Source organism: Sphingobacterium rhinopitheci, assembly GCF_022627575.1.
In the GTDB taxonomy this organism is placed as follows: Bacteria; Bacteroidota; Bacteroidia; order Sphingobacteriales; family Sphingobacteriaceae; genus Sphingobacterium; species Sphingobacterium rhinopitheci.
Genome location: NZ_JADEYQ010000004.1, coordinates 1 through 57,671 on the forward strand (window position 1 = coordinate 1; position 57,671 = coordinate 57,671).

The 57,671-nt window shown below is 34.2% G+C and carries 51 protein-coding genes, 4 tRNA genes and 1 riboswitch (1 of these 56 running past the window's edge); of the genes, 26 read left to right on the forward strand and 29 right to left on the reverse strand.

Annotation, left to right across the window (positions count from 1 at the left end):
* The coding region (locus IP023_RS06750; protein WP_241789504.1) for an ISAon1 family transposase at window positions 1–788 on the forward strand (788 nt) is incomplete at its 5' end.
* A 218-nt stretch (window positions 789–1,006) separates the two neighbouring features.
* Here the strand turns inward: IP023_RS06750 and IP023_RS06755 are convergent.
* Window positions 1,007–1,080 (reverse strand) — tRNA-His (locus IP023_RS06755).
* Window positions 1,081–1,276: 196 nt separating this feature from the next.
* On the opposite strand from IP023_RS06755, the gene IP023_RS06760 reads away from it, so the two are divergent.
* Window positions 1,277–1,462: a hypothetical protein gene (locus IP023_RS06760; protein ID WP_241789505.1), complete on the forward strand. Its 186-nt coding sequence runs from the start codon at window positions 1,277–1,279 to the stop codon at window positions 1,460–1,462.
* A gap of 826 nt (window positions 1,463–2,288) precedes the next feature.
* On the opposite strand, the gene IP023_RS06765 is transcribed toward IP023_RS06760, so the two are convergent.
* The 5 genes from IP023_RS06765 to IP023_RS06785 all read right to left on the reverse strand — a co-directional run bounded on the left by IP023_RS06765 (window position 2,289) and on the right by IP023_RS06785 (window position 7,555).
* Window positions 2,289–3,281, reverse strand: a complete 993-nt coding sequence (locus tag IP023_RS06765) for an acyltransferase family protein (protein ID WP_241789506.1) — start codon at window positions 3,279–3,281, stop codon at window positions 2,289–2,291.
* A 64-nt stretch (window positions 3,282–3,345) separates the two neighbouring features.
* Window positions 3,346–3,419: transfer RNA gene (locus IP023_RS06770), tRNA-His, on the reverse strand.
* 113 nt (window positions 3,420–3,532) lie between these two features.
* Window positions 3,533–5,422: a molecular chaperone HtpG gene (gene htpG, locus IP023_RS06775; protein WP_241789507.1), complete on the reverse strand. Its 1,890-nt coding sequence runs from the start codon at window positions 5,420–5,422 to the stop codon at window positions 3,533–3,535.
* A gap of 168 nt (window positions 5,423–5,590) precedes the next feature.
* Complete coding sequence (locus IP023_RS06780; protein ID WP_241789508.1) at window positions 5,591–7,297, reverse strand: hypothetical protein; 1,707 nt, start codon at window positions 7,295–7,297, stop codon at window positions 5,591–5,593.
* Window positions 7,298–7,375: 78 nt separating this feature from the next.
* On the reverse strand, window positions 7,376–7,555 hold the full coding sequence (locus tag IP023_RS06785; protein WP_241789509.1) for a hypothetical protein: 180 nt from the start codon (window positions 7,553–7,555) through the stop codon (window positions 7,376–7,378).
* 219 nt (window positions 7,556–7,774) lie between these two features.
* Window positions 7,775–7,869, forward strand: a riboswitch (SAM-I-IV-variant riboswitch).
* A gap of 68 nt (window positions 7,870–7,937) precedes the next feature.
* Here IP023_RS06785 and IP023_RS06790 point away from each other — a divergent pair.
* Window positions 7,938–8,204, forward strand: coding sequence for a 5-oxoprolinase (locus IP023_RS06790; protein WP_241789510.1), 267 nt, complete (start codon window positions 7,938–7,940; stop codon window positions 8,202–8,204).
* An 89-nt stretch (window positions 8,205–8,293) separates the two neighbouring features.
* Here the strand turns inward: IP023_RS06790 and IP023_RS06795 are convergent, their stop codons facing one another.
* The 4 genes from IP023_RS06795 to rplU form a co-directional block, all read right to left on the reverse strand.
* Complete coding sequence (locus IP023_RS06795; protein ID WP_241789511.1) at window positions 8,294–9,415, reverse strand: DUF2891 domain-containing protein; 1,122 nt, start codon at window positions 9,413–9,415, stop codon at window positions 8,294–8,296.
* Window positions 9,416–9,561: 146 nt separating this feature from the next.
* On the reverse strand, window positions 9,562–10,953 hold the full coding sequence (locus IP023_RS06800) for a DEAD/DEAH box helicase (protein WP_241789512.1): 1,392 nt from the start codon (window positions 10,951–10,953) through the stop codon (window positions 9,562–9,564).
* Window positions 10,954–11,197: 244 nt separating this feature from the next.
* Complete coding sequence (rpmA, locus tag IP023_RS06805; protein WP_241789513.1) at window positions 11,198–11,461, reverse strand: 50S ribosomal protein L27; 264 nt, start codon at window positions 11,459–11,461, stop codon at window positions 11,198–11,200.
* 44 nt (window positions 11,462–11,505) lie between these two features.
* On the reverse strand, window positions 11,506–11,817 hold the full coding sequence (gene rplU, locus IP023_RS06810; RefSeq protein WP_241789514.1) for a 50S ribosomal protein L21: 312 nt from the start codon (window positions 11,815–11,817) through the stop codon (window positions 11,506–11,508).
* A 320-nt stretch (window positions 11,818–12,137) separates the two neighbouring features.
* Between rplU and IP023_RS06815 the strand changes: the two genes are divergently transcribed.
* Both IP023_RS06815 and IP023_RS06820 read left to right on the forward strand, forming a co-directional pair.
* Complete coding sequence (locus IP023_RS06815) at window positions 12,138–15,266, forward strand: SusC/RagA family TonB-linked outer membrane protein (RefSeq protein WP_241789515.1); 3,129 nt, start codon at window positions 12,138–12,140, stop codon at window positions 15,264–15,266.
* 11 nt (window positions 15,267–15,277) lie between these two features.
* Entirely contained in the window at window positions 15,278–16,858 is a 1,581-nt protein-coding gene (locus IP023_RS06820; protein ID WP_241789516.1) for a RagB/SusD family nutrient uptake outer membrane protein, read from the forward strand.
* A 226-nt stretch (window positions 16,859–17,084) separates the two neighbouring features.
* Here IP023_RS06820 and IP023_RS06825 read toward each other — a convergent pair whose 3' ends face one another.
* The 5 genes from IP023_RS06825 to folB form a co-directional block, all read right to left on the reverse strand.
* Window positions 17,085–17,660, reverse strand: a complete 576-nt coding sequence (locus tag IP023_RS06825; protein WP_241789517.1) for a hypothetical protein — start codon at window positions 17,658–17,660, stop codon at window positions 17,085–17,087.
* Window positions 17,661–17,700: 40 nt separating this feature from the next.
* The gene (locus IP023_RS06830) at window positions 17,701–18,351 is read right to left on the reverse strand and encodes a hypothetical protein (RefSeq protein ID WP_241789518.1); all 651 of its coding nucleotides are present in this window, start codon (window positions 18,349–18,351) and stop codon (window positions 17,701–17,703) included.
* Entirely contained in the window at window positions 18,341–18,835 is a 495-nt protein-coding gene (locus IP023_RS06835) for an RNA polymerase sigma factor (protein ID WP_262914382.1), read from the reverse strand. The genes IP023_RS06830 and IP023_RS06835 overlap by 11 nt, the downstream gene beginning before the upstream one ends.
* A 427-nt stretch (window positions 18,836–19,262) precedes the next feature.
* On the reverse strand, window positions 19,263–19,706 hold the full coding sequence (locus IP023_RS06840) for an Hsp20/alpha crystallin family protein (RefSeq protein WP_241789520.1): 444 nt from the start codon (window positions 19,704–19,706) through the stop codon (window positions 19,263–19,265).
* Window positions 19,707–19,918: 212 nt separating this feature from the next.
* Window positions 19,919–20,278, reverse strand: coding sequence for a dihydroneopterin aldolase (gene folB, locus IP023_RS06845; RefSeq protein ID WP_241789521.1), 360 nt, complete (start codon window positions 20,276–20,278; stop codon window positions 19,919–19,921).
* Window positions 20,279–20,341: 63 nt separating this feature from the next.
* On the opposite strand from folB, the gene IP023_RS06850 reads away from it, so the two are divergent.
* The 6 genes from IP023_RS06850 to IP023_RS06875 all read left to right on the forward strand — a co-directional run bounded on the left by IP023_RS06850 (window position 20,342) and on the right by IP023_RS06875 (window position 30,093).
* Window positions 20,342–21,076 carry a 3-keto-disaccharide hydrolase gene (locus IP023_RS06850; protein ID WP_241789522.1) on the forward strand — a complete coding sequence of 245 codons (735 nt, stop codon included), beginning with the start codon at window positions 20,342–20,344 and terminating at the stop codon, window positions 21,074–21,076.
* Window positions 21,077–21,143: 67 nt separating this feature from the next.
* Complete coding sequence (locus tag IP023_RS06855) at window positions 21,144–23,318, forward strand: S9 family peptidase (protein WP_241789523.1); 2,175 nt, start codon at window positions 21,144–21,146, stop codon at window positions 23,316–23,318.
* A gap of 636 nt (window positions 23,319–23,954) precedes the next feature.
* Window positions 23,955–25,586 (forward strand): sodium/sugar symporter, encoded by a 1,632-nt coding sequence (locus IP023_RS06860; protein ID WP_241789524.1) that lies wholly within the window; start codon window positions 23,955–23,957, stop codon window positions 25,584–25,586.
* 120 nt (window positions 25,587–25,706) lie between these two features.
* The gene (locus tag IP023_RS06865; RefSeq protein WP_241789525.1) at window positions 25,707–26,585 is read left to right on the forward strand and encodes an inositol oxygenase; all 879 of its coding nucleotides are present in this window, start codon (window positions 25,707–25,709) and stop codon (window positions 26,583–26,585) included.
* Window positions 26,586–26,939: 354 nt separating this feature from the next.
* Complete coding sequence (locus IP023_RS06870; protein WP_241789526.1) at window positions 26,940–29,123, forward strand: FUSC family protein; 2,184 nt, start codon at window positions 26,940–26,942, stop codon at window positions 29,121–29,123.
* The gene (locus tag IP023_RS06875) at window positions 29,116–30,093 is read left to right on the forward strand and encodes a YpdA family putative bacillithiol disulfide reductase (RefSeq protein WP_241789527.1); all 978 of its coding nucleotides are present in this window, start codon (window positions 29,116–29,118) and stop codon (window positions 30,091–30,093) included. Before IP023_RS06870 ends, IP023_RS06875 begins: the two co-directional genes overlap by 8 nt.
* On the opposite strand, the gene IP023_RS06880 is transcribed toward IP023_RS06875, so the two are convergent.
* A complete protein-coding gene (locus tag IP023_RS06880; protein WP_241789528.1) occupies window positions 30,083–30,691 on the reverse strand; it encodes a TetR/AcrR family transcriptional regulator in 609 nt (202 codons plus the stop codon). The genes IP023_RS06875 and IP023_RS06880 overlap by 11 nt on opposite strands.
* Before the next feature lie 116 nt (window positions 30,692–30,807).
* Here IP023_RS06880 and murB point away from each other — a divergent pair, with 116 nt between their 5' ends.
* The 3 genes from murB (at window position 30,808) to IP023_RS06895 (ending at window position 32,852) form a co-directional block, all read left to right on the forward strand.
* Window positions 30,808–31,818 carry a UDP-N-acetylmuramate dehydrogenase gene (gene murB / locus IP023_RS06885; RefSeq protein ID WP_241789529.1) on the forward strand — a complete coding sequence of 337 codons (1,011 nt, stop codon included), beginning with the start codon at window positions 30,808–30,810 and terminating at the stop codon, window positions 31,816–31,818.
* Window positions 31,819–32,077: 259 nt separating this feature from the next.
* The gene (locus IP023_RS06890; RefSeq protein ID WP_241789530.1) at window positions 32,078–32,581 is read left to right on the forward strand and encodes a sigma-70 family RNA polymerase sigma factor; all 504 of its coding nucleotides are present in this window, start codon (window positions 32,078–32,080) and stop codon (window positions 32,579–32,581) included.
* Window positions 32,582–32,600: 19 nt separating this feature from the next.
* On the forward strand, window positions 32,601–32,852 hold the full coding sequence (locus tag IP023_RS06895; protein WP_241789531.1) for a cytochrome b5 domain-containing protein: 252 nt from the start codon (window positions 32,601–32,603) through the stop codon (window positions 32,850–32,852).
* Window positions 32,853–32,870: 18 nt separating this feature from the next.
* On the opposite strand, the gene IP023_RS06900 is transcribed toward IP023_RS06895, so the two are convergent.
* The gene (locus tag IP023_RS06900) at window positions 32,871–33,788 is read right to left on the reverse strand and encodes a PfkB family carbohydrate kinase (RefSeq protein ID WP_241789532.1); all 918 of its coding nucleotides are present in this window, start codon (window positions 33,786–33,788) and stop codon (window positions 32,871–32,873) included.
* Window positions 33,789–33,849: 61 nt separating this feature from the next.
* A tRNA-Asn gene (locus IP023_RS06905) sits at window positions 33,850–33,923 on the reverse strand.
* Window positions 33,924–34,672: 749 nt separating this feature from the next.
* Here IP023_RS06905 and IP023_RS06910 point away from each other — a divergent pair.
* The 3 genes from IP023_RS06910 to IP023_RS06920 are packed head-to-tail and all read left to right on the forward strand — an operon-like array spanning window position 34,673 to window position 37,767.
* Complete coding sequence (locus IP023_RS06910) at window positions 34,673–34,903, forward strand: carboxypeptidase-like regulatory domain-containing protein (protein WP_241789533.1); 231 nt, start codon at window positions 34,673–34,675, stop codon at window positions 34,901–34,903.
* 39 nt (window positions 34,904–34,942) lie between these two features.
* Window positions 34,943–36,331, forward strand: coding sequence for a 3-keto-disaccharide hydrolase (locus tag IP023_RS06915; RefSeq protein ID WP_241789534.1), 1,389 nt, complete (start codon window positions 34,943–34,945; stop codon window positions 36,329–36,331).
* Between the two features lie 20 nt (window positions 36,332–36,351).
* Entirely contained in the window at window positions 36,352–37,767 is a 1,416-nt protein-coding gene (locus IP023_RS06920) for a Gfo/Idh/MocA family oxidoreductase (RefSeq protein WP_241789535.1), read from the forward strand.
* Between the two features lie 238 nt (window positions 37,768–38,005).
* On the opposite strand, the gene IP023_RS06925 is transcribed toward IP023_RS06920, so the two are convergent.
* Window positions 38,006–38,079, reverse strand: a tRNA-Asn gene (locus tag IP023_RS06925).
* 138 nt (window positions 38,080–38,217) lie between these two features.
* Entirely contained in the window at window positions 38,218–39,912 is a 1,695-nt protein-coding gene (asnB, locus tag IP023_RS06930) for an asparagine synthase B (RefSeq protein WP_241789536.1), read from the reverse strand.
* A gap of 242 nt (window positions 39,913–40,154) precedes the next feature.
* On the opposite strand from asnB, the gene nth reads away from it, so the two are divergent.
* The 8 genes from nth (at window position 40,155) to IP023_RS06970 (ending at window position 49,653) form a co-directional block, all read left to right on the forward strand.
* Window positions 40,155–40,823, forward strand: a complete 669-nt coding sequence (nth, locus tag IP023_RS06935) for an endonuclease III (protein ID WP_241789537.1) — start codon at window positions 40,155–40,157, stop codon at window positions 40,821–40,823.
* 111 nt (window positions 40,824–40,934) lie between these two features.
* Window positions 40,935–41,960 (forward strand): recombinase RecA, encoded by a 1,026-nt coding sequence (gene recA / locus IP023_RS06940; RefSeq protein ID WP_241789538.1) that lies wholly within the window; start codon window positions 40,935–40,937, stop codon window positions 41,958–41,960.
* A gap of 82 nt (window positions 41,961–42,042) precedes the next feature.
* Window positions 42,043–43,227: a metallophosphoesterase family protein gene (locus IP023_RS06945; RefSeq protein ID WP_241789539.1), complete on the forward strand. Its 1,185-nt coding sequence runs from the start codon at window positions 42,043–42,045 to the stop codon at window positions 43,225–43,227.
* Between the two features lie 29 nt (window positions 43,228–43,256).
* Window positions 43,257–44,420: a dicarboxylate/amino acid:cation symporter gene (locus IP023_RS06950; RefSeq protein WP_241789540.1), complete on the forward strand. Its 1,164-nt coding sequence runs from the start codon at window positions 43,257–43,259 to the stop codon at window positions 44,418–44,420.
* 148 nt (window positions 44,421–44,568) lie between these two features.
* A complete protein-coding gene (locus IP023_RS06955; protein WP_241789541.1) occupies window positions 44,569–45,210 on the forward strand; it encodes a helix-turn-helix transcriptional regulator in 642 nt (213 codons plus the stop codon).
* Window positions 45,211–45,290: 80 nt separating this feature from the next.
* Entirely contained in the window at window positions 45,291–46,184 is an 894-nt protein-coding gene (locus tag IP023_RS06960) for a DUF6607 family protein (RefSeq protein ID WP_241789542.1), read from the forward strand.
* 94 nt (window positions 46,185–46,278) lie between these two features.
* Window positions 46,279–48,564, forward strand: a complete 2,286-nt coding sequence (locus IP023_RS06965) for a TonB-dependent receptor plug domain-containing protein (protein WP_241789543.1) — start codon at window positions 46,279–46,281, stop codon at window positions 48,562–48,564.
* Window positions 48,565–48,585: 21 nt separating this feature from the next.
* Window positions 48,586–49,653 carry an HmuY family protein gene (locus tag IP023_RS06970; RefSeq protein ID WP_241789544.1) on the forward strand — a complete coding sequence of 356 codons (1,068 nt, stop codon included), beginning with the start codon at window positions 48,586–48,588 and terminating at the stop codon, window positions 49,651–49,653.
* Between the two features lie 355 nt (window positions 49,654–50,008).
* On the opposite strand, the gene IP023_RS06975 is transcribed toward IP023_RS06970, so the two are convergent.
* From IP023_RS06975 to IP023_RS07015, 9 genes are all read right to left on the reverse strand, one after another.
* On the reverse strand, window positions 50,009–50,260 hold the full coding sequence (locus IP023_RS06975; RefSeq protein ID WP_241789545.1) for a (4Fe-4S)-binding protein: 252 nt from the start codon (window positions 50,258–50,260) through the stop codon (window positions 50,009–50,011).
* Window positions 50,261–50,538: 278 nt separating this feature from the next.
* Window positions 50,539–51,234: an ABC transporter ATP-binding protein gene (locus IP023_RS06980; RefSeq protein ID WP_241789546.1), complete on the reverse strand. Its 696-nt coding sequence runs from the start codon at window positions 51,232–51,234 to the stop codon at window positions 50,539–50,541.
* Window positions 51,235–51,246: 12 nt separating this feature from the next.
* Window positions 51,247–52,728 (reverse strand): DUF5687 family protein, encoded by a 1,482-nt coding sequence (locus IP023_RS06985; protein ID WP_241789547.1) that lies wholly within the window; start codon window positions 52,726–52,728, stop codon window positions 51,247–51,249.
* A gap of 188 nt (window positions 52,729–52,916) precedes the next feature.
* Window positions 52,917–54,554 (reverse strand): L-glutamate gamma-semialdehyde dehydrogenase, encoded by a 1,638-nt coding sequence (gene pruA / locus IP023_RS06990; protein WP_241789548.1) that lies wholly within the window; start codon window positions 54,552–54,554, stop codon window positions 52,917–52,919.
* A gap of 151 nt (window positions 54,555–54,705) precedes the next feature.
* Window positions 54,706–55,578, reverse strand: coding sequence for an AraC family transcriptional regulator (locus IP023_RS06995; protein ID WP_241789549.1), 873 nt, complete (start codon window positions 55,576–55,578; stop codon window positions 54,706–54,708).
* A gap of 118 nt (window positions 55,579–55,696) precedes the next feature.
* Window positions 55,697–56,305, reverse strand: a complete 609-nt coding sequence (locus IP023_RS07000; protein ID WP_241789550.1) for a superoxide dismutase — start codon at window positions 56,303–56,305, stop codon at window positions 55,697–55,699.
* A gap of 93 nt (window positions 56,306–56,398) precedes the next feature.
* The gene (locus IP023_RS07005; protein WP_241789551.1) at window positions 56,399–56,872 is read right to left on the reverse strand and encodes a nucleoside deaminase; all 474 of its coding nucleotides are present in this window, start codon (window positions 56,870–56,872) and stop codon (window positions 56,399–56,401) included.
* Window positions 56,873–56,875: 3 nt separating this feature from the next.
* Entirely contained in the window at window positions 56,876–57,211 is a 336-nt protein-coding gene (locus IP023_RS07010) for a tRNA-binding protein (protein WP_241789552.1), read from the reverse strand.
* Between the two features lie 12 nt (window positions 57,212–57,223).
* Window positions 57,224–57,439: a hypothetical protein gene (locus IP023_RS07015; protein WP_241789553.1), complete on the reverse strand. Its 216-nt coding sequence runs from the start codon at window positions 57,437–57,439 to the stop codon at window positions 57,224–57,226.
* 68 nt (window positions 57,440–57,507) lie between these two features.
* Between IP023_RS07015 and IP023_RS07020 the strand changes: the two genes are divergently transcribed.
* A protein-coding gene (locus IP023_RS07020; protein WP_241789554.1) for a porin family protein crosses the window boundary here: on the forward strand, window positions 57,508–57,671 show its beginning. Its footprint extends 448 nt past the window's final position; only the first 164 of its 612 coding nucleotides appear in the window; the start codon lies at window positions 57,508–57,510; its stop codon lies off the right edge, out of view.

Genomic DNA, 57,671 nt, shown 5'->3' on the forward strand with positions numbered 1-57,671 from the left:
GAGAGCTCTATACTGTGATCACCAATAAGGAGTCACAAGGTAAAAAAGGTACAATTGTAGCTATAATAAGCGGAACAAAATCAGAAGTAATCATCCCTTTTCTTCAACAAATTCCATTACGAAAACGTAAAAAAGTAACCGAAATCACGCTTGATTTAGCAGGAAACATGGGTTTGATCGCGAAGTGTTGTTTTCCCAATGCAGTGCAAGTAATAGATCGTTTCCATGTACAACAATTGGCTAGCGAAGCACTCCAAGAAATCCGAATAAAACATCGATGGCAAGCTATAGATGATGAAAACCAAGCAATTGAACAAGCGCGTAAGAAAAAAGAAACTTATTATCCAGAAGTTCTTGCTAATAGTGACACTGTAAAACAGCTTCTTGCAAGAAGCCGATATTTACTCTATAAAAGCGAGTATAAGTGGACTTGCGAACAAAAAGAAAGAGCTAAATTATTATTTGAACGCTATTCAGATATTGAAAAAGCATACCGCTTATCACAGGAACTTTCGTGGATATTCAACACATCAATTGATAAGCTCTACGGAACCACAAGACTAGCTAAATGGGTGAATAAGGTAGAACAATCAGGATTCAAGTCATTCAATACTGTATCTAGAACAATAAATATCCATCATAAAAAGATCCTAAACTACTTTGATAATAAAAGTACCAACGCTTCAGCAGAGTCCTTCAATGCTAAAATAAAAGCATTCAGAAGTCAGTTTAGAGGGGTAGCTGATATCAATTTTTTCCTTTTCAGATTAACTAAATTATTTGCCTAGTCCACAGATTTTGAATATGATCCAAGTTGTGTTTGAATTGAATAATATTTCTGTTTTTTTTTGTAAAAAAGTAAATAGATTTTGAGCCAGTATTGGATCATACCGAAAGTTGTGTTTAAGCAAATATTTTTGGGATTGATTCAGAATTTCTAAATCAGCAAGAGCCTAATCTAATAAAAAAAGCTTCTTATTTCTAAGAAGCTTTTTTTATTTATCTGGGTAAGTAATCGGGCTCGAACCGACGACCCTCGGTACCACAAACCGATGCTCTAACCAACTGAGCTATACCTACCGTGATTGTGATACAAAAGTAGTATTTCTTTTATAAAAAAACAAGAGTTTATCGCATTTAAAATAAATTAAAAGCACTTTTTTTCACATTGCACTCAAATTCACGGATATACATATATAGATTGTTTAGACATTATTAGATTATGACATAATTTTGATAAGCGTAATTAAAAATATTAATATATTTAAAAGAAAAAATGATTACAAAACAACAAATAGAATTATGGATTGATGAAGGTTTTCATATCCTTCAAGATGGTAAACCGGTAAAAGTAGATGGTAATATTTGGGACTATATTAGCTCACTAGATGCCACTCATAATAATGTTTTAGTACTTCGTGAAGTTATAAATTGGGAAGAAGAAGAGATTGCTAAAATATAATTGTCATACAAACACAAAAAATAAACATATGACATAATTATACCAATAAAAATGGAGCTATCTAAAAAGGTCTAAGAAAGAGATACCAGTTATCAAAAAATACACTGCTCCAAAAAAGTTAGATACCTTCTGGCAAGGATTGTAACTTAATTGAAAAATCACTTCGAAGGTGGTAATAAGCCACTGGATGATTTGTATCACTGGTGAACTTATTATTTCCACAGGACTTACTTCTGAAGTTAAAGTTTCTTCATTAAACGTGCTTTATAGGATCTGAGCGCCAGTTTATTTTCCTCTTCAGTTCCTGTGTAATACGAGGGCATCTGTAGATCCGATAGCTATTTTCATACACTTATTGTAAGAGAATAGATAATTCCGTTATTTTACTAGCTCACTTAACCATTACCAACATCGTCAGTCATTTTTAAGCAAAAAAATACCTCTATTATAATGGATAGACTGCTATCATAAGAAGGCCTCTAACACCTAAGCAAGCCACCCGTACAAGTTAAAGATGCATTTGTGTAGATAAAAAGCAATAGCAAGTTTACGCAATTCACTATGAAGGGACAAGAGAAACCAGCCGTGGAGTTCGGCTTGATAGCTATGCACATTAACCTAAGAAAGTAGTCGAAAAATCGGAATAATGGAGCTTCAATTAGCAAACCTAATGACAACAACTACCTCTTTACGATAAAAACAACTAACAGAATGATAAAAAAATCAAAATATCCAACAGTAGATTGATTCTGAAATAAAAATAAATAATTGAGCTAAAGAAAGCTATAAAATACAAGAAACTGCTATTTCACCCCCCTCCATTAAACTACCCTATTTTAGAGAAGAGATATTTTTGCAATAATTTGTGGTAAAGAATACCCAGTAAAAAACTAATGATTAAAGCTAGTGCTCCAGAAATCGGTATACCTACATAGGAGGATATCGAGTTAAATACAATTATAAATACCAACATATGTACCAAATACCATTCATATGAATATTTATTAATGTAAATAAATATACTATGTATCCATTTTAGATGGTTACCTAACAAATAAAGCAACAAAGCTAAACTAAGATAGCCCATTAATGATGGAATATCATTATACAACTTCAATATTCCACCCTTTATACCTGTATACCCAACCAAAGTTAAGCCAAGGACAAGAGAAATTAACAAATATTTTACTGAAGGTATTTTAATAAAATCTGGATTCTCTTTATACTTTACTGCTATCATCATCCCTAATACAAATTGCCATAAATACTGTATAAAAAAACTATTCCAAATACGGTTATCTGATTCTCCTATAATCGCAACTATTGTACTCCACAATAAACTTATAACAACCGAAATTAGAACACTTTTCCATTGAAAGCGCTTCACAAAATTGATTAAAATAGGGAAAAGAAGATAAAATTGCAAAATTGTAGATATAAACCAAAATTGATATCCTAATGAAGTCATCCATCTTTCGTTGAACATCTTAAATAGAAATACATGACTAAATATAGCCGTTATACGATCACTATGCTCATATAGAGAAGGAAATAAAGCTGTGATTAAAACAATAATAATATAAGGAATATAGATTTTTAGAAAACGTTTTTTTATAAATTCAATATATTTAAGAGGCTTCTTTAATTGCGAAAGATACAGCCCAAAACCTGAACATAATATGAATACATGAATACCAGCCCCTCCAAAAGATATAAGTTTAGCACCAAATCCCTGCAAAGGAAAAAATTGCAATAAATGAAAAATTACAATAGTAAAAATAGAATATCCTTTGAGATAATCCACGATTTTCAATTTCATAAAAGTAGTTTTGGTTTAGGTTAATAATAACTAAAAAAGCTTCTCAAAAATGAGAAGCTTTTTGGGTAAGTAATCGGGCTCGAACCGACGACCCTCGGTACCACAAACCGATGCTCTAACCAACTGAGCTATACCTACCGTGATTGTGATACAAAAGTAGAATAATTATTGATTTACTCCAAATATTTTAAAAGAAAAAATCCTCATCATGAATTAACATAATGAGGATTAAGGAATTATTTTTTATTTTATTAAATCATCTCTACGCTACGCTTCACAAAAGATGTCAAATCTGCTCCTGTCAACAATCCTCTCGATAATAAAGCTAAATCAAAAGCTTGCTTAGCTAATTTTTGAGCCTCTTCATCGCTACTATCTAAGATACGTTTTATCAGCGGATGGTTACCATTAACAGCCACTTTATAATTGTCTGGTAGGTTGCCATAAAAGCCCATACCACCTCCAGTCTTAGCCATATCCTTCATACGACGCATAAACTCATCTAAAGTCACAGAAACAGGTAATTCGTCTACACTTAGTGCTTCCACTTCGACCTTCATATCAGCTCTATCGATTGCTTTTTGGAATAAATCTGACGCTTTTTTACTTTCTTCTTCAGACAATACCAATTCGATTTTTTCGTCTTTTTGAATCAAGCGATCAATAACATCAGAATCCACGCGTTTCAATTGGATCTTCTCACCACCTTTTTGCTCTAAATACGATGTGAAGTGTGTATCTAATGGGCCATCCAATACCAATACATCATATCCTTTGTTATTAGCTGTTTGGATAAAACCATCTTGTTGCGCAGCATCTGAAGCATATAGATATACTACATTAGCATCTTTATCTACTTGGATATCTCTTACTTTCTCGTAGTATTCTTTAAAAGTAAAGCTTTCATTTTTGGTATTTTTAACTAAACAAAAATCATTTGCCTTCTCCGCAAATTTCTCATCGCTCAGCATACCATATTTGATAAATAAACCGATATCATTCCACTTTTCATCAAATCCTTTACGATCAGTTTTGAAGATCTCTTGCAGTTTATCAGCTACTTTTTTAGTGATATAATTACTAATTTTCTTAACATTACCATCCGCTTGTAAGAAAGAACGCGACACATTCAATGGAATATCTGGCGAGTCAATAACACCATGTAATAACATCAAATATTCAGGAACAATATCTTTTACCTCATCTGTAATAAATACCTGACGCGAATACAACTTGATTTTATTGCGTTGGATTTCAAGTTCATTTTTGATCTTAGGGAAATATAATATACCCGTCAAATTGAAAGGATAGTCTACATTAAGGTGAATCCAAAACAATGGCTCATCCATTGAATAAGGATAAAGCTCACGGTAAAAAGCTAAATAATCTTCATCTTTCAATTCGGACGGTGCTTTGGTCCATGCAGGATTCGTATTATTGATGATATTATCTACCTCTACAGATTTGTATTTAGGCTTACCTTCTTCATCTTCACCATCAGGCTCTGATGTAGTCTTTGTACCAAAACGAACTGATACAGGTAAGAACTTAGCATATTTGTCTAGAATCTCTTGTAACCTTGCTTTACTCAAAAATTCTGCTGATTCATCATTGATATGCAAGATGATATCCGTTCCACGTGTAGTACGTGTTCCCGTAGAGATTTCATAAGATGTACTACCATCACAAGTCCAATGTGCAGGCTCAGAACCCTCTTGATATGACAAAGAATCAATCTCTACCGTATCCGCTACCATAAATGCAGAATAGAAACCTAGACCAAAACGACCGATGATCTCATTAGCGTCGTTTGCTTCTTTAAATTTCTCCATAAACTCTGTAGCGCCAGAGAATGCAATTTGATTGATATATTTTTTTATTTCTTCTGCAGTCATACCAATACCATTATCAGAAATGGTTATGGTTTTAGCTGCTTCATCAAATTTTACATCAACAAGCAAATCACCTACTTCACCATTGTATTGCCCTAAAGATGAAAGTCTTTTGATTTTCTGTGAAGCATCTACTGCATTGGAAACTAATTCACGTAAGAAAATTTCATTATCCGAGTAAAGGAATTTTTTGATAACCGGAAATATATTCTCGGTATGGATCGAAATAGTACCTTTTTCTGTGCTCATATATTTTAATACTTAGTTTTAATAATTAATAACATTAAGCATATATCAAGCAACGTTCCAAAGGTATTTACTAGGACAATTTGACAGCATAACATACACAAACTGTCAGAATAAAATTATCACCAAGCGCATCGACATAATCATTATTTATATTAATGCCTAAAATAGTTATTGTCTTACACAGCGTATATTCCTAAAACCCGAATTAATAACATTAACACTTCCTAGTAAATTAATAGATAACAATTCCAATGTCACCCCCTGAGTAGACGCAGTTCCATAATAATAATTATGCCCTAGGTCGAGTATACTTAATAAATCTAGTGATTTAGAGTTCGTCCAAATACTAGCTATACCAGTAGAGTTCAACAGACTTAACTGAACTAATCCTTCGACTAGTGCTACTGCTATTGCAGATCCATTATAATTAAAACGTAAATTGTTGTGCGGATATTGGGGCACAGCTGGACTCGTAACAGGATATTCAATATACTGGTTAGCAACACGATTAGGGATTAACCCTGGATAAGAATACAAAATAGTTGAAGCGATGCCGCCTACTAACACATTATAATCACTTGAATTTGCCGTTCTCCAAGTGTTCTCAGGATAGACTAATTCGCATGGATCAGCTATAGCTTCTGAAGCTGCGAATATACTTGGCAGGACACTACCTACAGAAAAATAGGTATTTGGTTCCGTTGTCTGATGATTGATATGTTGAAAGCGGTAAGGATTATGTCCTTCTACGTAATACAAATTGGCACGCGCCCATTTTGTTATAACCTCACAACAAGAAGCACCTAAGAAATTTGCAGTACCTCTCGTCGTAACAGGAGATTCAATAAGATCAATTTTAAAAAGTTTACTTCTACCAATGATGGGCTTAAAATTAGCAGAATTAAACGCCGTTGATAAATCTCCAAAAACACGAGTAGGAGAACCATTATCAACAGCATAAGCATCCAGTCCAATCGTCAATGATTTCAATACAACAGTTAAATTAGCTAAGGTAGTTTCATCAGCAGTATAAAAATAAGCTACTTGACGATCATCATAATTAGAATCAGCAGCACGTTCAAATTTTGAGGTGGTAATGGCTGGTACATCACTTAATATTCCGGTTCTAGCACCGCTTATTAAGTCAAAAACTCCAGTTTTCAATTGTGAGACTTCTATTTCAGCTTCTTTAATATCTGCAAACATCCCCATGGTATTTAACTCTACCGCAATTCGTGCGGTTTTATGTTCAAAAAAAATACCCAATGGCGTATTAACCAGTGCTATTGGAGTTATGTTACCTGAGTCAAACAAAAAGTCTGTATTATTACCAATAGGTACTTTAACATCTGCAGGCATAAACCCACTAGTTCCGGCATTAGTCGGAATAGGTAAATCAGCAGGTACATTTGTATTATAAGAATAAGCGATCCAATTATAAATCACCCCTGCATCTACTACCAATTTTATTTGTTCTCCGGACTTCATCTTCCTATTGTAGGCAATTGAATTATCGGCGGCTTTATAAATAAGTAAATGATACACTATATCATCCTCCATCTTAGTCGCTTTTAGAAACTCTGATTTACCTGTAATCTCATTTTTAGCAAAGATTTTATGCGTAGCAATTGACTCCATATCCCCGACGCTAATTCGAGAATCAAATCCCTCCTCATGGCTTATTATTTCACCAATATCATCATGGGCACTGCCTATAGCGCTCCCCATTCTATTGGCATTTAGAACTATATTATCATCCTTTATACCAAGGACAGTGACGACAATAGTTGTTCTCCCGTCCTCGTCCATCCCCTCTACAGAATTATTACCTTTTTCTTTATTACAACTATGAAAAGGAGTGAATAATAATATCATTATTGTACACGAAATATAATTCATGCCCCCCCTATTTATCAGACTATTTATCATATCTAAAGATTTGTTTTTAAAGAATTATAAATCCCCTCTATCAGAAGTGCCCGGTGTTTCGATCTCCCATTCTTGTACATCAGGGCTAAAATTATTAAAAGATGTACCACCAGATACCTCCGCAGATCCTGCAGCCAAAGAATCTTCCATATTTAAATCAATTCTAATAAATTGTACGGGAATGTATTTTCTCTTAACCTTCATATATCTTTAGCTTTAAGAATGAATAATTTTAATAAATTAGCACATTTAACGATTGTGTTAAATCAAACATTTACCAGAAGTAATTTTAAATTGCTTTAACAATATAACTATAAAATATTAACTTTTAATTAAAATTTTAACAATTAATAAACATAAATACAGGTAATTAAAATATTTTTAGATAAATATTTTGGAAAGAACAAAATGTCTACTATATTTGTAGAGTATTCAGAATTGCATGAGCAATACCAACCGAGTGAAGGACACCGCGGTGGTAAAAAGATACGGGTGTAGAGCCAAAATAAAAGTCTTCTAATTGACCGACTCTCCCAAAAACTTCTGAATACAATTTATGGTTTAACATTTTAAATTTTTAAATTGTATGTCAACAACAATTCATTTGTACCAACATTTATTAGAAAAGTTCACCTCTTATTCTTTGGAAGAATTAATCGAACTAAACAACGAGACCGTAAAAGGTAATGGTTGGGGCTCTACAAAAGCAACATTTCGAACTGCTATTTTAGCGGCTTTTTCTAAAAAAGGAGTAGATCTTTCTAAGATTATAAGTAAAGAAGATGGATTTACGTCTGTCAAATCAGTACCTGTTCGATTAGAACAGAATGCTTTAATACCAATAACATTTTGATTTCTGTAAATATTTCAATTAAATTTTAAATTCTTTTGCCAAAAAAAGCTGAGGTTGTGAGAGACTCAGCTTTTTTAGTATAAAAAATGCTATTGAGCATGCTTCAAGGCATACAATGCAAATGTTCCCAACCAATGTGATCCCATATAATCATCTTGAGCAGACAAATTAGCTAACGAAAACTGAAGGTGATCATCAGCAATCTTACGTAAGTGCCCTAAATCTAACTCACTTTTTTGTGATATCCCATATAAGCAAGCTGCTCTACTATAGTTTAAACCATCAAGATGCACTAATTTACCATCTGTACGATCCTTCACTACAGCCGGCTTAAGGACAAATCCTTTATCAAATATTGGCGCCATAAACTTATTTAACCAGATATCATATTCTTGGCCTTCCATGATCTTAGACATGAAATAAGCTTCCTCTAAGCAAGGAGATATAAAATCATATCCACTAGGTTCATATGCAAGATCACAATTGATATCGTTACTAAATAAGCGTTTTCCGTGCTCTACAATTGCGTTTTCAAACTTTTTGTTGCCAACCGCTCTTGCGTAATCCAAGGATAAGGATAATCCAAATGCGGAATTGTCATGCTGACCAGCACGTATTGGATAAACTAATTTGGGTAAATATTCTATATAGCGATCCACCAAAAGATCAACTAATGGTTGTAAATCATTCCTCCATCGCTTAGCATCAGTATCATCCCAATTGCCAAGGCTTTCTTGTAATTTGAACAACCAAGCCCAGCCATAGGTACGCTCAAAGGAAAGGTTATTTGGATCTTCAAAAAAAGCTTTTTCTATAGCTACATTATCAGGTGTAATATGCTGATTCAACAACGTTCTGATAGCAGCGTCTTTATCTAGATTTGGAAATTGTTGCAAAAGCTCTACAATAGACCAATAACCATGAACGGAGGAATGCCAATCAAAGCAACCATAAAATATAGGCCTTAATGCTTTAGGCGTCTTCAAATCAGCATCAGAGCCCAATACTTGTCCCAATTTATTGGGGTACTCTACTTCTAAACAATGTGTAGGCAACGAAATAATATGCTTAGCTAAATCCGCTGACAATACTATTTTTGTAATAGTATCCGCATCTATAGCATACTGACTAGTAGATTTATTATCTGTACAGGAGGATAAATATACAAAGGAAGTAATCAGTGTAATAAATAGTTTGTTCTTGGCTATCATTTTGTGTACATATTATTTATTTACTAAAAATACTAATATTTTCTTAGTTGCCCTAAAAGCTGTAGTGAATAAATCGAAACGGCAACACATAAAAAAGCCCCAAAAAGTGATTTACTCTTGGGGCATTGTTAATATTCAACAATAGATTATCCTCTACGAGAACGGCTTCTTCCTTCCGAACTAGCAGATGATCTGCCTCCTGAAGAAGCACTTGATTTACCAGATGATCTGTTGCTCCAACTGCTGCTAGAACCAGATTTACGTTCTTTATTTTTATCTATTTGTTTTTTGTGTCTTAGGTCAGGCTTACCAGAAGTAGCTTCCTCCCCTTTTCCCTTGCCTTTGCCCTTAGCTTTTGGCTTCGAAGAATCAGCCTTCGCTCTTTCCAAAAATTGTGGAGACATACTCAAACCACTCATCACCTTTACAGGTAATTCAAAGCCTATAGTATATTGTATATCCTTGATATAAGGAATCTCTTCTACATCACAGAATGAAATCGCAAAACCCTCAGCTCCAGCTCTACCCGATCTACCGATACGGTGTACATACGACTCCGGCATATTGGGCAACTCATAGTTGATCACGTATTTCAACAAGTCTATGTCAATACCACGCGCGGCGATATCTGTCGCCACAAGTACCTTAATAGATTTTGCTTTAAAATCCTCTAAGGCACGCTGACGTGCATTTTGAGACTTGTTACCGTGAATGGCTGCAGATGTAATATTATTTTTATCTAAAAACTTAACTAAGCGATCTGCACCATGTTTGGTACGTGTAAATACCAATACAGACTCATCAACTTCTGAAGCAAGCAAATTCAATAATGCTTTATTCTTATTCGCTTTCTCAATATAATATAAAGTCTGTTGAATAGTCTCTGCTGTAGTTGATGCTGGTGTTACTTCTACTTTGGCAGGATTACTTAAGATATTATCAGCTAAAGCTTGAATATCTTTAGGCATTGTAGCCGAGAAAAATAAGGTTTGACGACGCTCGGGAATAAGCTTCAACACACGCTTAACATCGTGAATGAAACCCATATCCAACATTCTATCAGCCTCGTCCAATACAAGAATCTCAATCTTATCCAGCCATACGATCTTTTGGTTTACTAAATCTAATAACCTTCCTGGTGTAGCGATCAAAATATCAACACCCTGACGCAATGTTTGCACTTGACTAAATTGATTGACACCACCAAAGATAACGCTGTGTTTCAACTTCAAATTTTCACCATAGTCACGGAAAGACTCTCCGATCTGAATGGCCAACTCACGCGTCGGCGTCAATATCAATGTACGGATTGATCCTCTTTTGTGATCTTTAGGCTTGAAGTTGTTTAATAACTGAAGAATAGGAATAGCAAATGCGGCAGTTTTACCGGTACCTGTTTGTGCACATCCCAATATATCTTTTCCTTTTAATACTTCAGGAATAGCTTGCTCTTGAATTGGTGTAGGATTCTCATAACCCAATTTCTCTAATGCCGCCAAAATAGGTGCACTTACTTTTAAATCTTTAAAAGTTGTCATATATAAAATTAAAGCAGTTTAATGTGTAAAGAATAACCACTTGCATTTATAGTCACCTATTGCAGCTTTAAAGCTTTCTTTACTTTTTAAAAATTGTCACTTCATCACTCATGATGTGACATACTTGTATACCCGTATTAGGGTATACCAAATTATCCTCCTATACTTTTCTTGTATAGAATAATAATTCAACAAGAAAAGCCGCTAAGAAACTCAGCGGCTTTCGATTATCGTTAGGTAAACCTTAGTTTTGCTCAGCAGCAACTACTGAAACGTAAGATTTGTTATTCGCTTTTTTGCGGAATACTACAGTACCTTCTACTAAAGCATATAAAGTATGGTCTTTACCAATACCTACGTTAGCGTCAGGGTTGTGTACAGTACCACGTTGACGAACGATGATGTTACCAGCAATAGCTTGTTGACCACCGAAAATTTTAATACCTAATCTCTTACTGTGTGACTCACGGCCGTTCTTAGAACTACCCGCACCTTTTTTATGTGCCATTTCTTTATCTTAATTTATGACTCTCGTCAGATTAAAAAATTCGATTATAAACTGATACCAGTGATCTGGATTTTAGTGAATTGTTGACGGTGACCGTTTTTCTTTTTGTAACCTTTACGGCGTTTTTTCTTGAAAACGATAACTTTATCACCTTTCAAATGAGACAAAATCGTTGCTGAAACTTTAGCACCTGCGACACTTGGTGTACCTACAGTGAATTTGCCATCATTTTCTGCCAACAATACATTGTCAAATTCAATACTAGCGCCTTCTTCTCCTTGTAAACGGTGTACAAAAAGATACTGGTCTTTTGCAACCTTAAATTGCTGCCCTGCTATATTTACTATTGCGTACATTGTTATATAATTTGTTTAATTATTTAATGAAGTGCAAAGATATGCGTTTTTTTTGAAATACACAATACTTATACAGGAAAATATTGTTACATACTATCTTTTGGCGCACCTGCACTTTAGTTAAAGATCAGAATCAAAAAAATCCCCTTCAACAATAAATAGCAAACAAATAACGTCATAATTTAAGCTTGCAAATTAATAAGCTATGCAACTTACGCAAACGTTTGATTATTTTTTTTATTCATATTTAAATAATATTATATATAATATTACGGTATAGAAAATAATATTTTCTTTTTCTATAAACCTATTAATATAATATGATGAACAAAATCAAAAATCCGTACCTGGGGAAATTCTACCCAATCACCTCAGCATTAATGCTAGCGTTGATAGTTTCGCAAACAACTTACGCCTCAACACATGGCGTAGTCGAGATGCCTATTACCAACCGTACCCAACAAACCATAATAGGAAATGTGTCTGCAGAAGGCAGCCCACTCGATGGTGTCACTGTATCCATTAAAGAAAAACCTTCTGTAGCAGTATCTACTGATAGTGATGGTCATTTTTCAATCAATGCATCTATTGGTCAAACTTTAGTATTTAAAAGAATTGGCTACGCGACACATGAACAAAAAATAGATAAAAACAACTTACAAGTGATATTACAATCTACTAATGAATCATTAGAAGAGGTAGTTGTAGTAGGATTTGGAACACAAAAGAAAGCTAACTTGACAGGTGCTGTACAAGCTATCAGTGCTAAAGATTTACAAGATCGCCCTATCACAAATGCTTCAACAGCTATGCAGGGTAAATTTGCGGGTGTTACAATTACACAGAATTCAGGTCAACCTGGTAAAGACGGAGGTACAATTCGAATTAGAGGTTTAGGTACTATCAACAATTCAAATCCTTTAGTCATCGTTGATGGTATAGAGAGCTCATTAAATAATATCAATCCAAATGATATAGAGAATATATCGGTATTAAAAGATGGACCAAGTGCAGCTATATATGGTTCCAAAGCAGCCAATGGTGTAATTCTTGTTACCACAAAAAAAGGTAAAATAGGAGAACCGCAGCTCAATTATGCTGGATATGCGGGCTGGCAAAGCCCAACAAGCCTACCCCAATACATGCGTTCTTATGATAATGCTATCATCCTCAATGAAGCTCTTACAAATGAAGGAAGAGCGCTACGTTTCACGGATGAAGAGATTGAGGGCTTTAAAACACATTCTAATCTTGACAAATACCCTGACACAGATTGGTTAGGTTTATTATATACAGGTAGTGGCTTTCAACAATCACATAATATACAATTATCTGGTGCTACAGAAAAAATAAACTACATGGCTTCAGTTGGGTATTTGGGTCAAAAAGGAGTTATTCCTGTTGCAGAATCTAACCGATACAATATACGCACAAACATAGGTGCTAAAATAACTGAACGACTTCATGTTAATCTAGGGATAGCCTACAATTATCAAAAAATAAATGAACCAGTTAATCCCTACACAGGCGATATGGCTCAAATATTCAGACAAGCAAATAGAATCCCTTCGTTTATAGCTTATAAATATTCAAATGGTTATTATGGTTACTACGGAGACGGCAATCCTATAGCATGGTTAGATATGAAATCCATGGATCGTATTAATAATAAACATACACAAATTAACTTTTCGGGAGAATACAAAATATTCGAAGGATTGAAATTCAAACAAGTAGTAGGATTCCAACCATTCGACAATACATCATCAAAATTTGTTAAAGAAATTCAATTTTATAACAATTTAACCGGAGCACCTACACAAAGACAGGGTGTTAACAACCTAACGGTTTACAATGCCGAAATTGAACGCCTTACCTTACAATCTCTATTAACATATGACAAAAGCTTCGGTAAGAATCAAATCAATGCATTAGCAGGTTTCATGGATGAAACCAATACTGCGAATTATTCTTCTGCTTATCGACAAGGATTCCTTAACACAAACTTAGAAGAATTAGTTCTTGGAGATAGTGAGGGTCAAGTCGCAACAGGTGGTGCCCGAAAAAATATTTTACGATCATTTTTTGGTAGATTAAACTACAGTTTTGACGGAAAATATTTAATTGAAGGTAATATTCGTCATGATGGTACTTCCAGATTTATCGGCACCAACAAATGGTCTACATTCCCTTCTTTTTCTGCGGGATGGAGAATCTCACAAGAAAGCTTTTTCCAGAATTCAAGCTTAGCAAATAGTATTTCTGAATTAAAACTTAGAGGTGGTTGGGGTAAATTAGGTAATCAGACACTAATAGCTGTAGCAGAAAATACCTACCCTTCTGCAGATCTATACTACCCTGCTTTAGATGTATTCACATCAGGCTATAACTACCCTATTGGATCAGGATTAGCATCCGGTGGTACAGTTGTATCTCCAGGAAACCCTATGATTCGATGGGAAGAAACTGTAAGTACTAATATTGGAATAGACCTTAACTTTAAAAACAATTTGGGATTTGTAATCGATTATTTTGATCGTAAAACAAATGACATGCTATTAGAACCTCCTGTACCTGCTCAATATGGTGTAAGTAGAGCTCCATACTTTAACGCAGCCAAGGGACGTAACAGAGGTATAGAATTACAAGTTAATTATTCAAACCAATCTGGTGAATTAAAATACAACATCAGTGCTAATGCTTCTTACATCAAGAATGAACTAGCAGATTGGAATCAGCAAGAGCAACCTTATAATAGTTATTTTGTATACAAAATAGGTGCTCCTATGCGTTCATTCTATGGCTATGAAACTTTGGGTATATACCGTACAGATGAAGAATACAAAAACTCCGGAGTAATTGGTGTTAACAACAATGTAGGAGCAGGAGATTTAATCTATAAAGATCAAAATGGCGATGGAAAAATTGATGGTCAAGATCGCGTTTATTTGGGATCGCCAGACCCTAAATACATATTTGGATTAACGGCTAACTTTAATTACAAAGCTTTTGATTTGAGCATGTTTTTCCAAGGTGCTGCAGACGTAAAAGGATACCTTTGGGGCGAAGCGATTGGTACAATTTCTGGCTCCGGAAAACCAAATATTATATTTGAAGATCGTTTCAATAGCGTAACCAACCCAAATGGATCGATGCCTAGAGCATTGACGACATGGGTTCAAAATAGTCCAGAAAATACACCTTCAGATTTTTGGTTACAAAATGCGAGTTATTTACGTTTAAAAAATATAACGCTAGGGTACAATTTGCCACAACATATTGTATCTAGAATGGGTATCAAAGGGTTAAAAGTATATTACAGTGGACAAAATTTATTAACCTTCACCAGTTTTATGAAAGGATTTGATCCAGAAGCTCCTGCGAGCACAAGAGGTAATTATTACCCACAAGTAATAACAAATACATTTGGCCTAAACATTAATTTTTAATACAACAAACCATGCTTAATAAATTTAAATATATCCTTATCGCAAGTGCTATAGGTTTTACATCTTGCGAAACACTAGACCAAATACCACTAGATCAGTTAGAAGTTGAGACATTCTGGAAAACACAGGCTGAAGTTGAGTATGCTGTAACAGGTCTTTATAATGGCTGGGAAGTAGGTTCGCAAATATTCTATATGGATTGTGTATCCGATAATTCGAATTCGGATTTCCCTTGGGAAGGTTTCCAAGCCTTAGGCAACGGTACTGCTAGCCCTACCAATGCAGGAAACGCATCTTCACGATACAGCTATATCCATATCCGAAGAGCAAATTTAATATTGGAAAATATTGATAAAGCACCAATTTCAGAAGATATTATAAAAAGATTAAAAGCAGAAGTACGTGTAATTCGAGCATATAAATACCTTGATTTGGTTACATTATTTGGTGATGTACCTTTAATTACAAATACAACGACATTAGACGAGTCGTATATAGAGGCTACAAAAAGAGCAGAAATATTTGCCTTCGTAGAAAAGGAATTTCAAGAAGCTGCTGCTGACTTACCTACAGTTCCTGAAAAAGGGAGAATGTCTAAAGGCTCAGCTTTAGGATTCTTAGCCCGAACATTCGCATTTCAAAAGAAACACCAAGAAGTTATCACTGTAACTCAACAAATAATTGACCTTGGAGTATACAATTTATTTGCAGATTATGCTGGTATATTTGAAGAAGCAAACAAAGGTAATTCAGAAGTAATATCGGATATTCAATATATAGAGAAGACATTTGGATATACTGACTTGGGTATCATGATCCCCAATTCATTGGGGGGCTGGAGTTCCATTGTACCTACCCAAAAACTAGTAGATGCCTATGAAACCATCGATGGTGAAACGATTGAAGAATCTGCTACTTACGATGTGTTAAAACCATTCAAAGACAGAGACCCTAGATTTGAAGCTACGGTATTATATCCAGGAGCATTATATGCTGGCGATATTTTCGATCCCCTATCTCCAATATCGAAAGATTACCCTTCAGGACCTGACAATGCTTCTAGCACTGCATACAACTATAAAAAATACATCCAAAACCCTAAGGCATATTCTAATGTTTGGAATGTAGGTGTAAATATAATTGTACAACGCTATGCAGAAATATTACTACTTAATGCGGAAGCAAAAATTGAATTAAACACGGTAGATAATACAGTCTATACAAACATCAATCTTGTACGCCAAAGAGCAGGACTACCAGCAGTAGATCAAGCGAAATATAATGGACAAATTAAACTCCGTGAATTGATACGTCGTGAGTTTCGAGCAGAATTTGCAGGTGAAGGAAGACGCTGGTTTGATATCATTCGTTGGGGCATTGCCAATGATGTTATGAATGGTCCTGTATATGGTTCTCTTTCCAAAGGAACTGTAAACCCGACTACTGGCGAAGTAACATTTACCTCTGCTACAGACCGCTTTTATGTTGATGACAGGGTATTTACTGTAGGGAAAAATGAACTTTGGCCAATACCACAATCTGCAATAGATGCTAGCAAAGGTACATTAAAACAAAACCCCGGGTACAATTAAATTAAAAACTAAGATGTTGCTCATTCGAAATCTATGATTTTAAATCAGATTTTAAACTGATCGACTATTTTCAATCCATCACAAAGGACCAAATTCATGTTGAATTCTGGTCCTTTGTCTTTTAACATAGGATAAAAGTAAAAAAATTTTTGATATCAAATCACCTCTATAGTTTTTTAGGATTATACCTATTCTGGATTACTATGTTATTAGTTTATCGATATTATTATTTCACAAATCTTAATTCAGCATGAAATAAGACTTCGACATCTACCAACTCATAATCATCATCGTAAATAGGATTATATAAAAATAGATAAACAGATTTATTGAAATTATCAACCTTAAATATTTTATTATTTAGCAAATCATCAAATTTCTCAATAGTACGAATACCTTCCCAATTATCATAAGTACCTATAGGATGAGGGTCAAAACGATGATCTTTTTGGTCATCATAATACCAATAACTAGGTGCTTGATCCGAAATAAACATACTACGGTCTGCATTAAACAACACTTCTGCCATTCCAGTATTCGCGAACCAAGGTACTTCAAGATCAGCCTCTCCTAATGCGGATAAATAAATATCCCTATCAAAAGTAACTCCGATTAGAAAACCGTTATAACCTTTAGAATTTAGTTTAATTGAAAAGGGTTTATTATTCAGATTATACACATTATGCTTATTCTTTATTTCTATTCCCTTTTGAAAGAAAGATACCTTAAAACTGTTATCCTGCGCTTGTAAGTTACTAGTACTTATACAAAGTAACCAAAAGAAGAGTATTCCTTTTATCATAAAATTTTATTTGTACCAGATAATAAATAATGAAGCAAATTTAAAACTCATTATTATCTCTTAATAAATCTAAGGTAATTTTCAATTGTTTTAAGTGTTTACCATACAAATAATTAATAGCATAATATAAACCTACCATCATCATGATAGTAAAAACTACCATAAATAGTAAAAAAAATGGTAAAAGATCCCCTATATGGTCCATTGATTTAGAAATTAAATTATCCTCTCCTTTTACAAATTTTAAATTTGCGCCAATATACCCCAAACTTAAACCACAAGAAAGGCCCATTATTAACGCTACCAAATTAAATGTATAATAAAAATCAATAAATGATCTCAGTTCGTAATAAAACCACCACAAATTATCCTTCATGGAATAGCTAAGCTTATATGATTTCTTGTAGAAACGGTAAAATTTAAGAAGAAAAAAAACGGCTATAATCGAAAAAGTAATATAAAAACTCCATGCAACAAAAAGTAGTATTTGGTGTACAAAGATTAAATATGGTACCAGCACTAATGCAGCAAGACCGATGATAAGCATAACAATCAATCCCCAGAAATCATTTTTCATATTTCTACGCACCTTATCTATAGCATTGTTACTACGCTTTAATTCTAATGGCGGTATAGATTGATAAGGAATAATCTCCCTACCCCACTGATTTTTTAATTCATCAAAATTCATAGCCTTGTTTTTTTATAATATCTTGTAATTTATCTTTTGTACGATTGAGTTTGACACGTGCATTGCCTTCCGAAATCCCCAATTGCATAGCAATTTCTCGATGAGATTGTCCTTCCAAAAAAAGAAATATCAGTGCTTTCTCGATTTCATTTAATGACTTTACGGCAGTATAAAAGTAAGCTAACTGCTCCTCTTTCTGCTGATGATCGGAATATACTACAGCATCCAATCTATCCGTCAATTCCTCCACTTTTGGACGGCACTTATCTTTCTTGACATATACTAGCGACGTATTTAATGCTACCCGATACATCCATGTAGAAAATAAACTTTTCCCTTGGAATGATGGATAGGAGCGCCACAATTGAAATACCATTTCTTGGAACAAATCCTCACGGTCGACCTCATTATCCATATACAGCTTAGACAGCTTGAACAAGATGGCTTTATGTAATTCGATTTGCTTTAAAAAGTCCTGTTCCAATTTTCCTATCTTTTATTAATCAGTTAGTATTATATTTTTCGAAACGTTACAACAAAAAATATATAATATCTACTGAAGTGTAAAATATAGGCATCTGGCAGCAAAAGTAAATCAAGATTATACGGACAAAATATCGTAAAAGATAATTATGAATATAGAGTCAAAGAAATTAAAATATCATACAAATATGTATTTTGAACACTTCCAGGAAATACATAAAAAAACGTGTATCCAGATAGTACATCTTATTACACTTCCTAACATTGCATTTGTGCTACATTTTACCATAGCAAATTTCCTAAAATAAAATTGGAATATATATAAGACATCAGGTTTTACTAGAATCAAAGATAGATGCCAAATAATTATAAAACATAAAGCCCCTATCAAGGGGCTTATACGATAAAACTAACTACTAATACACTACTTATTCTACTTCAATCAATCTTTTCGCTATAATTGCTTCTTCTTTTTTACCAATTTTCACATTCAAAATACCGTCAACATAGGAAGCAACTATATTACTATAGTCGACCGTTTCTGGCAAGGTAAATGATCTAGAGAAAGAGTTGTAACTATATTCTTTTTTACTATACACTTTCTCTTCTGTCTCGTTGGTCTCCACCTTCTCTACAGAAATACTGATTATATTTTTATCTACGTTAATTTTAAAATCTGACTTCTGTAATCCGGGTGCTGCTAGCTCTATTGCAAAAGCATTTGAAGTCTCTGTAATATTAACTGCAGGAACACGCGTAACCAAACGGTCTGTTACAAATGAATCATTAAACAAATTATCAAATACAGAATTAACAAAAGGGTTAACAACATCTGTATTAACAGCTTTAGTAGGGATTTTAATTAATGCCATATCTTTAACCTCCAATTTTATTTTTATTATTAATTTCTTTCTTAAAAACAACTTATATACCAATCCAAAAAAGAAGACAAAATAACATACAAAAACCAAAAACAATGACAAAAAGTCACTTAAAAGTAACCTAATACAGTCACAGAAGCATAAAAAAGGCGCTCTGTTATTTTTTATATAACAGAGCGCCTTTTGTTAATCGTAAAGATTAGTTATCTAGTATAAGAAAGCGTTACTTGCGAATTTGCTAAATCCCCACCAAAAGGAGGATTTATTTTCCGTATTGCAACTTCAGCAGTTTCTACAAAAGAATATTTCTTTAAAACCATATCTAAAATATCTTCCAAAGCAGACTCTAACAGTTTACGTTTTGGTGTCATTACCTCCAGAAGAATTTGATAAAGCTCTTCATAATTAATCGTATTATTCAAATCCTCGGCATCCGAATTTTTGAATGGAAACGTAACTTCCATATTTACAAAAAATTCATTACCAACGACACGTTCTTCTTCATAAAAACCTATAGGCGAAAAAAAACGAACTTCTCTCAGCGCTACTTTTTGTATTACCATAATATAAAATTAAACATTTTATATGATTCTTTATATATTTACTATACATAACCAAAATAAAATATGAAAAGAATAATCTTAGCAAGTTTTGCGCTATTGGCTACATCCTATATCCAAGCGCAAACAAAATTTCAACCACAAGACACAGAGTTTTACACCCCAAAATTAAGAACGGTAGAGACAGCGCCAAACAAAGCGCCAAGTGATGCAATACAATTATTCAATGGGGCAAATTTAAATCAATGGGTAAGTAGTAAAGATCCTTCCAAACCGGCGGATTGGCTAGTTGAAAATGGCATTCTTACGGTAAAACCTAAAAGTGGTGATATTCAAACAAAGGAAAATTTTGAAGACTTTCAATTACATCTTGAATGGCGTAGCCCCTTAGAAATCAAAGGAGAAGGACAAGGTAGAGGTAACTCTGGTATATTCCTACAAGGTCTATACGAATTACAAATCTTAGACAACAACAACAATCCCACCTACGTGAATGGTCAAGCAGCCGCTTTATATAAACAGCAACCTCCGTTACTCACAGCAACAAAAAAACCTGGGGAATGGCATACATATGATATTTTATACAGCGCTCCGAAATTCAACAAAGATGGTATCTTAGTGAAAAAAGGAACTATTACGATGCTACATAATGGAGTGGTCGTACATTATAATACACAAATTGAAGGAACGACGGAATACATTGGTTTACCACAACAAAAATCTCATGGTGCAGGTCCTATCATTTTACAAGATCATAATGATGCTGTAAGTTTCCGAAATATTTGGATAAGACCGTTATAATTTTACAAACGTAATTATATAATCTATGCTGAATTAATTAATTTCGGGCCTTTATACCATATTTACAATGAAGAAAATCTTATTCGCATTATTAATAAGTTCAACAACATGCGCTTATGCACAGCGTAATTTCACAATTGATGAAACAGTATATGGGCCCAGTAAATTTGCTCCAAAATCATTATCATCAACACAATGGGCCAAAAACGCTGATATTTTCACCCATTTAGACGATTCATATCAATATTTAATAGCTCGCGATGCCAAAAATTATTGGAAACCTCAACAAATAGCTTCGCTCGATGAAATCCAAGCTGCTATAAATAGCAGTATAGGAGATGGCATAATAAAGCTTAAATATTTTCCCTCGCAATACCAATGGATAGATCAAAATACTATTGCATTCGATATCCCTTCTCCAGAAAACACATACTCTTTTCACTATAATATTGGTTCCAAAAAGGCTAAAGTAGTCCATAAATTACCAACTAAAAGTACCAATCCGGAATTTACAACCAATAATAGTCAGACGGCTTACCTAATCGGAAATAACATCGAAATATTAAGCCAAGATGGACGCAAAATACAGGTAACCAAAGATACTATTGACGGCATAGTAAACGGTAGTGACAACACACATAGGCAAGAATTTGGGATCAATAAAGGTATGTGGTGGTCACCCAACAACCAAAATCTATTATTCTACAAAAAGGATGAGACAATGGTTAGCAAGTACCCATTACCACAATGGGATATGCCTGTAGCTACTATCGATAATACCCGTTACCCCATGGCGGGAATGAAAAGTGAAGAGGTGAATCTGATCATTTACAATACGATTAATAACCACTTTACAACATTAAAAACAGGTGAACCAAAAGAACAATACCTAACGACAGTAACATGGGATCCTTCTAATGAATATGTATATGTCGGAATCTTGAACCGCGGACAAGATCACCTTAAACTCAATAAATATAATGCTAAAACGGGAGATTTAGTTAAAACATTATTTGAAGAAACTTCAAATACATGGGTAGAGCCACAAAATCCACTTATTTTTATTCCTAATAATCCAGATCAGTTTTTATATCAAACGGACAAGGATGGTTTCAACCAATTGTACCTATATAATGCAGAAGGAAAATTAATTAAAAATTTAGGATATAAAGATGTAATCGTAATTGACTTCAAAGGCTTTAATAGTTCTTATAACAAAGCTTATTATACGGGAGCAACAAATAAAGGATTAGAACGTCACTTGTTTGAAGTAGATCTTAAAACAGGAAAAACAATACAGCTTACTACAACCAACGGAACACATAATGCTAATATTAGCCCATCTGGCAAATATATATTAGACCAATACAGTAATTTGAATACACCTAATAAAATTCAAATTATAGACACCAAAACAAATAAGGCAACAACTATTCTTGATGCACAAAACCCATTTGACGGAACTATCAATTTACCAAAGATTGAATTTTTAGAGTTTTTATCCCCAGATGATAAAACACCACTAAATGCACGTATCACCTACCCTACCAACTTTGATCCTACAAAAAAATACCCCGTTATGGTTTATTTATACGGAGGATCACATGCACAGTTGGTGACGGATAGATGGCTCGGTGGTGCTGGATATTTCGATTTATATATGGCTCAAAATGGCTATATCGTGTTTACACTAGACAATCGTGGCTCAGATGCGCGTGGTAGAGATTTTACACGTGTCACGCATCGTCAATTGGGAGAAGCTGAAATGGAGGATCAATTAGTAGGTATCGACTATTTAAAATCTTTACCATATGTCAATAAAGATAAGATGGGCATCTTCGGATGGAGCTATGGCGGATATATGACAACTTCATTAATGACAAAACACAACGATATTTTCAATACTGGTGTCGCTGGAGGTCCAGTGATGGATTGGCATCTGTATGAGGTCATGTATGGCGAGCGTTACATGGATACACCACAAGAAAACCCCGAAGGATATAAAAAGACTTCTTTATTAAATAAAGCAGACAAACTAAAAGGAAATCTACTGATTATTCACGGTGCACAAGATCCAGTAGTCGTACAGCAACACAGCATGCAATTTGTAGAGCAAGCTATTAAAGCGGGCAAGGAAGTTGATTATTTCCTATATCCTACGCATGAACACAACGTTAGAGGCAAAGATAGAATTCACATGTATCAGAAAATAGCTAAATATTTTGACATACATTTAAAGTAACTTCACAGCTTTCACCTGCTTCAATAGGTTGATTTTCAATGAAAATTAACCTATTTTAGTTTTATTTAAATACGACTAGGAATTAGCCCATAGATTACTTTCAAACCGACAAAACCTTCCGTATACTCCCAACCTATTCGCGGATAAACATTTTCTTATTGCTATAATTTTAAAAGGTCAATTCAAGCTATTATTATTTCAAAATAATAATTTAGAAATTATTAAGTTTCTTAAAAAACTTATAGGTTACCTCTTTAATTCCCCCATACATAATTCTATCTATGATTAAAAATAGAATTCAGGTAGGAAAACCAACCATACGAATTCAATCTGCTTAAATTCCAAAACTCACCTTTATTATTTTTTTCTGACAATTATATAAAGCATTAGAACCTTTTAAAGTTTTTATACCCCTTTATTAACATCTTTAAAATTAACCTTTGCTTTATATTAAATAAATATCACTAAAAAAGAAAACGTTTTCGTAAAAAAAATAGAAAATTAATTAACTAACGAGAAAGTATTTATTTAACTTAGATTGACCAATTTACATAAATAATATAATTAAAATTTATACACCTGGATGCCGAAAGACATCATAGTATCGCTAAATTTTAATTACTAACTCCAAAACATATGAATCAACTCAAGACAGGTGATTATGCCGTATTCTTCGTTTACTTTCTACTTGTGGCTTTATATGGCTACTATATTTATACCCGAAGGAAATCAAAAGATCTGGATTCCAAGGATTTTTTCCTCGCTGAAGGATCTTTAACATGGTGGGCAATTGGTGCCTCACTTATTGCTTCAAACATTTCGGCTGAACATTTTATTGGCATGTCCGGATCTGGATTTGCATTAGGATTAGCCATCGCTACATATGAATGGATGGCAGCTGCTACTTTAATTATTGTGGCAGTATATTTCATTCCTGTTTACTTGAAAAATGGCATTTATACCATGCCTCAATTTTTACAAAAGCGCTATAATAACACCGTAAGTACAGTGATGGCCGTTTTTTGGCTATTGGTATATGTATTTGTAAACCTTACCTCTATTATTTATCTGGGTGCGCTTGCTATATCTTCCATTTCTACCATCCCGTTTACATGGAGCATTGTAGGCTTGTCTATAAGTGCCGTTATTGTGACACTAGGGGGAATGAAAGTTATCGGTTACACTGATGTCATACAGGTATTTGTATTGATTTTAGGCGGCTTAGTAACTACTTATTTAGCGCTTAATTTAGTATCAGAGCATTTTGGATATGGCAATGACATATTAAAAGGACTGGTCATAATAAAAGAAAAAGCTCCATTGCATTTCGAAATGATATTCGACAAGTCAAATTTATATTATCGGGATTTACCCGGTTTGAGTGTATTGATTGGCGGTATGTGGATCAACAATTTAAATTATTGGGGTTGTAATCAATACATTGTTCAACGTGCATTAGGAGCTGATTTAAAGACAGCGCGAAAAGGTATTCTCTTTGCTGCTTTTCTCAAACTGTTAATTCCTATCATAGCTGTTCTCCCAGGTATCATCGCTTTTGTCCTTTATCAAAATGGAATGTTTCAAACAGAAATGAAAGATTCATTAGGTGTCGTAAAGCCAGATCACGCCTATCCTACATTATTAAACTTATTGCCTGAAGGTATAAAAGGATTGGCATTTGCAGCATTAGTAGCCGCTATCATCTCCTCCCTTGCGGGACAAGCCAATAGTATATCGACAATATTTTCATTGGATATTTACCATAAATTTTTTGATAAGAATGCCTCGGAGAAAAAAATCGTCCGTACAGGAAGATGGACTGTTATCTTATCCTTGTTAATCGCAAGTGTGGTAGCCCCTGCCCTAAGCACTTTGGATCAAGCATACCAATTTATTCAAGAATATGTTGGTTTCATTTCGCCCGGTGTTCTAGCGATTTTCCTATTTGGATTTTTCTGGCGTCGTACGACATCCGCAGCGGCACTAACGGCAGCTTTATTAACAATTCCACTTTCTGTGGTATTAAAATTTTTACCGGTTTGGACGGGTGGAGCATTTCCTGATTATCCTTTCTTAGACCGTATGTCAATAGTTTTTGTGACGCTTATTATTCTGATCGTCATCATAAGCTTATTGGACCGCAAAAGCAAAGATGCTCCCGTTATCATAGAAGTAGATCCATCTGAATTTAGGTGTTCCCCAGGTTTTATTGTGGGCTCAGTCGTGATCGTCGGCATTCTAACCGCTTTATATACCGTGTTTTGGTAGCATTTATTAATAGAGATATCTTAATAAAGAGCTTTACGGAGAATGTAATAAACAATTGCAAGATTGACAATTCATACGCACAAAGTATGATAAAAAAATAATTAGTAAAATATAATAACAATGAAAAAGACAATGAATTTTACAGAGAAAGAGAAGAACCCTTTGAAGAGCATTGAGGTTTGGGAGGATGACGTATTAATTCGATATCCAGAAGAAAAAGTAAAAAAAAGTGAGGCTGAATACCGCAATTATGATACGCCAGACAGGGACACTGTTAGGGAGTTTTATAGGATGAACCATAAACATCAAACTTACGATTTTGTACAGGAAAAAAGGCACGATTTTCTACAATTCAATCGCAAAGAAATGACTATATGGGGAGCTATGGAATTTTTGAACACATTAGTTGATGATTCTGATCCAGATATTGATTTAGATCAATTGCAGCATTTACTACAGACGGCTGAAGCTATACGTGCAGACGGGCATCCAGATTGGTTCGTTCTAACTGGATTTATTCATGACATGGGCAAAATATTGTGTCTATTTGGAGAGCCACAGTGGGCAGTAGTAGGTGATACCTTCCCTGTAGGTTGTAGATTTTCCGACAAAATCGTTTATTCCGAATTTTTTGAGGCGAACCCAGATAATCAGGACGAGCGGTACAATTCGAAATATGGCGTATATAAACCTAACTGTGGCTTAGAAAATGTGCAAATGTCATGGGGACACGATGAGTATCTCTATCAAATACTAAAGGATTATTTACCAGAGGAGGCACAGTATATGATACGTTATCATTCATTTTACTCGCAGCATAGGGATCATGCTTACGATCATTTAATGACAAGTCATGACCATAAAATGTTCGAATGGGTGGATAAATTCAACCCATACGACTTATATTCTAAAAGTCCAAAACCACCTGTCATAAGTGAATTAAAACCTTATTATGAGGATCTTATTGCTAAGTATTTACCAAAAACAGTAAAAATGTGATTTTTTTTAAACAAAAATCCTTACACAATACGAAGTAAAAAACACAACTTACACTAGAGGTTATTCCATAATAAATGAATTACTTTTGCTTATTATGAATAAACGCAATTTGAAAAAAAATAAATAATTCGTTTAGATAATTAATAAAAATAGCTACGTACGTTGTTATTCATCTTAAATAACTGAAGAGGCTGTCCAAAAAAGGCAGCCTTTTTATAATGCTGAATTTCTAGGTATGTGATTATTGTTCCATTATCAAATAAATAACTATAAAAGAGATATTAAAGCTATTTAATATAAGACAATTGCAATATATTTAGTTCCTTTGTTTAACTAAATAATGTCGATTTCTGCATGAAAAAAACAGAAGAAATAAGTAGTTTTTTTTACGGTCAATATTTTGCTGAAGGCCTACGTATTACAATAGGAACTATAATTCCCGTGATAGTATGTGCTATATTTGGAGAGTTCAAAACAGGAACGCTTATTTCCTTGGGTGCGCTCATAGTGGGATTATCGGATACACCAGGAGCACCACATCACCGAAAACTAGGAATGTTCTATTGTACTATATTGAGCATCTTTACGATGATCATTACCTGTTTAGTGAATAACTCACTCCCATTAATGACTATCACGATAGCCGCAATATCCTTTGTAGGTGCTATGCTTGCTGTATTTAACTCTAGAGCATCCACTATTGGTATGATGTGCATTCTGATAATGCTAATTAATATAGACGACGTTTACACATATAAAGAAGAACTTATTTTTTTATTGTACTTTATTATAGGGGCACTTTGGTATATGCTGGTTAGTTTTTCGATTATGCAGGTCAGACCTTATCGACTCGCTCAACAAGAGCTTTCAGAAACTATTATTCATGTTGCGGACTATATCAGACTAAAAGCCAACTTTTACAATACCAAAAGCGATGTTGATGCAAATTACCTTAAGCTTATCGATAAACAAGTTTTAATCAATGAACACCAAGAAAATCTTAGGGATATTTTATTTCAAAGCAAACGATCTATAAAGGATACCACAAAAGAAGGACGTTATCTAACCCTAATATTTAATGATATCGTAGATTTATTCGAACAGAGCATGACTACGCATTACGATTATGATACTATTCGTAATAACTATGCTGAATCGGGCATATTAGATAACATCAAAGCTATATTAGCAAAGATAACGCATGAATTGGATAACATTGGTTATAAAATAAATGCTAACAAAACACCTATTCCCATATACAATTTTGAAGAAGAGATTGATAAATTAAGAATAGCGATAGAAAATTACGATTCAACTCATGATAGAAACTCAATACCGTTAAAAAAAATCGTTATTAATATCCGTACGATAACAAAACATTTAAAGGATATTTTTTACTATGCGCAGTTTAAATCAATAAGTATTGAGAAGACGGAAATTGACGAAAGCAAAAAGTTTATCAAAACAGATGTACTAAACTGGCAAAGCTTCAAAGACAATTTGAGTTTGAATTCTTCGGTATTTAGACATGCTCTACGCATGTCTATTGTACTTTCAGGAACATACCTAATTCTCAATTTTTTCTCCTTTCAGCTTCAAGCGATTTATTGGATACTATTGACCGTGCTGGTAATCCTCAAACCCGGTTTTGGTCTTACCAAAGAAAGAAACTTACAACGATTGATAGGTACTGTAATAGGCGGTATCATTGGAGGGTTAATACTCTTTACGATTCACGATATCAATGTTCGTTTTGGTATATTAATATTATTCTTTTTGATTGCATATAGTTTGTTTCGCGTCAACTACATTATGGCAGTTATCTTTATGACGCCTTATGTACTTATTATGCTTAGTTTCACGGGGACCAATTCTATTGAGATGGCTCAAGAAAGAATAATAGATACTTTTATAGGTGGTACGATCGCATTTTTATCAAGCTATATTATTTTCCCCAATTGGGAAAGTTTTCAAATTAAAAGCAATATGCGCAGTCTACTGATAGCCAACTATCAATACATTGCACAGGCGATCATACTATTATCCAAAAAAGAATTAAGTACAACAGATTACAAGCTTGCACGAAAGGAAGTATATATTGCGTCAGCGAATATGGGATCTACATTTCAACGTTTGTTGACAGAGCCAAAATGGAGACAAAATATAACAAAAGAAGTCAATCGATTTGTAATCTTAAATCATATCTTCTCCTCTTATTCAGCTACATTAATGACACAATTGAGGAATGCTGACACTTCATATTTTACTAATACGCATTTGAGGTTATTATACAAATCACTCCATATATTAGAGAAGTTAATCTATTCTTTGGAGGATACATATAATGTAGTGGATTTTGCCCCTATCGGTGATATGGTTAAACTAGAAGATGGAGATAGTAGTTCTGATGATGGTAAATTAATCGAAGATCAACTGCAGTTTCTACTAAAAATAACAACAGATTTACAAAAGATAACAAATGACTTCACTTCGAAAAGTGAAGAAATAGAAATAAAAAACAGCTTAGCAAATGGATAATATTTACGACATCGTTATTATAGGAGCAGGACCAATAGGCATAGCATGTGCTATTGAAGCTAAAAAAAACAATCTATCTTATATTATACTTGAGAAGGGATGTTTAGTTAATTCATTATACAATTACCCTGTTAATATGACCTTCTTTTCGACCTCCGAAAAGTTGGAAATTGGTGATACACCATTTGTCACTACCCATCCTAAACCAAAGCGCACAGAAGCATTAGAATATTACCGAAGAATACATAACAAATTTGAGCTGCAGACAAAATTATTTGAAGCTGTCACAGATTGTGATAAACACAATGATATTTTCAACATAACGACGACAAAAAATAAGTATAAAGCAAAGAATATAATCGTTGCTACCGGGTTTTACGACATCCCTATGTTACTAAATATACCAGGCGAAGAATTGGAGAAAGTAAAACATTATTATAATGACCCACATTATTATTCAGGTCAGCATGTTATTGTCGTAGGGGCCAGTAACTCATCTATAGATGCAGCATTGGAAACTTACCGCAAAGGTGCTAAAGTAACCTTAGTAATACGCTCTAATGAGATAAGTCAACGTGTTAAATATTGGGTGAGGCCTGATATTGAAAATAGAATTGCAGAAGGAGAAATAGATGTATTTTATAACAGTAATATCACCGAAATAACAGCATCTGCCGCAAGTATCTCCACACCTAATGGGGTTATAACAATCCCAAATGATTTTGTGTTGGCATTAACAGGTTATAGACCCAACTTCGAACTATTATCTCATTTTGGAATACAAATGGATCCTAGGAATTCGATGATTCCACATCATGACGCAATGACCATGGAAACAAATATTACTAATATGTATTTGGCAGGTGTCGTTTGTGGTGGTCTCAATACCCACCTATGGTTTATCGAAAATTCAAGAATACATGCAGTGCGCATCATCCAAGATATCCTACTAAAACAAGCTAATTTTTAAGCCCTCTAACAAAAATATGTGCGATTTTCTTTTGAAGTAGAAGAACAGAATCAAATTCATCTTTATGAGGAACAAAATAATTTTTAAAATCTTTCATTACCACAGAACGCATGCCCATACAAGCATTTAGAAAAATATTTGCTATTTCATCTGTATCTATTGGGGTCAATTCACCACTTTGCACAGCATAATCAAGCACCATTTTGACTAAATCTTTTTGATCTTTAAAAGATTTCATCAATAATTCATTGATATCATTCGGTGTGTCTTTACGATTTAACAGCGTATATTCAATGATGTAGAAATACTTTTTCAAATAAGCTATCCTATTTTCCAAAACTATATAAAGCCCTTCTTCAGCAGTAATTTGAGGATGTATCAATTTCGTGATCTCCTCTTTAAGCTCCTCCGCAATATCTTCAACAACCGCTTTGAACAAGCTAGATTTGTCGGGAAAATAATAGTATAATAAAGCCTTAGAAAAAGCTAAATCTTTAGCAATTTCAGCCATTGTGGTTTTTGCTAAACCATAATGAGCAAAACGTTTCTTTGCTACTTCTAAGATCTTACCTCTCTTTTCGTCTGCGTTTTTTGGCATGTGATATGAAAAAAAATTATCCTTAATACGTGCTTTCTGTTATCTTTACACAACTTTTGAATTAAAGATAATACTTTGATTTGAATTTTTAAAGGTAAAAGTCAAAAACATCATAAGTGGAAGTACAACATAATATATCCCTAAAAAATCACAACACATTCGGAGTAGAAGCTATCGCAAACACTTTTATTGAAGTCCATAATGAAAAGGATTTAGTAGATATTTTCAAACAAGGAATATTTAAGGAACCTTTTTTTATTCTTGGTGGCGGAAGTAACATTCTATTTACTAAAGATTTTGAGGGTACTATTATAAAAATAAATAATAAAGGGATTCAGCATTTCATCGAAGGCAACAACATTTACATTACTGCTGCTGCTGGTGAGATATGGAACGATTTAGTATGGTACTGTATTGATCATAATTTTCCTGGCTTAGAAAATATGGCTTTAATACCTGGTACAGTTGGCGCTTCTCCTGTACAAAATATTGGCGCCTATGGTGTTGAATTAATGGATATTTTTCACACTTGTAGGGCATTTGACAGCTATACGGGTGAAATAAGAACATTTACAAATAAAGATTGTGCTTTTACCTATAGAGATAGTATTTTCAAATCCAAATATAAAGGAAGATATATCATTATGTCTGTCACCTACAACTTAAAGATACATACACCTTTGAACACAAGTTACGGTTCTATAGAAAATGAACTTGTTAAAAGATCTATTTCAAAACCTACAATTAAAGATATTGCTGAAGTAGTATCGCATATTCGAGTAGAAAAACTACCTGATCCTACTACGATAGGCAATGCTGGTTCTTTCTTTAAGAATCCAATAATCGATGTAAATAAATTAAACAACCTGTTAAAAATATATCCAGATATAGCTTACTATACATTAGATAATGGATTATATAAACTAGCTGCTGGTTGGCTTATTGAAACTTGTGGATGGAAAGGCAAACAAGTAGGTAATGTTATTATTTGGAAAAATCAGGCTCTTGTAATTACTAATTCAGGAAAAGCAACCGGCATCGAAATATATGATGTATCCTCACTCATAATTAAAGACGTACAATTGAAATTTGATATTGAATTAGAGCGTGAAGTAAACATATTATAATTTTTACTGAAATATTTTTTTTTATTTTTCACTACGAAAAAGTTCTCTAAACTAATTAAACAAAGATTTTGTTTGTTTACGATATTTTTTTTGTCATTAAACAACAAAAAGAACAAAACTTTAGCACGGTGTTTGTTTAGTTAAAAACAAGTAATAAAATTCATCAAATTATTAACAATCGGTAAATCTAATTACTTCACCTGAGGCCCTTGTAAATACTGGTAATTATATTAACTAAAAAACAATAAACGACACCGCTATGAACAAATTTGAATTCAACTCTCTGGTTATTCATCACTCCGACTCATTAAAATCCTATGCGCGGAATTTCACAAAGAATAATGAAGATGCCAATGATTTAGTGCAAGAAACTATGTTAAAAGCAATTACTTATTTTAGCAACTTTCGAGATGGAACAAATTTAAAAGGTTGGCTTTATACCATAATGAAAAATACTTTCATTAACAATTACAGAAGAATCAACAAAACAAATAGTCTTATTACCAAAGAAGAAGAGATATCTGCTGCTAATTTAGTTGTTTCATCTACAAAGAACATGGGAGAGAATAAATTCGTAATGGAAGACATCAATATTGCGTTAAACAATCTTTCGGAAGATTATTATACGCCATTTACGATGTATTTCGAAGGGTATAAGTATCATGAAATATCAGAGCAATTAAGCATTCCTATCGGTACCGTTAAGACGAGAATACACGTAGCGCGCAAGGCCATGAAAAAAACTTTATCGTGCTATAAATAGTTAATTGTAGTTTTACTACATGATTGAAGACAATACAGTATTCCCGAGCTATACAAAATCACAGTTAGCCTTGCGGAATGGACAAGATAAACCAGCAATATGGGTTGCATTCAATGGTTACATTTACGATGTAACAGAAAGTAGACTTTGGAATAAAGGGAAACATTATGAACATTGGGCGGGTCAGGATCTTACCGAAGAATTAAAGGATGCTCCACATAATGAAAGCGTATTCAAGAAATTTAATATAATAGGGGTCCTGTTAGGATAAATTTGATATTAGCGAATACTATTCGCTAATATCAAATTTTGACAAGGAAACGAATTCTTTTATTCGATCCGATATTTCTTCATCGTTTAATGACTGTAATCTGTCAGTACCAAACGCTTCTACACAAAACGATGCTAGAGCAGCACCATAAATTATTGCATTTTTCATATTAGAAAAGTTAATACTTTTTACTTTAGCTAAATAACCTATAAAGCCACCCGCAAAAGTATCTCCTGCACCAGTAGGATCAAATACATCAGCTAACGGTAGTGCGGGTGCAGAAAATATTTGGCCTTCACCAAATAATAATGACCCATGCTCTCCTTTTTTGATAATTAAATATCTTGGGCCCATATCTAATATTTTATTAGCGGCTTTTACTAATGAATATTCCCCCGACAATTGACGGGCTTCAGAATCATTAATAGTCAAAATATCAACACGCTTCAATACTTCTTTCAGATCATCCAAAGCAACATCCATCCAATAGTTCATCGTATCTAAAACGACCAACTTAGGTTGCTTATGTAAACGATTCAAAACAGTCATCTGTACATTAGGTGTTAGATTACCTAACAAAAGGTATTCACAATCTTGATATGATGGAGGAACTTTAGGGTCAAAATCAGCTAATACGTTTAGATCTGTAGCCAATGTGTCCCTGCTATTCATATCATTATGGTATTTCCCTGACCAGAAAAAAGATTTCCCTCCTGTAATCACTTCGATACCTTCTATAGCTATATTTCTATTTTTGATAATATTTATATTGTCCCCAAAATCATCACCTACTACACTGATTAATTTGACATTATCATATAAAAAAGAAGCGGCAAGTCCTGCATATACTACAGCACCACCTACAACCTTATCTGCTTTTCCGAAAGGGGTTTCAATAGCATCAAATGCCATCGTCCCAACTAATACTAAACTCATAATATTAAAATATATGAATATAAACAAAAAAACCGGCCTCATAGCCGGTTTAAAATTTTTGCTCCTGAAGCTGGGCTCGAACCAGCGACCCTCTGATTAACAGTCAGATGCTCTAACCAACTGAGCTATTCAGGAATGCTATCATTTTTCTCAGTAAACTATCCAATGTAACCAATAATTACAAAGGAACTATAAATCATAGCTTTTGATTTATGCCCCAAAATTAACTAATAATTTCAGATAACAAAAATCTTTTATAACTTAATTATCTTAAAAAAGATAAACAATATGGTAACCAACCTATTATTTATACTAAAAATGAAAAATTCATAATTAGTAAACCTTTCCTATTTCCTACAAGTACGCTATATGAACATTATAATAGCTCCAATGAAATCTATATAACATCGACATCTTGATAATCCTTACTAAAAAATGAATTCCACTCCGCCCTCCTCCTCAATAAAAACTAACAACTGCTTCTGATAAACTACTTTATTAGAGGAAAAACATATCAATTTACGGCAACAAATTCTCGAATCTATATGCATAAAACTATCTTTTTAACATCCTTAGCAGAATCCTTATGAATTACCAGCTGACTTAAGCATAGTAGTAATTTTATACATAAAAACTAAGCAATTCTTACTTAAGAAAAAAATAATCCACTTAAAATCAAATAACTAAATTAAAACACAGGCAATTTCCTTAACTAAAACGTTTTCGTAAATAAGATATATTCGTTTAATAATTATTAAGCATTAATTAGTTATTATTGTGAACATAAACCATATAAATACAACATTTAGTAACCAATTTTGAGTATCTTTCTAATCATACTTTTATGATGAAGATAGCACTGTAAACCTAAAACAGATTCAATTATGAACAAACAGCATGTTTTATGCATCCTCACCTTAGTATGGATAATCTTGGCAGCAGTGCCACCTGGATATTCTCAACCAAACCAAACAAGTATTCAAGGAAAGGTGCAATCTGTTGATGGTACACCAATCGAAGGTGTTAGTGTATTATTAACCGGCAGAAATACGGGCACTTCAACGGGGATAGATGGAAAGTTTAAATTGGATGTGCCAGCAGGTACTAAAGGTTAAAGAATAGAATATATGTCGAATACTTATAAAAATAAACCAATGAAAAAAAGATCAATTTTAAAAACTGTTTCTGCATTAGGTTTGAGCTTACTATTGTCGTCATCAATTAATGCGCAAACACAAAATAATAAAGATTTTAGGCCATTATTTGACGGAAAGACTTTAAATGGCTGGAAATCTGTTGGTGGAAAAGCTCCTTACACTGTAGAAGATGGCGCAATTGTCGGTAGAATGACAAAAGGCACACCCAATTCTTTCTTAATTACGGAAAAAAATTATGGAGATTTTATCCTCGAACTAGATATTAAATTAGAAGGCAACAAGACTAATTCTGGCGTACAAACTAGAAGTCAGATTGACCCCAGTGCAAACAATGGCATGGGTAGAGTTTATGGTAGACAAGTAGAAATCGATCCCTCTCTTAGAGCATGGTCTGGCGGTATTTATGACGAGGCACGTCGTGGATGGCTGTATCCATTAGATTTGAATGAAAAAGCAAAATCTGTATACAAGCAAGATCAGTATAATCACATTCGTATTGAAGCAATAGGTAATGAAACACGTACTTGGATCAATGGTGTAGCTGCGGCCTATGTCGTAGATACTATTGACGCTTCAGGTTTTATTGGCCTACAGGTACATAGTATAAATGATGCGGAAGATGGGAAAAAAGTTTATTTTAAAAACATTAATATTCAAACGGAAAATTTAAAACCAAGCCCATATCCTGCTGGACAATACATCGTCAATCTAACTCCAAATTCTCTAAATACAACAGAAAAAAAAGATGGTTATAAGCTATTGTTCAATGGTAAAGATGCGGATGGTTGGAGAAGTGTAAAAGGAAATAAATTTCCAAAAAAAGGCTGGGTCATACAAGATGGCATTATCAAAGTTCAAAAATCAGATGGTGGAGAATCAACCAACGGTGGAGATATTATCACTAAAGATAAATACAGTGTCTTTGACCTATCTTTTGAATTCAAGCTAACACCTGGAGCAAATAGTGGCGTTAAATATTTTGTAACCTTAGCCGAAAAAACATCTGGATCAGCCATAGGGCTTGAGTATCAAATCTTAGATGATGCAAAACATCCAGATGCTAAATTGGGGAGAGATGGAAATCGAACCCTAGCTTCACTTTATGACTTAATTACTTCAGACAAAAGACGAGGGCCGACCAGACCAATTGGCCAATGGAATCGTGGAAGAATTGTTGTAGACAAAAACAACAATGTTAACTACTATCTAAATGGCGTAAAAGTACTATCCTATACAAGAGGATCTAAAGAATTTAAAGATTTGGTAGCATTAAGTAAGTATAAAGATTGGGATAAATTTGGCGAAGCAGCTGAAGGTTATATTTTATTGCAAGATCATGGCGATGAAGTATCATTCCGTTCAATCAAGATAAAGAATTATAAATAATCAGTTAACAGGAAGTAAATATGAATCATTATTTATCACGAAGGAGTTTTATTAATAAGTCTATTTTAGCAGGCGGTGCAGTAATACTTTCGAATAGTGTTCTCGGCAATGTAACACTAGCAAGTGCCAATGACCGTGTTAATTTAGCTTGTGTAGGCATTGGAAATAGAGCTAATGAAATCATCAAAGATCTATATAAAACAGGACAATGTAATATTGTGGCATTATGTGATGTAGATATGGGGGCACCACAAACGCAAGAAATTCTAAAGATGTTCCCAAATGTTCCTCGATTTCAAGATTTCCGACAAATGTTTGATAAGATGGGAAATCAATTTGATGCTGTTGTAGTGGGAACACCTGATTTTGCCCATTTTGCCATAACAATGCAGGCCTTAGATCAAGGGAAACACGTCTATGTTGAGAAACCAATGGCTAGGACCTTCTACGAGGTAGAGCTCATGATGGAAAAAGCGAAGAAGAACCCTAAATTAGCTACTCAAATGGGTAATCAAGGGCATTCTGAAGCGAATTATTTTCAGTTTAAAACATGGAAAGATGCAGGTATCATTAAAGATGTAACGCGTATAGATGCGCACATGAACAGTCCTAGACGTTGGCATGGATGGAATCCAAATATAAAAGGTTTTCCTTATCCCGAGAGAATCCCTGAAACGCTAGATTGGGAAATTTGGCAAATGCAAACCATGGGACATCATTACAATAAAGATTTTGTCAATGGACAATGGCGCTGCTGGTTTGATTTTGGCATGGGAGCATTGGGTGATTGGGGAGCACATATATTGGATAGCTCACATGAATTTTTAGAATTAGGTTTACCGACAACGGTAGAAGCTAGACATTTAGAGGGGCATAATTCTTATTTCTTCCCGATGTCATCATCTATTACCTTCCATTTTCCTAAGCGTAAAAATATGCCTGCGGTAGATATCAATTGGTACGACGGTATCAATAATCTTCCACAAATACCTGAAGGATATGGTGTGTCAGGATTAGATCCAAATATCCCCCCTCCTAGCACTGGAAAAATTGAACCTGCAAAACTAAATCCAGGGAAAATAATATATGCTAAAGACATGGTTTTCAAGGGAGGATCACATGCTAGTACACTACAAATAATTCCGGAAGCAAAAGCTAAGGATATGGCGTCAAAACTTCCGAATGTTCCTAATAGTCCTTCCAATCACTTTGCAAACTTCTTAAATGCATGTAAAGGAACGGAGAAAACACGATCTTCTTTTGAAATTGCAGGGCCCCTTAGCCAAGTATTCTGTCTGGGTGTTATCACACAGAAAATGAATAATAAAATTGAATTTGACCCAAAAACAAAGCAGATTACAAATGACAAATTTGCTAATGAAATGCTTTATGGACCTCCCCCAGTCAAAGGTTGGGAACAATATTATAAAGTATAACTTGGGGAAACTACTATAAAAAAGGTATTAATGAATATATTAATACCTTTTTTTGTACATACCGTTTAATAAACTCAAGCAGAAAATTATAAATATAGTAGGCAGTATCGATGTTTATAAAAAAGATTATCCGCTAACATTCCATTATTCTACACAAATAAAGAATATGACAAATAATTAAATGAATTAGAAATGGCTATTAAACAATAAAACCGGTCAAATAGACCGGTTTTATTTGCTCCTCCTCTTGGGCTCGAACCAAGGACCCTCTGATTAACAGTCAGATGCTCTAACCAGCTGAGCTAAGGAGGATCATCTCTCTAGAAGTATCTCCTTCGAAAGTGATACAAAGATAGGGAGTCAATATGAATATTCCAACTAAAAAATATTATTTTTATTACTACAAAGGATGTATTATGCTGTTTTATATTGCTTAATTACCTTAACATTTTAACTATTAACAACTTCCGTATGCGCCTTTTCATAACTTTCATTATGAACACTTGCTACAGCCCTACCAGAAGGATCATTTAAATTCTGAAATGAGGCATCCCAAAGTAAAGCTTCAGGCGTACTGCAAGCTACTGACTTAACGGAAGGCACTGTTTCAGCAGCAGTTTGTGAAGGGAAATGCGATTCAAAAATTGAACGATACAAATATTCTTCTTTATTTTTTGGTGTATTGATAGGGAATCGCTCAGCAGCACTTGCAAAATCATCATCAGATACTTTGGATTCGGCTTGTTCTTTCAACGTATCAATCCAACTATAGCCTACCCCATCCGAAAACTGTTCTTTTTGGCGCCAAGCAATACTTTCTGGAAGATAATCTTCAAAAGCTTTACGTACTACCCATTTCTCCATACGCCCATCTTTTATCATTTTGTCTTTTGGGTTGATCATCATCGCTACATCCATAAATTCTTTATCCAAGAATGGTACACGTCCTTCAACACCCCAAGCTGCTAATGACTTATTAGCACGTAAACAATCGTATAGATATAATTTTTTTAGCTTACGAACAGTTTCTTCGTGAAACTCCTGTGCATTCGGTGCTTTATGGAAGTACAAATAGCCTCCGAATAGCTCATCAGAACCTTCCCCTGATAATACCATTTTAATACCCATCGATTTGATAACACGCGCAAGAAGATACATTGGCGTTGAGGCACGAATGGTGGTTACATCATATGTTTCCAAGTGATAAATAACGTCACGAATAGCATCTAACCCTTCTTGAATCGTAAAATTCACTTCATGGTGAATCGTACCAATATGATCTGCAGCTTTTTGCGCAGCAATTAAATCTGGGGCACCTTTTAATCCTACAGCAAAAGAATGTAATTGTGGATACCAGGCATCTTCGGTATCACCAGATTCAATACGCTTAGAAGCGAATTTCTTTGTTACAGCAGCAATTACAGAGGAATCCAAACCGCCAGATAATAAAACGCCATAAGGGACATCAGACATCAATTGACGATGTACAGCTTGTTCCAAAGCATCTCTCAATTTGTCGATATCAGTATCATTATCTTTTACAGCATCGAAACTTTCCCATGCTCTAGTATACCATTTTTGAGGTGCTAAACTATCTTTACTATGTATATAATGTCCCGGAGGGAATTGTTCTATTTTGGTACAGAATCCTTCTAAAGATTTCAATTCTGAAGCTACAAAAATCTGACCTTCCTCATCGTTACCATAGTAAAGAGGAATAATCCCCATATGATCACGTGCTACGAAAAAAGAATCATCACGAGAGTCATACAAAGCGAAAGCAAATATCCCGTTTAGATCCTCTACAAAAGAAGGCCCTTTTTCTAAATATAATGCTAATACAACTTCTGAATCCGACTTTGTTGCGAAATTATAGTGTGGCAATGAATTTCGTAAATCTTGGTGGTTGTATATTTCACCATTTACAGCTAATACGACTTTACCGTCAGGGCTAAATAATGGTTGACTTCCAGATTTAGGATCTACAATAGCTAAACGCTCATGCGCTAAAATAGCTTTTGAAGAACTAAAAATACCAGACCAATCTGGTCCACGGTGACGAATACGCTTCGACATCTCTAGAACTTGAGGTCTAATTTTTGATTCTTGTTGTTTTAATTCAAATGCTCCAATAATACCACACATAATATTTTCTTTTATTTATATCGTCTTTTAATGATTAACATCACAAAAGTACAACATAAAAATGAATTTCATAACAATTTTTAATTTTTGTTATAATTTTAACAAACAATAAGCCTTTTTGTTAAAATTTTATTACAAATAACGGTTTTATATTGTTTTTTTACATTTTTAAAAATTAAAGAATAGTAATTTTTGAAAGGCCTGATATTTTTTCAGACAAACGCAATTATGTATCTTTGAATATGTTAAAAAAAGAAAGGTATAAAGAATTTGTAGCGTATTTCTCTACGCATAATCCCGATGCACAAACAGAACTACATTACAGTAACCCTTTTGAATTATTGATAGCTGTGATTCTATCAGCACAATGTACAGACAAACGTATTAATCAAATAACACCAGCGCTATTTGACCGCTATCCTACTCCAGAATCACTAGCCGAAAGCTCTGTTGAAGAAGTTTTCACTTATATAAGATCTGTTAGCTACCCTAATAATAAGGCTAAGCACCTAGTGGGGATGGCACAAAAATTACTTAGTGAATTTCAGGGAATTGTGCCTGAAAAAATTGACGATCTGATAAAACTTCCAGGCGTAGGCCGTAAAACAGCAAATGTAATATCTTCCGTTGTCTATGACAATCCATCCATGGCTGTAGATACACATGTATTTAGGGTTAGTAATAGATTAGGTCTAACGACGAGCGCGACTACTCCCCTAGCTGTAGAAAAACAACTGGTAAAATTCCTTCCTACAGAGACTATTAAAGTTGCACATCATTGGTTAATCCTTCATGGTAGATACATCTGTTTGGCTAGAAAACCAAAATGTGAGCAATGCCAGATAACCTACTTTTGTAAACATTTTGAGAAAACACATAAAGCAAAAGTTATCAACAACGAAATGAAATAATGCAATTTCATTGTAGCTTTAGAAAGGCAAATATTGAATGCTAAAAAAATTAGCTTTTTATTTTGCAATTTCAATTTATAATTTTAATTTTGACACAGTAATACTAAAAATATGAGTAATCCAGACAAATTAAAAGCTTTACAGCTTACACTAGATAAATTAGAAAAATCGTACGGTAAAGGTGCGATTATGAAATTAGGCGACACTGCAGTTGAACCCATTGAATCTATTTCAACTGGTTCACTAGGTTTGGATATCGCTTTAGGTATTGGTGGTGTTCCTAAAGGACGTATTATAGAAATCTATGGTCCTGAATCATCTGGTAAAACAACATTAGCAACGCATATCGTCGCTGAAGCACAAAAAAAAGGTGGTATTGCAGCCATCATTGATGCGGAACATGCATTTGATAAATACTACGCCCAAAAGTTAGGTGTAGATGTAGAGAACTTATTGATTGCACAACCAGACAATGGTGAACAAGGGTTAGAAATCGCAGATAACCTAATACGATCAGGCGCTATAGATGTTATCGTGATTGACTCGGTAGCAGCTTTGGTACCTAAAGGGGAGATTGAAGGTGAGATGGGAGATTCAAAAATGGGTCTTCAAGCACGTTTGATGTCTCAAGCCTTGCGCAAGTTGACAGGTACAATCTCTAAGACAAACTGTTGTTGTATCTTCATCAACCAGTTGCGTGAAAAAATCGGTGTTATGTTTGGTAACCCAGAGACTACTACGGGTGGTAACGCCTTGAAATTCTATGCATCTGTACGTTTGGATATTCGTCGTACTTCTCAAATCAAAGATTCAGAGGAGGTATCTGGTAACCGTGTTAAAGTAAAAATTGTAAAAAATAAAGTAGCTCCACCATTCCGTATTGCTGAATTTGACATTATGTTTGGTGAAGGTATCTCTAAAGTCGGTGAGATCATCGATTTAGGTGTTGAATATAACATTATCAAGAAGGCAGGTTCATGGTTTAGTTACGGTGACACAAAATTAGGCCAAGGCCGTGATGCTGTAAAAAATCTATTGTTAGACAATCCAGACTTAGCCGATGAATTAGAAGCTAAGATCAGAGCCGAAGTAACAGGCGAAGTATTAGATCAATCTATTTTAAACAACGAAGAATAATTTATTCTTAATATGCTGTAAAAGAGCTTTCCAATAGGAAAGCTCTTTTTTGTTTATTACATTTACTAAAACCTTATAAACCATGATATTTAATAGAAAAAAATTTATCAAATCCATCGGTGCTTTAAGCCTTTTAACTACTGTAAATAGTACAAAAGCATTTTCGCAGGTTGCTAAATCAGAAGAGTTTAATTTCACTTCATTACCCTATCTGCAAAATTTCACAACCGACTACATAACGATATTTTCTACCTTCAATAAGCCCTGCTTTGCCTGCCTAGAGTTAATAGATCAAAAAGGAAACATCCAAGAAACGATTTACCAAACCAATGATGGTATGCGGAATGCAAATAGTGATCTCTTTAAATTTAAGGTTTCTCACAAGGATCAAAACTTTAAATACCGGGTAGTAGCGAAAGAAATCTTGAAATTTCAAGCTTACAAAATAGAATATGGAAAAACTATTCAGAGTGATATCTTCGAGACAAAGCTCCCACTGGCAAAAGGAAAAACAATAGAATTACTAATTTTGAATGATATCCATGAGTACCAACCGAGCTATTCTGATTTGTATAAGGCCAGCACTTTAGCACGCAAAGATTTGGTCATATTAAATGGAGATTGCCTTCATCATGTAGATACGAAGGAGGATATCATACATAAACTTAACAAACCAGTAGCAACAGCATTTGGTGCTACTACACCATTTATTTTAAACAGGGGGAACCACGAAACTCGAGGCCCCTTTGCACGGGATTTTAAAGCCTACTTTGAATATCCTATGGATAAATTTTATCAGGCATTTACAATGGGTTCATTGTACGTAATTCTATTAGATAGTGGCGAGGATAAACCTGACAACCACGAAGTTTATGGTGGAACGACAGATTATGATGGATATCGATCCGAACAAAAAGAATGGTTATCAAAAATGCTCCTTTCTGAAGAACGAAAAAAAGCTAAACATACAGTTATCATCACACATATTCCGTGGATACATTCGGATGATTGGCATGGTACAAAACACAATTACGCGAGCTTTCACGAACTAGCAAATAAACATAAAGTTGATGCCGTAATTTCTGGGCATACCCATAAGTATGGCTTTCATGTACCGAACAAAGAGCATAACTATTATGTAATCATTGGAGGATCTCCAAAAGTTGGAGAAAGAACTTTCGTAGAAATCACAGCTGATAAAACATCTATTACCCTAAATCTGAAAAATGAGGATGGCCGTTTGATCAATAGTTTCACAAAAAATTAATTAATAAAATTATTAATGTAATTTTAACCATGAAAAAAATTACCAGCAATTTATTATTTAGAGTTGTAGTAGCTATAATGTTAGGTATACTATTAGGCGGAATACTACCCGCATCTATAGTAAGGATATTTGCTACATTCAATGGTCTATTTGATCAACTATTAAAATTTTTGATCCCACTTATTATTGTCGGATTGATTATACCAGCTATAGCTAAATTAGGCAATACCGCGGGGAAAATGCTGTTAGCAACCGTAGCAATTGCATACGGATCTACGTTATTTTCTGGTTTCTCGACATATTTTGCAAGCTCGGCAATATTTCCATCTTTAATAGATAGCCATTATGCTCAGGCAATAACAAGTGAGGCAGCCAGCTTAACGCCATATTTTAGTATTCAAATTCCTCCCTTCTTTGATGTAATGTCAGCCTTAGTATTTTCTTTTTTGGTAGGTATAGGACTTTCAAGAATACAAAATTCAAAATTAGCCGACGTTATGTTTGACTTTGAGCATATTATATCTTTTGTCATCGAAAAAGTTATTATCCCTTTATTACCACTTTTTATATTTGGTATATTTTTAGATATGACGTATTCGGGAAAGGTAATGATGATATTGAATGTTTTTGTGAAAATTATAGGCGTAATATTCGCCCTACATATCCTATTATTGTTAATACAATTTACTATTGCGGGAGCAATAGCTAAAAAAAATCCATTCAAATTATTAGCGACACTTATGCCAGCCTATTTTACGGCATTAGGTACACAATCATCAGCAGCAACAATACCTGTTACATTGGCTCAAGTTAAGAAAACAGGTACATCCGAGGATGTTGCTTCCTTTGTGGTACCATTATGTGCTACCATACATTTGGCAGGTAGTACCTTAAAAATTGTAGCTTGTGTAGTTGCGTTGATGCTCATGCAGGGTATTCCAATAGATTTCCCCCAAATGGCAGGTTTTATATGCATGCTAGGAGTAACTATGGTTGCAGCTCCGGGGGTACCTGGAGGCGCAATCATGGCTGCGATAGGTATTATCGCCTCTATGCTGGGATTCAATACCGAAAATCAAGCGTTGATGATTTCCTTGTATATAGCGATGGATAGCTTTGGTACAGCGTGTAACGTTACAGGAGATGGTGCTATTGCTATAGTAATCGACAAGCTATTCCAAAAGAAAATATAAATATTGCTAACTAAGCATCCTAAATAATAAGGGCTTCAATAAGAATTGAAGCCCTTATTATTTGTACAAACCAATCTGGGTAAAAATAGAAAAGCTATTTTTTATCTTTAATAAGTCTAAATAAATATATATTTGTATCTAATATATAATGCATATGACTATAAGTGGCTATTTAAAATATAAGAACGATTGTTTGTATGTCACACCATCTCAGCAAGATAATTCACTACAGGATAATACACATTTACCACAATTGATAATTACTCCAGAAATAATTAAACGAATAAAGATCCCCCATACGATTACGCTTGAAAATGTATATTTTATTGGCTATGAGGAGAGCCTACTCCTCTATTTAGATATATTGGATATTTTAAAAAATCCATTATCCAATCATCAACTTCGATTAACGATACTCCTTAATCGATTTATAAAAACAGTCCACATTTCTGCAGAAAATAATCGATTCAATGATAAGCTGACTATTGAAATAGAAAAATATATAAGTACTAACCTACATGCACCATTAAAAATAATAGACTTAGCAAAGAAATTTGGCTTTAACCAACAATACTTCAAAATTCAATTCAAAAATTCATTTGCCACATCTGTACATGCTTATATCAAAAACAAAAGATTAGATCATGCGATGACGATGATAAAAAGCGAAAATCACGCCATCAGCGAAATAGCTACTTTTGTAGGATATTCAAGTACCAGCAGCTTTAGCCAAGCTTTCAAATTAAAGTTTGGTAGATCACCAATGCACTATAAAATTTCTAAAAACTAATATTTTATTTCTCTTTACACAAACATACAAACGAACGAATGTCCTAGATTTAGATATTAATTTATAATTAGTCTAAATAAATGAAAAAGTTATTACACTTAGGATTCTTACTATTAGCAATAGTAGTAAGTACGGCACAAACAAAAAAAGACGCACAAATGATTGAATCTATGTGTGGTTGCTATGAAGTACAATTCGAATTTGCAGAGACTTTTAATTATCCCCAAAAAGGTAGCGATTATAAACCCTCCGAAACCAAATATGAGCGTGCACTAGAATGGATAACACCAATCATAGCAAATGAGCAAAAAATATCCCTTCAACATCTCTTGATTATAAATGACCAAATGATCATCAAACATTGGCGACAAGATTGGACTTTTGAGAATCAAAATATATGGCATTATAATGGTTTTAATGGTGTAGACTATACCCCCAAAACCAAAGAACAAGTAAGAGGCCAATGGGCACAACAAGTATTTGAAGTAGATGATACGCCTAGATATATGGAAAGTGCCACATGGGTATATGTGGATGGTAGATCATATTGGCAGAATACAGTAGACGCCCCACTACCACGTAGAGAATACTCAAAAAGAACTGATTACAATATATTAAAGCGTACAAATACGCATGAAATAACCCCTACGGGATGGATACACAACCAGGACAATTCAAAAATCATACGTACCAAAGGTGCTAATGATTATATCCTGGCAAAAGAAAAAGGTCTAAACACTTATACCAAAGTCGATGATAGTCGATGTATCGCCGCCCAAGAGTATTGGCGTAAGCATGAAAATCTTTGGGCTAAAGTACGCCACAAATGGGAAGTTGAATCAGCAAAAAAGCAAAGCATAAATTATCATAAAACAGTAGACGGCAAACCATTATACAGCTATTTATTTAATCTACCTGTAGATGCTACACAACAGCAAGTAGATACTATTATAGATAAGTTTATAATCCGCTAATTCCCAATCATCGTATCTCTTTTATACTGTTACTCCATGATTGATATTTAAGAACTGCTTAAACATCAATCTATTTTCCGTAACACAATTTTTAATGATGTCTAAAATAATATACATATTCTGTATACTAATAACCTGCATAGAGGCTTTTGCGCAAGATGACATCTATATAAATGGTAATTTGCTGACCACTGCTGGGACACCAGCAACTGGGATACAGATACATGTAAAAGGTAATACGAGCAGCACCTACAGTGACCATTTAGGAAACTATGTATTAAAAATATCGAAAGGAGAAAATATACTGGTATTTGAACCTAGCATGCTGACCGAAGGTAAAGTGTACAACTTTATAGCATATACCAATCAAACAGTAGAGCAAATAAAATTACAACTAAAAACACATGCTATCAACCAGATAGTCGTAACGGGACAATATATGCCTCAACCCGCAAATCAGTCAGTCTTTAATGTGCGTACTATCGGTTCAGAAAAAATAAAGGCGCAAGCAGCAACCAATATCTTACAACTACTAAATACAGAGCCTGGATTTAGCCTTAGCAATGACCTTACATTAGGGACATCAGATATAGAATTGATGGGAATGTCTGGTCGTAATGTAAAAATACTTGTAGATGGTATTCCTATGTTTGACCGCTCAGATACGCGCGAAAGCCTGAGTCAAATAGACATAAACCTGGTGGAAAGAATAGAGATAATAGAAGGCCCCATGTCAGTAATATACGGTTCTGATGCCTTAGCAGGTGTTATCAATATAATAACAAAAAAAAGAAAAAGTCTTAAATATGGTATACAAGCCAGTATACAAGAAGAAACAGTAGGCAAAGAATATGATTTTCTAAATCGAAAAGGTATACATCACAAAAATATAACAGCGAACTGGGGCAACAAAGGTTTTTATACCAATGTAAGTGTTACAGCCAATCAATTTGGTGGGTGGAATACGCCATCAAAAACGGCACTTATCCCCGAAGTAAATGCTTTAGGTACAATATGGAAACCCAAAGACCAATACTTAGGGAATCTCAAATTGGGATACCAAAAAGGAAGATTTAATAGCAGTTATAATCTACTTGCCATGCAAGAAGACATCAATACCCGTACGGGCATAAATCCAACGACCTACCTTGGTAAAATACAGACCTATCGTACACACCGACTAAATCATCAATGGCAAGGTGATTTCAAAATTAACAGTATCTCCTCTATACAAATGATGACTGGTCTTACTAAATTATCGAGAAAAACAACCACGCTAATACACGATTATAACAAAAATCAGTCTAACTTATCGCAGGAAGCTGGAGAACAAGATTTAGCTACATTTGCTAGTATATTCTTTCGCTCAACATATCAGCACGTCTTCACTAAACTGTTATCCCTTCAAACAGGTATAGAATACACTAGAGAAAATGGAAATGGAGCTCGTATAAAAGGAGCACCAATTATCAATGACTATGCTGTATTCGTGAGTACAGAATACAAAACGTTTTCCTTTATAACATGGAGGCCTGGCATTCGTTATATTCACAATTCGGTATACAAAGCTCCCGCTATAATGCCTGCTATCAACACTAAAGTTGACCTACTTCCTAACCTAGATTTAAGAGTTAGTTATGCTAAAGGATATAGAGCTCCCGCATTGCGAGAGTTATTCTTTGACTTTATAGATGCTAACCATAGTATTTTAGGTAATGAAAATTTGAAAGCAGAAACTTCCAATAGCTGGAATATGGCTGTCACCTGGAATAAAAGTGAAAATAATTTATTAAAAAATAAGTTAATATTTTCAAGCTTCTATAATGTATTCAACGATCGCATAGATTACGGTATTGATGAAAGTAACCCCACTATCACTACATTATTAAATATCGACAAGTACAAAACTGCAGGTTTTACATTAAGCAATGAAATATACTATAAGGACTTCCAGACAAAGTTAGGAACGACATACATAGGACGATATAATCAACTCTCCGAAAGCATAAACGAAATATCCACCTTCTCTTGGACAGCAGAGGTATTTGTTGACGCTACTTACTATATAAAAAAATGGAATGCCTCCGCTAATCTATTTTTTAAGTACAGCGGCAAAAGACCAAGCTACCAAATAGAAAATAATGACCTCAACACAGCAACGATCGTACATATCGATCCCCTCACATGGACGGATCTACTATTTAATAAAAAAATAATTGAAAATTTAACGCTCAACTTGGGCGTGAAGAATCTATTCAATATCACTAATATCAATAGATCAGCTGCCACCTCGGACGATCCTCATGGTAGCACGAGTACTGTAAACGCTAGCTATGGTCGCTCTTTTGTAATCGGTATAAAATACAATTGGACAAAATAATAACCTTAAAATACTAATATCATGAATAGAATTAATAAACTAATAATAACAATAAGCATAGCCTTAAGCCTTGCTGCTTGTACTAAAAATGAAACAGAACCTACAATCGTTGTGCCAGCACCTTCAGTAAGCACATTGACACTGGAGGGGCTTATTGGTGCTGAAGACGGCGCCGCTGCTGGAAATATTGTTTATGTCAATCTAAGTACTGATACCCAAAGTCCCGTGGCACGTATTAGCTGGGATTTAGGTTTTTACGCTGGGGCCAACTTCAGAGTTATATTAAATAACACGACAAGTGCTGGTGCTTTAGTATTACCTAAGACTAATTTGACAGAAGTCGGAGAATCGGACACTTTAAATCTAACATTATCGACCAATCTACGTGCGCCCTCAGCAGAGCATTTCACCTTTTTTGATAACTTAAATGCGAGTATCACCTCCACTGTTATACCGGAAGTGTCTGTCACAGATACGGATAACAGGGTTATACTATTAAATAGAGGTACGGGCGGAGGTATTCCTGCACGACCATGGCTAAAATTCAAAGTAACGAGAAATACAACTGGTGGTTATACCTTACAATATGGTACGATCACACAAACCACAAATTTCAGTACTGTACAAATACAAAAAGACCCAGCCTACAACTTCAAATTTATATCCTTAAATACAGGCAGCGAAGTTAGCGTAGAACCTACAAAATCAGATTGGGACTTTGTATGGGGAAATTCCATTTATAAAACGCCTGGAGGAGTACCATTAGCCTATAGCTATTCAGATTTAGTATTTATAAATACGTTTGCTAACATTGAAGTAGCGGAAGTCATGATCGCAGGAAATATTACTTATGAGACTTTTAATACTGCAAATTTAACAAGCTCTTCCGTCACTTTTAGTAAAGACAGAGATGTAATAGGTGCTAATTGGAGAACTATTGATATGAATACACGAAGCATACTATTCGACCGTTTTTATGTGATAAAAGATGCTAAAGGAAACACCTATAAGCTGAGATTTAATAGTTTTGGAGGTACTGAAGGTGGTACACGTGGAAAACCTGTAATTCAATATGAATTATTAAATTAAAAATTGAAATTACTTTTTAATTAACGTGTTCTTTACAACAAACAGGGCTTTGAATGATTCAAAGCCCTATTTGTTGTAAAGAATAGACGAATAGAATGAAATATACCAAAAGAAAAATAATACGATTTTCATTAGCTCAAGAGAATCGTATTGAAAGGCAACTTCTGTAAAAGTCCTCTCCCGCTAAAAGAGATAAATTTGATTATTAGCTATTACTTTAAAGAGAATTTCGATTTTTTTGTGTTAGAAATAACCTATTTTATAGCTACTAATTGACTATTGTGCGAATGAAAGTGAGAGAAAAAACTATCTATACCAGGTAGCTATTAAGGGTAAAAAAATGATATGAAAAGTTTCATATATCCTTATCTAGTAAATCCATATTTCTAGAATAGCTTAATGCTCCAGATGGACATTGATCGATTTTATACATTATAGTTTGACTATCCGCTCCATCAATAGATATCCAAGGCTTCTTAAGCGGATTAAAAACCTGTGGAAGTCCTTGTTTTCCTTTCCAACATATTGTAGAATGTTCACATTTGGCCGGCTCCCAAATAATTGTAATCTCTCCATTGCTGTATTTCTTAACATTCACTTTTTCCATAGCTATTGGTTTTATGCTTAAAAATTTACCGGCTCAAGGCTTCATTTTTTTATCAATATTCATGCCTATTTAATTTATACAAATAGTACCTTCTTATGAAGAATAAAAATAACTTAGATTCTGCTATAAGAAGGTGATTACATCAATCAAATATATTGTTAGCTATTCTTTAGCAAGATTTTCATTCGACGAAAAAAAATTTGATTTAAATTGTTTCCATTTTTAAGTAGTAATGACATGATGCAAAGCATCGCATTTTCAGCATAAATAAGAGAAAGCTACACCGAGAAATAAGACACTAGCTCAGTCAATGTTTCCGAAGAAGTCGCTATATCTTTGATGACACGGCCTTTATCTAGAGCGATGATGCGATCTGATATTTCGACAGTATGTGATAAGTCATGACTTGAAATAAGAATAGTGACTTGCTTTGCTGCCATCAATTCACGTATTATCTCCTTAAGTCTAAACTGAGAACTAGGATCTAAATTAGCAAAAGGCTCATCCAATATTATCAATTCAGGATTACCTATTAATGCCCCTACTATACCTACTTTCTTTTGATTGCCCTTTGATAGATCACGTATATACTTGCGTTTCCCTAATATTTCGTCATTAAAGAACTCCTTATACTGAGTTAAAAATTCATTAACAGCATCTTTACTCATCTGATGCAAATCGCCAATAAAATAAAAATACTCCTCTGCTGTCAAATAACCGATCAGGAAACTTTCATCCAAAAAAGAGCCTGTAAAATTTTTCCATTGCTCACTTTCATTTACTTTAAAACCATTAATAGAAACTTCTCCAGTACTAGCCTGTATCAAATCTAAAAGTAAACTAAACAGCGTCGTCTTTCCCGCGCCATTATTCCCAACTAAACCTATACTCTCTCCTTTTTTTATTTCTATACTATCAATGGAAAGAACTTCTACACCATTGTATTCTTTTGTTAGGTTATGAATATGTATCATCTATAAATAATATTATGCTTTTTGTTTAAAACCTTCTAGTATTAAATATTTTTTTTGAATATACCCTTCAGCGACAGCATTGATAATTACCTTATGGAATAATAAACCGATCAATCCTATAACTATTAATACTAAGTTGGCTGTATTCACACTAAATAAAAATTGGGTAGCTCCCCATATCATGATAGGAAATACCAATAAAGGTATACTAATCAGCCATTGCGTAATCCCCATACCTTGATAATTCAACATGGAACCCTGCGCCAAATCAATTCTTTTACGATTATACATACTGAAAGCCAATATGACAGGGATATTTATACCTATATTATAGACAGCACAAGCATAATTGAGGTATACCTTATCCCAGCCAAAATATGCATAGCATGTACTTAAAAGAGTAAGTATAAATACCGAGATATACATCAATACCACTTTGGAAGTCAAATAGTTCTTCATCATGATGGGCTGCGTCCGCAGTAACGGAAAATAGCTGCTATCCCAAGCAGGAATAAACTGACCAAAATTGATAATAAAAATTCCAGTCATGAATATACCTACAAATACCAGCATATATCCTGAGCCTCCAAAACTGGTATTAGTATAAAAAAGCAATCCATAGAATAGAAAAAATAGACTTAACAGCACGGTATTTTTTGCTCTCTTATTACGCATGATCAACTTTATATCCAGTTGCATAAATGGTGCTAGAACCCCAAATCTATCTAGCCAACTCAGATTTGATGTCAATGCATTATTTTCTTCTTTGGTTAAATAAGTATCCAAATAAATATTTGTTTTGAGATCAATGAATACTACTCTATACATTGCAATCGCAATAATAATAGGAAGAACTCCCAAAATAGGATACGCTAATACCGCATTAAAGAATTGACCAAATAAATTGGATATTGAAAAAATACCAAAATATTCTAAACCTATCAGTACTGACAAACCCAATATAAAGGGTATTAAATTTTTTAAGGCATTTAAAAAACGTCGCTGTACCCAGATGTTCAAATAATTATTGAAATAGACAAAACCAGACACGCCTACTAGCCAAGCTAGTAATTGAAACATAGAATAGGTAGATTCCATAAAATTGACGATTACAAAAGGAAGGGCTACAGCCAAAGTCAATACATTGAGAAAAGCATAGGAAGATTTGAACATTAAAAAATGAATAATCTTATTCCTATCTATACGTTGTACCAACAAAGGTTTAATATCTGCTACAGGTAAATTTTGCAGCATAAAGCGCATTACAAACTCCCCTATAAACCAAAACAACAACACATTATTGACTAATACCATAGGCTCTTCATTGGGAAAACCTTTGTCGAGTACAAAATACAAGCCTATTCCTAGACCTATGGAGCAAAGCAGGAAATAAAGTCCTATAAAAGCTAGAAAAAGTTTGACAGCAATCCCTCTGCCCAGACTCGCAGATCTAAAAAAAGATCTCCATTCTAATAGAAGTAATTTAGAAAACATCGGTTATAAATAATCTTAACATAATACATCAGCAAATAGACATCCAACAATGGTGAATATCGATAAGTGCTATTTTTCTTTAATTTAATAAAAATATAATTTATTAGTATTCGATTAGAAAGAAACGTTACAAAAAAAGCCAAGTAAATATTTTACTTGGCTTTGGTACTTTATACTATTATCTATTCTTAGTCTTCATCAGATAAGAATGGGTATCTATAGTCTGTATCTGGTGTAAATGTCTCTTTGATGGTACGCGGAGAAACCCAACGTAATAAATTGATCATCGAACCTGCTTTATCATTTGTACCTGATCCTCTAGCACCACCAAATGGTTGTTGGCCTACCACAGCACCTGTACATTTGTCATTGATATAGAAGTTACCTGCAGCATTGCGTAAAGCATGCGTAGCTTGCGCAATAGCATAACGGTCTTGTGCTATAATAGAACCTGTCAATGCATATATAGATGTAGCATCTACTAATTTCAATGTTTCTTCAAATTTAGCATCTTCATATACATAGATGGTCAACACTGGACCAAATAACTCCTCAGAAAGTGTTTCATAATCTGGAGTTTTAGCTAAGATAACTGTAGGTTTGATAAAGTAACCTTTAGATTTATCATATTCACCACCGATGATTACTTCAGCATCAGGTGAAGCTTTAGCTCTATCGATGTATTTAGCGATCTTATCAAAAGCTTTTTCGTCAATTACCGCATTGATAAAGTTAGAAAAATCTTCTGTACCACCGATTTTGAAAGAGTTGATATCTGCTTCCATCAAGCCCTTCAATTCAGACCATAATGATTGAGGAACATAAGCACGTGAAGCAGCTGAGCATTTTTGTCCTTGAAATTCAAATGAACCACGTACTAATGCTGTATTTAATACTTTGATATCTGCTGAAGCGTGTGCTAAGATAAAATCTTTACCACCTGTCTCTCCTACGATACGAGGGTACGTTTTATAAAGGTGGATATTCTCACCTATAGTTTTCCAAATATCTTGGAATACACCAGTCGATCCTGTAAAATGGATACCTGCAAAATCTGGGTGTTTGAAGATTACTTCACCAGCATCAGGACCAGATACATATACCAAATTGATAACACCATCTGGAAGACCAGCTTCTTTGAAGATTTGCATCAATACATTGGCGGAATAAATCTGTGTATTTGAGGGCTTCCATACTACCACATTACCCATCATAGCTACACAAGAAGGTAAATTACCTGCGATAGCTGTAAAGTTAAATGGTGTCAATGCAAAAACAAATCCTTCTAGCGGACGTTGCTCTACACGATTCCAAATCCCTTTGCTGTTAGCGGGCGGTTGTTGGCTATATATTTCTGACATGTATTGAACATTGAAGCGCAAAAAGTCTACAATCTCACATGCTGAATCAATCTCTGCTTGATATGGATTTTTTGATTGTCCTAACATCGTTGCAGCATTCAATTTATAGCGATATTTAGTAGAAATCAACTCTGCCGCTTTTAAGAAAATTGCCGCGCGTTGCTCCCAAGCTAAATTTTCCCAATTAGATTTTGCCGCTAAAGCAGCATCGATAGCAGCAGTTACATGCGCTGCAGTACCTTGAGAATAATAGCCCAATACATGTTGATGATCGTGAGGAGGAGTTAATTTTACTTTTTTATCCGTACGTACTTCCTCAGCGCCAATATACATCGGAACATCTATCTCTTGTGCACGAGCTTCAGTAATAGCAGCTCTCAACAATGCTCTCTCTTTAGAACCTGGAGCGTATGAATATACGGGCTCATTTATCGGTGCAGGAACATTAAAAAATCCTTTTAACATAATTCAAAATTTTATTCATCTAAAGTTACACATAAAAGAAGCTTAAATTTAAACTATGTTTGCCCAAAAATTAACCTATTATGCCCTAAAAACACTACATATCGTTATATGTAAGGAAATAGTACCAAATAAAGACTATTAAAGGTTTGGATTAATGTAATTCTCTACTGTGTAATGCAATATATTTGCGGGGAGAAGTCGAAGTAATAGACTTAAAAACACGATTGAAATGAACGATATTATTAAAGCCTACTTGGAAAGCTGCCTCAGCAATATTTTCTGATTTATTATTCAATAAAATTTGACAAGCTTTCTCAATTCTAACTTCATTAAGAAAAGAGATATAAGTCTTCATAGTATGTTTCTTAAAGAACTTACAAAATGATGTCGGCGTCATATGCACTATAGATGCCAGTTGATCTACAGATATATCCTCATGATAATGATCGAAAGTATATTTGTAAACCTGACTAATACGCACACCATCCTTATCCGAGTACGATAAACTACGTACCCCAGAATACAGCGAGACAGCATCGGATTTGTGAATAGCTAACACATTTAATAAGGAGAGAAACTCTGTAAACTTAGGCATCCCTGTCTTTACCAAGAGATTGGTAAAATAATGAATCATAGATCCCGATATAGGACTATCCAATTTTTTGCTTGTATCCAGATCTAACAAGTAATCCTTTATCAATTCAAATTCCGGAATATGATACAGCTTCTTCATACGTTCTAGATTAACAAAAATATGAATAGCATGAATATCCCCCTTCTCTTCTTCATTTTCATACTCCCGGTCCAACATATGAGGCTCATTAGGCTTTAAGACAAATACATCACCCGACTGGAACGACTGAAGAATATTTCCTACCATAATCGTCCCCTTACCCTTTAGGATATAGGTAATCTGGGCTTCATCATGACGGTGATAATAGTTATAGAAGTTTTCTTTCTTATCTTCTAAAACGGCAAATACACCCTCGCCATAAACGGATACGGTAAACTGTATGGGTTTCATACCACAAAACTACTAAAAAACATTCCAAATCTATTGCAAGACAAAGGATCAGAATAACACTAAACAAAAAAGACGATATAGTAAGCTATATCGTCCTCTTGTATCGTCTCAACGACAATTATTTTGCAGCAGCGTAATTAGCAGCTACAGCATCCCAATTGATCGCATTGAAAACTGCCTCTAAATAAGCTGGGCGTTTATTTTGATATTTTAAGTAGTAAGCATGTTCCCATACATCAATACCTAAAATAGGTGTACCTTTTACTTCAGCAACATCCATCAATGGATTATCTTGATTTGGAGTAGAAGTTACAGCCAATTTGCCTGCAGCATCAACGATCAACCAAGACCAACCCGAACCAAAACGTGTAGCACCAGCATTTTGTAATTGAGTTTTTAACTCCGCAAAAGAGCCAAAAGTCTCATTAATAGCAGTAGCCAACTCACCAGTAGGCTCACCACCAGCATTAGGACCTAAGATAGACCAAAATAATTTGTGGTTATAGTGACCACCACCATTATTACGAACAGCAGGAGAATATTTACTGATATTAGTGATGATGTCTTCTAAAGAAGCATTTTCAGCATCTGTACCAGCGATCGCTTTATTCAAGTTATCTACATAAGCTTGATGGTGACGATCATGGTGGATTTCCATTGTTTCTCTGTCGATATGTGGTTCTAACGCGTCATTAGCGTATGGTAACGCTTCTAATTCAAATGCCATAGTAATATATAGTTTAATTTACCAATTTTAATATACGAATATAACAAATCAAATAGTGAAATAGTTCATCTATTTCATTTAAATGTAGAAAAACTACCTTTTATTACGAAAAAATGATTTTATTAATTCTGCACAGTCAGCTTCTAATACGCCGCCAACAATTTCAGTCTTGGGGTGTATTATCTTTTCATGAAAAGACGAATATCCTCTTTTTTCATCCCTTGCCCCATACACAACACGTGATATCTGGGTCCAATATGACGCACCAGCACACATGACACAAGGCTCCACAGTAACATATAAAGTACAGTCTTTAAGATATTTACCACCGAGATAATTAGCTGCTGCGGTGAAAGCTTGCATTTCGGCATGTGCCGTCACATCATTTAGCCGTTCGGTAAGATTATATCCCTTACCTATTATTTTTCCTTGCGACACAATGATTGCTCCAATAGGAACCTCATCCTCTTCAAAAGCCTGTTGCGCTAGTTTATATGCTTCACGCATATACATCTCATCAACATTGACCTCATCTTTACCCTCTAAATCAAAACTATAAACACGCATCTATTAAATTAATTTAGTTCCATTAGGAACTTTTCTTTCTACCGTAGCTAATACAATATTACCACCCTCGTCAGCTACACCTGTTACCAAGCATTCGGACATAAACTTACCTATCTGTTTCTTCGGAAAATTAATAACGGCTATCACCTGCCGTCCAATTAAGTCTTCCTGCTTGTATAGAGCAGTAATTTGAGCTGAAGACTTACGTAAACCTATAGTGTCTCCAAAATCTACCAGAAGCTGATATGCAGGCTTACGCGCTGCAGGAAAATCCTTTGCTTCAACAATAGTCCCTACCCTAAGGTCAACTTTTTCAAAATCACGCCATGAAATTTCCACAAAAGTATAAAATTAAACACGATTACTGGATAAATCACTTAACTCCTTTGATAATGTGAAGATTACATATTCTGTAGTTCTATGCAGACGCTTAGCCAATTTCTCTACTAATGCTACTTCATGGCCTTCTTCATAATACAAATCACTATCTGTTAAGCTATTATATTTCCTAGATAATTTTATTTTTAGTGTTTCCCAATCCGTTTTAGTAATTTTGAGCTGTGTCATTATTTATATGATTTAGATATTGATTCAATTAGCTACTATTATTTATTCCTAAAAATAGGATTTTATCTATGAAAAAAACAATAATTACTGTATTAACTTTACTTTGTGCTTCGAGCATCACAGTTGCACAAGAACTAAAATTAGGTATTAAAGCGGGATTAAACTTCTCAGAATTGAAATCCAATGACAAATGGTTTAATTCAGATTCCAAAGCTGGTTATCAAGCAGGTAT

Bases quoted from the DNA above. Each gene is read 5' to 3' on its own strand.
- IP023_RS06760 (WP_241789505.1), top strand. From the start codon at position 1,277: ATGATTACAAAACAACAAATAGAATTATGGATTGATGAAGGTTTTCAT.
- IP023_RS06765 (WP_241789506.1), bottom strand. From the start codon at position 3,281: ATGAAATTGAAAATCGTGGATTATCTCAAAGGATATTCTATTTTTACT.
- htpG (WP_241789507.1), bottom strand. From the start codon at position 5,422: ATGAGCACAGAAAAAGGTACTATTTCGATCCATACCGAGAATATATTT.
- IP023_RS06780 (WP_241789508.1), bottom strand. From the start codon at position 7,297: ATGATATTATTATTCACTCCTTTTCATAGTTGTAATAAAGAAAAAGGT.
- IP023_RS06785 (WP_241789509.1), bottom strand. From the start codon at position 7,555: ATGAAGGTTAAGAGAAAATACATTCCCGTACAATTTATTAGAATTGAT.
- IP023_RS06790 (WP_241789510.1), top strand. From the start codon at position 7,938: ATGTCAACAACAATTCATTTGTACCAACATTTATTAGAAAAGTTCACC.
- IP023_RS06795 (WP_241789511.1), bottom strand. From the start codon at position 9,415: ATGATAGCCAAGAACAAACTATTTATTACACTGATTACTTCCTTTGTA.
- IP023_RS06800 (WP_241789512.1), bottom strand. From the start codon at position 10,953: ATGACAACTTTTAAAGATTTAAAAGTAAGTGCACCTATTTTGGCGGCA.
- rpmA (WP_241789513.1), bottom strand. From the start codon at position 11,461: ATGGCACATAAAAAAGGTGCGGGTAGTTCTAAGAACGGCCGTGAGTCA.
- rplU (WP_241789514.1), bottom strand. From the start codon at position 11,817: ATGTACGCAATAGTAAATATAGCAGGGCAGCAATTTAAGGTTGCAAAA.
- IP023_RS06815 (WP_241789515.1), top strand. From the start codon at position 12,138: ATGATGAACAAAATCAAAAATCCGTACCTGGGGAAATTCTACCCAATC.
- IP023_RS06820 (WP_241789516.1), top strand. From the start codon at position 15,278: ATGCTTAATAAATTTAAATATATCCTTATCGCAAGTGCTATAGGTTTT.
- IP023_RS06825 (WP_241789517.1), bottom strand. From the start codon at position 17,660: ATGATAAAAGGAATACTCTTCTTTTGGTTACTTTGTATAAGTACTAGT.
- IP023_RS06830 (WP_241789518.1), bottom strand. From the start codon at position 18,351: ATGAATTTTGATGAATTAAAAAATCAGTGGGGTAGGGAGATTATTCCT.
- IP023_RS06840 (WP_241789520.1), bottom strand. From the start codon at position 19,706: ATGGCATTAATTAAAATCCCTACTAAAGCTGTTAATACAGATGTTGTT.
- folB (WP_241789521.1), bottom strand. From the start codon at position 20,278: ATGGTAATACAAAAAGTAGCGCTGAGAGAAGTTCGTTTTTTTTCGCCT.
- IP023_RS06850 (WP_241789522.1), top strand. From the start codon at position 20,342: ATGAAAAGAATAATCTTAGCAAGTTTTGCGCTATTGGCTACATCCTAT.
- IP023_RS06855 (WP_241789523.1), top strand. From the start codon at position 21,144: ATGAAGAAAATCTTATTCGCATTATTAATAAGTTCAACAACATGCGCT.
- IP023_RS06860 (WP_241789524.1), top strand. From the start codon at position 23,955: ATGAATCAACTCAAGACAGGTGATTATGCCGTATTCTTCGTTTACTTT.
- IP023_RS06865 (WP_241789525.1), top strand. From the start codon at position 25,707: ATGAAAAAGACAATGAATTTTACAGAGAAAGAGAAGAACCCTTTGAAG.
- IP023_RS06870 (WP_241789526.1), top strand. From the start codon at position 26,940: ATGAAAAAAACAGAAGAAATAAGTAGTTTTTTTTACGGTCAATATTTT.
- IP023_RS06875 (WP_241789527.1), top strand. From the start codon at position 29,116: ATGGATAATATTTACGACATCGTTATTATAGGAGCAGGACCAATAGGC.
- IP023_RS06880 (WP_241789528.1), bottom strand. From the start codon at position 30,691: ATGCCAAAAAACGCAGACGAAAAGAGAGGTAAGATCTTAGAAGTAGCA.
- IP023_RS06890 (WP_241789530.1), top strand. From the start codon at position 32,078: ATGAACAAATTTGAATTCAACTCTCTGGTTATTCATCACTCCGACTCA.
- IP023_RS06895 (WP_241789531.1), top strand. From the start codon at position 32,601: ATGATTGAAGACAATACAGTATTCCCGAGCTATACAAAATCACAGTTA.
- IP023_RS06900 (WP_241789532.1), bottom strand. From the start codon at position 33,788: ATGAGTTTAGTATTAGTTGGGACGATGGCATTTGATGCTATTGAAACC.
- IP023_RS06910 (WP_241789533.1), top strand. From the start codon at position 34,673: ATGAACAAACAGCATGTTTTATGCATCCTCACCTTAGTATGGATAATC.
- IP023_RS06915 (WP_241789534.1), top strand. From the start codon at position 34,943: ATGAAAAAAAGATCAATTTTAAAAACTGTTTCTGCATTAGGTTTGAGC.
- IP023_RS06920 (WP_241789535.1), top strand. From the start codon at position 36,352: ATGAATCATTATTTATCACGAAGGAGTTTTATTAATAAGTCTATTTTA.
- asnB (WP_241789536.1), bottom strand. From the start codon at position 39,912: ATGTGTGGTATTATTGGAGCATTTGAATTAAAACAACAAGAATCAAAA.
- nth (WP_241789537.1), top strand. From the start codon at position 40,155: ATGTTAAAAAAAGAAAGGTATAAAGAATTTGTAGCGTATTTCTCTACG.
- recA (WP_241789538.1), top strand. From the start codon at position 40,935: ATGAGTAATCCAGACAAATTAAAAGCTTTACAGCTTACACTAGATAAA.
- IP023_RS06945 (WP_241789539.1), top strand. From the start codon at position 42,043: ATGATATTTAATAGAAAAAAATTTATCAAATCCATCGGTGCTTTAAGC.
- IP023_RS06950 (WP_241789540.1), top strand. From the start codon at position 43,257: ATGAAAAAAATTACCAGCAATTTATTATTTAGAGTTGTAGTAGCTATA.
- IP023_RS06955 (WP_241789541.1), top strand. From the start codon at position 44,569: ATGCATATGACTATAAGTGGCTATTTAAAATATAAGAACGATTGTTTG.
- IP023_RS06960 (WP_241789542.1), top strand. From the start codon at position 45,291: ATGAAAAAGTTATTACACTTAGGATTCTTACTATTAGCAATAGTAGTA.
- IP023_RS06965 (WP_241789543.1), top strand. From the start codon at position 46,279: ATGATGTCTAAAATAATATACATATTCTGTATACTAATAACCTGCATA.
- IP023_RS06970 (WP_241789544.1), top strand. From the start codon at position 48,586: ATGAATAGAATTAATAAACTAATAATAACAATAAGCATAGCCTTAAGC.
- IP023_RS06975 (WP_241789545.1), bottom strand. From the start codon at position 50,260: ATGGAAAAAGTGAATGTTAAGAAATACAGCAATGGAGAGATTACAATT.
- IP023_RS06980 (WP_241789546.1), bottom strand. From the start codon at position 51,234: ATGATACATATTCATAACCTAACAAAAGAATACAATGGTGTAGAAGTT.
- IP023_RS06985 (WP_241789547.1), bottom strand. From the start codon at position 52,728: ATGTTTTCTAAATTACTTCTATTAGAATGGAGATCTTTTTTTAGATCT.
- pruA (WP_241789548.1), bottom strand. From the start codon at position 54,554: ATGTTAAAAGGATTTTTTAATGTTCCTGCACCGATAAATGAGCCCGTA.
- IP023_RS06995 (WP_241789549.1), bottom strand. From the start codon at position 55,578: ATGAAACCCATACAGTTTACCGTATCCGTTTATGGCGAGGGTGTATTT.
- IP023_RS07000 (WP_241789550.1), bottom strand. From the start codon at position 56,305: ATGGCATTTGAATTAGAAGCGTTACCATACGCTAATGACGCGTTAGAA.
- IP023_RS07005 (WP_241789551.1), bottom strand. From the start codon at position 56,872: ATGCGTGTTTATAGTTTTGATTTAGAGGGTAAAGATGAGGTCAATGTT.
- IP023_RS07015 (WP_241789553.1), bottom strand. From the start codon at position 57,439: ATGACACAGCTCAAAATTACTAAAACGGATTGGGAAACACTAAAAATA.